44 protein-coding genes (1 of these 44 running past the window's edge) are annotated in these 46,769 nt (G+C 45.2%); 21 read left to right on the forward strand and 23 right to left on the reverse strand.

Annotated elements, in window-relative coordinates; genetic code table 11:
- The 5 genes from QUA50_RS09930 to QUA50_RS09950 all read left to right on the forward strand — a co-directional run.
- A protein-coding gene (locus QUA50_RS09930; RefSeq protein WP_333262582.1) for an NB-ARC domain-containing protein crosses the window boundary here: on the forward strand, window positions 1–184 show its 3' end. It extends 1,418 nt beyond the left edge of the window; only the last 184 of its 1,602 coding nucleotides appear in the window; its start codon lies beyond the left edge, outside the window; it ends in the stop codon at window positions 182–184.
- Window positions 185–280: 96 nt separating this feature from the next.
- Window positions 281–1,885, forward strand: a complete 1,605-nt coding sequence (locus QUA50_RS09935; protein WP_333262585.1) for a protein kinase domain-containing protein — start codon at window positions 281–283, stop codon at window positions 1,883–1,885.
- A gap of 123 nt (window positions 1,886–2,008) precedes the next feature.
- Entirely contained in the window at window positions 2,009–2,998 is a 990-nt protein-coding gene (locus QUA50_RS09940) for a tetratricopeptide repeat protein (RefSeq protein WP_333262588.1), read from the forward strand.
- Between the two features lie 83 nt (window positions 2,999–3,081).
- A complete protein-coding gene (locus tag QUA50_RS09945; protein ID WP_333262591.1) occupies window positions 3,082–3,651 on the forward strand; it encodes a tetratricopeptide repeat protein in 570 nt (189 codons plus the stop codon).
- 267 nt (window positions 3,652–3,918) lie between these two features.
- Window positions 3,919–6,690, forward strand: coding sequence for a tetratricopeptide repeat protein (locus tag QUA50_RS09950; protein ID WP_333262594.1), 2,772 nt, complete (start codon window positions 3,919–3,921; stop codon window positions 6,688–6,690).
- 53 nt (window positions 6,691–6,743) lie between these two features.
- Here the strand turns inward: QUA50_RS09950 and QUA50_RS09955 are convergent, their stop codons facing one another.
- The gene (locus tag QUA50_RS09955) at window positions 6,744–7,259 is read right to left on the reverse strand and encodes an isoprenylcysteine carboxylmethyltransferase family protein (protein ID WP_333262596.1); all 516 of its coding nucleotides are present in this window, start codon (window positions 7,257–7,259) and stop codon (window positions 6,744–6,746) included.
- Window positions 7,260–7,426: 167 nt separating this feature from the next.
- Window positions 7,427–8,371 (reverse strand): aldo/keto reductase, encoded by a 945-nt coding sequence (locus QUA50_RS09960; protein ID WP_333262692.1) that lies wholly within the window; start codon window positions 8,369–8,371, stop codon window positions 7,427–7,429.
- Between the two features lie 141 nt (window positions 8,372–8,512).
- Here QUA50_RS09960 and QUA50_RS09965 point away from each other — a divergent pair, with 141 nt between their 5' ends.
- Together QUA50_RS09965 and QUA50_RS09970 are read left to right on the forward strand one after the other, a co-directional pair.
- Complete coding sequence (locus tag QUA50_RS09965; protein WP_333262599.1) at window positions 8,513–9,946, forward strand: BCD family MFS transporter; 1,434 nt, start codon at window positions 8,513–8,515, stop codon at window positions 9,944–9,946.
- Between the two features lie 87 nt (window positions 9,947–10,033).
- Window positions 10,034–10,864, forward strand: a complete 831-nt coding sequence (locus QUA50_RS09970) for an inositol monophosphatase family protein (RefSeq protein WP_333262602.1) — start codon at window positions 10,034–10,036, stop codon at window positions 10,862–10,864.
- 26 nt (window positions 10,865–10,890) lie between these two features.
- On the opposite strand, the gene QUA50_RS09975 is transcribed toward QUA50_RS09970, so the two are convergent.
- From QUA50_RS09975 to QUA50_RS09995, 5 genes are all read right to left on the reverse strand, one after another.
- Window positions 10,891–11,031, reverse strand: a complete 141-nt coding sequence (locus tag QUA50_RS09975; protein ID WP_333299458.1) for a hypothetical protein — start codon at window positions 11,029–11,031, stop codon at window positions 10,891–10,893.
- Window positions 11,032–11,452: 421 nt separating this feature from the next.
- Window positions 11,453–12,034, reverse strand: coding sequence for an NAD(P)H-dependent oxidoreductase (locus QUA50_RS09980; protein WP_333262605.1), 582 nt, complete (start codon window positions 12,032–12,034; stop codon window positions 11,453–11,455).
- A 38-nt stretch (window positions 12,035–12,072) separates the two neighbouring features.
- Window positions 12,073–12,954 carry a ChaN family lipoprotein gene (locus QUA50_RS09985; RefSeq protein WP_333262607.1) on the reverse strand — a complete coding sequence of 294 codons (882 nt, stop codon included), beginning with the start codon at window positions 12,952–12,954 and terminating at the stop codon, window positions 12,073–12,075.
- Between the two features lie 648 nt (window positions 12,955–13,602).
- On the reverse strand, window positions 13,603–13,965 hold the full coding sequence (locus QUA50_RS09990; protein WP_333262609.1) for a cupin domain-containing protein: 363 nt from the start codon (window positions 13,963–13,965) through the stop codon (window positions 13,603–13,605).
- Between the two features lie 95 nt (window positions 13,966–14,060).
- Window positions 14,061–14,336 (reverse strand): hypothetical protein, encoded by a 276-nt coding sequence (locus tag QUA50_RS09995; protein ID WP_333262612.1) that lies wholly within the window; start codon window positions 14,334–14,336, stop codon window positions 14,061–14,063.
- A gap of 160 nt (window positions 14,337–14,496) precedes the next feature.
- Here QUA50_RS09995 and QUA50_RS10000 point away from each other — a divergent pair, with 160 nt between their 5' ends.
- The 4 genes from QUA50_RS10000 (at window position 14,497) to QUA50_RS10015 (ending at window position 17,613) form a co-directional block, all read left to right on the forward strand.
- Window positions 14,497–15,135, forward strand: a complete 639-nt coding sequence (locus QUA50_RS10000; RefSeq protein WP_333151366.1) for a peroxiredoxin — start codon at window positions 14,497–14,499, stop codon at window positions 15,133–15,135.
- A 246-nt stretch (window positions 15,136–15,381) separates the two neighbouring features.
- Window positions 15,382–15,966, forward strand: a complete 585-nt coding sequence (locus QUA50_RS10005) for a Uma2 family endonuclease (RefSeq protein WP_333262615.1) — start codon at window positions 15,382–15,384, stop codon at window positions 15,964–15,966.
- Between the two features lie 65 nt (window positions 15,967–16,031).
- On the forward strand, window positions 16,032–17,006 hold the full coding sequence (locus QUA50_RS10010) for a cysteine synthase A (protein ID WP_333262617.1): 975 nt from the start codon (window positions 16,032–16,034) through the stop codon (window positions 17,004–17,006).
- Between the two features lie 307 nt (window positions 17,007–17,313).
- Window positions 17,314–17,613 carry a (2Fe-2S) ferredoxin domain-containing protein gene (locus tag QUA50_RS10015; RefSeq protein ID WP_333262619.1) on the forward strand — a complete coding sequence of 100 codons (300 nt, stop codon included), beginning with the start codon at window positions 17,314–17,316 and terminating at the stop codon, window positions 17,611–17,613.
- A 14-nt stretch (window positions 17,614–17,627) separates the two neighbouring features.
- On the opposite strand, the gene QUA50_RS10020 is transcribed toward QUA50_RS10015, so the two are convergent.
- From QUA50_RS10020 to QUA50_RS10050, 7 genes are all read right to left on the reverse strand, one after another.
- The gene (locus QUA50_RS10020) at window positions 17,628–18,860 is read right to left on the reverse strand and encodes a hypothetical protein (RefSeq protein WP_333262622.1); all 1,233 of its coding nucleotides are present in this window, start codon (window positions 18,858–18,860) and stop codon (window positions 17,628–17,630) included.
- A 171-nt stretch (window positions 18,861–19,031) separates the two neighbouring features.
- Entirely contained in the window at window positions 19,032–19,385 is a 354-nt protein-coding gene (locus tag QUA50_RS10025) for an HNH endonuclease (protein ID WP_333262624.1), read from the reverse strand.
- A gap of 484 nt (window positions 19,386–19,869) precedes the next feature.
- Window positions 19,870–20,493, reverse strand: coding sequence for a heme-copper oxidase subunit III (locus QUA50_RS10030; protein ID WP_333262626.1), 624 nt, complete (start codon window positions 20,491–20,493; stop codon window positions 19,870–19,872).
- Window positions 20,494–20,637: 144 nt separating this feature from the next.
- Complete coding sequence (gene ctaD, locus QUA50_RS10035; RefSeq protein ID WP_333262629.1) at window positions 20,638–22,443, reverse strand: cytochrome c oxidase subunit I; 1,806 nt, start codon at window positions 22,441–22,443, stop codon at window positions 20,638–20,640.
- Between the two features lie 78 nt (window positions 22,444–22,521).
- Complete coding sequence (locus QUA50_RS10040) at window positions 22,522–23,523, reverse strand: cytochrome c oxidase subunit II (protein ID WP_333208071.1); 1,002 nt, start codon at window positions 23,521–23,523, stop codon at window positions 22,522–22,524.
- Window positions 23,524–23,744: 221 nt separating this feature from the next.
- Window positions 23,745–24,503: a class I SAM-dependent methyltransferase gene (locus tag QUA50_RS10045; RefSeq protein ID WP_333262695.1), complete on the reverse strand. Its 759-nt coding sequence runs from the start codon at window positions 24,501–24,503 to the stop codon at window positions 23,745–23,747.
- A gap of 97 nt (window positions 24,504–24,600) precedes the next feature.
- Window positions 24,601–25,614 carry an LD-carboxypeptidase gene (locus QUA50_RS10050; RefSeq protein ID WP_333262632.1) on the reverse strand — a complete coding sequence of 338 codons (1,014 nt, stop codon included), beginning with the start codon at window positions 25,612–25,614 and terminating at the stop codon, window positions 24,601–24,603.
- Window positions 25,615–25,808: 194 nt separating this feature from the next.
- Between QUA50_RS10050 and QUA50_RS10055 the strand changes: the two genes are divergently transcribed.
- Window positions 25,809–27,242: a carotenoid oxygenase family protein gene (locus QUA50_RS10055; RefSeq protein ID WP_333262635.1), complete on the forward strand. Its 1,434-nt coding sequence runs from the start codon at window positions 25,809–25,811 to the stop codon at window positions 27,240–27,242.
- 713 nt (window positions 27,243–27,955) lie between these two features.
- Window positions 27,956–28,777: an SDR family NAD(P)-dependent oxidoreductase gene (locus tag QUA50_RS10060; protein ID WP_333262637.1), complete on the forward strand. Its 822-nt coding sequence runs from the start codon at window positions 27,956–27,958 to the stop codon at window positions 28,775–28,777.
- Window positions 28,778–29,513: 736 nt separating this feature from the next.
- On the opposite strand, the gene QUA50_RS10065 is transcribed toward QUA50_RS10060, so the two are convergent.
- The 3 genes from QUA50_RS10065 to QUA50_RS10075 all read right to left on the reverse strand — a co-directional run bounded on the left by QUA50_RS10065 (window position 29,514) and on the right by QUA50_RS10075 (window position 33,067).
- Complete coding sequence (locus tag QUA50_RS10065) at window positions 29,514–29,741, reverse strand: type II toxin-antitoxin system RelE/ParE family toxin (RefSeq protein ID WP_333256844.1); 228 nt, start codon at window positions 29,739–29,741, stop codon at window positions 29,514–29,516.
- Window positions 29,742–29,818: 77 nt separating this feature from the next.
- Complete coding sequence (locus QUA50_RS10070) at window positions 29,819–30,094, reverse strand: type II toxin-antitoxin system ParD family antitoxin (protein ID WP_333262640.1); 276 nt, start codon at window positions 30,092–30,094, stop codon at window positions 29,819–29,821.
- A gap of 33 nt (window positions 30,095–30,127) precedes the next feature.
- The gene (locus QUA50_RS10075) at window positions 30,128–33,067 is read right to left on the reverse strand and encodes a CHAT domain-containing protein (protein ID WP_445243152.1); all 2,940 of its coding nucleotides are present in this window, start codon (window positions 33,065–33,067) and stop codon (window positions 30,128–30,130) included.
- Window positions 33,068–33,218: 151 nt separating this feature from the next.
- Here QUA50_RS10075 and QUA50_RS10080 point away from each other — a divergent pair, with 151 nt between their 5' ends.
- Complete coding sequence (locus QUA50_RS10080) at window positions 33,219–33,482, forward strand: hypothetical protein (RefSeq protein ID WP_333262644.1); 264 nt, start codon at window positions 33,219–33,221, stop codon at window positions 33,480–33,482.
- Between the two features lie 279 nt (window positions 33,483–33,761).
- Here QUA50_RS10080 and tsaB read toward each other — a convergent pair whose 3' ends face one another.
- The 3 genes from tsaB to QUA50_RS10095 all read right to left on the reverse strand — a co-directional run bounded on the left by tsaB (window position 33,762) and on the right by QUA50_RS10095 (window position 36,627).
- Complete coding sequence (tsaB, locus tag QUA50_RS10085; protein WP_333262647.1) at window positions 33,762–34,421, reverse strand: tRNA (adenosine(37)-N6)-threonylcarbamoyltransferase complex dimerization subunit type 1 TsaB; 660 nt, start codon at window positions 34,419–34,421, stop codon at window positions 33,762–33,764.
- A gap of 2 nt (window positions 34,422–34,423) precedes the next feature.
- Window positions 34,424–36,136 (reverse strand): serine/threonine-protein kinase, encoded by a 1,713-nt coding sequence (locus QUA50_RS10090; protein WP_333262650.1) that lies wholly within the window; start codon window positions 36,134–36,136, stop codon window positions 34,424–34,426.
- Between the two features lie 242 nt (window positions 36,137–36,378).
- Complete coding sequence (locus QUA50_RS10095) at window positions 36,379–36,627, reverse strand: Ycf34 family protein (RefSeq protein WP_333262653.1); 249 nt, start codon at window positions 36,625–36,627, stop codon at window positions 36,379–36,381.
- Window positions 36,628–36,735: 108 nt separating this feature from the next.
- Between QUA50_RS10095 and QUA50_RS10100 the strand changes: the two genes are divergently transcribed.
- Both QUA50_RS10100 and QUA50_RS10105 read left to right on the forward strand, forming a co-directional pair.
- Entirely contained in the window at window positions 36,736–37,992 is a 1,257-nt protein-coding gene (locus tag QUA50_RS10100) for a CCA tRNA nucleotidyltransferase (RefSeq protein WP_333262654.1), read from the forward strand.
- 32 nt (window positions 37,993–38,024) lie between these two features.
- Complete coding sequence (locus tag QUA50_RS10105) at window positions 38,025–38,234, forward strand: hypothetical protein (RefSeq protein ID WP_333298605.1); 210 nt, start codon at window positions 38,025–38,027, stop codon at window positions 38,232–38,234.
- Window positions 38,235–38,267: 33 nt separating this feature from the next.
- Here the strand turns inward: QUA50_RS10105 and QUA50_RS10110 are convergent, their stop codons facing one another.
- The 3 genes from QUA50_RS10110 to QUA50_RS10120 form a co-directional block, all read right to left on the reverse strand.
- Entirely contained in the window at window positions 38,268–38,615 is a 348-nt protein-coding gene (locus tag QUA50_RS10110) for a DUF952 domain-containing protein (RefSeq protein WP_333262657.1), read from the reverse strand.
- A gap of 121 nt (window positions 38,616–38,736) precedes the next feature.
- Window positions 38,737–39,174 (reverse strand): cupin domain-containing protein, encoded by a 438-nt coding sequence (locus QUA50_RS10115; protein ID WP_333262660.1) that lies wholly within the window; start codon window positions 39,172–39,174, stop codon window positions 38,737–38,739.
- A 192-nt stretch (window positions 39,175–39,366) separates the two neighbouring features.
- Window positions 39,367–40,137, reverse strand: coding sequence for a cysteine hydrolase family protein (locus tag QUA50_RS10120; protein WP_333262662.1), 771 nt, complete (start codon window positions 40,135–40,137; stop codon window positions 39,367–39,369).
- A gap of 212 nt (window positions 40,138–40,349) precedes the next feature.
- On the opposite strand from QUA50_RS10120, the gene QUA50_RS10125 reads away from it, so the two are divergent.
- The 5 genes from QUA50_RS10125 to QUA50_RS10145 all read left to right on the forward strand — a co-directional run bounded on the left by QUA50_RS10125 (window position 40,350) and on the right by QUA50_RS10145 (window position 46,510).
- The gene (locus QUA50_RS10125) at window positions 40,350–41,789 is read left to right on the forward strand and encodes an amidohydrolase (protein WP_333262665.1); all 1,440 of its coding nucleotides are present in this window, start codon (window positions 40,350–40,352) and stop codon (window positions 41,787–41,789) included.
- A gap of 322 nt (window positions 41,790–42,111) precedes the next feature.
- On the forward strand, window positions 42,112–43,314 hold the full coding sequence (locus QUA50_RS10130; protein WP_333262667.1) for a glycoside hydrolase family 10 protein: 1,203 nt from the start codon (window positions 42,112–42,114) through the stop codon (window positions 43,312–43,314).
- A gap of 14 nt (window positions 43,315–43,328) precedes the next feature.
- Window positions 43,329–44,006: a TIGR02117 family protein gene (locus QUA50_RS10135; RefSeq protein ID WP_333262670.1), complete on the forward strand. Its 678-nt coding sequence runs from the start codon at window positions 43,329–43,331 to the stop codon at window positions 44,004–44,006.
- A gap of 131 nt (window positions 44,007–44,137) precedes the next feature.
- Entirely contained in the window at window positions 44,138–44,911 is a 774-nt protein-coding gene (hisA, locus tag QUA50_RS10140) for a 1-(5-phosphoribosyl)-5-[(5-phosphoribosylamino)methylideneamino]imidazole-4-carboxamide isomerase (protein ID WP_333246068.1), read from the forward strand.
- A gap of 189 nt (window positions 44,912–45,100) precedes the next feature.
- Window positions 45,101–46,510: a cation:proton antiporter gene (locus QUA50_RS10145; protein ID WP_333262673.1), complete on the forward strand. Its 1,410-nt coding sequence runs from the start codon at window positions 45,101–45,103 to the stop codon at window positions 46,508–46,510.
- Window positions 46,511–46,769 lie beyond the last annotated feature (259 nt).

The raw sequence follows: 46,769 nt of genomic DNA on the forward strand, positions 1-46,769 counted from the left end.
AGAACTCAAGGACACTAAAATTACTCAGCTACACCCGATATTAACCAAAGTTCGAGAACGCTTAGATTTAACTCGAATAAATAATTATCAAATGCAGCTAAAAGAACTTTTGTCTAAAGTTCGCGAGTGTCCTTCCCCAAAGCTTCTATATGCAGAGAAAAATCTTCTCAAACTGCTAGGATAAACTGAAATATAGAGTGGGGAGGGCGGGTTTATGTAACCGATATGCAAGCTTTAAATCAGTTGGCGAACCCGCCCATACAGGTTCTTAAGAGGTTCTATGATTCCAAATAACTTAATTCATCCAGGATTCATATTGCAAGGTCGCTACCAAGTTATCGATCGCATTGGTGGCGGTGGCTTTGGCGATATTTTTGAAGTAGACGATGGTGGCATTATCAAAGTATTAAAAGTTTTGAATTTAGATAACTTTAATAACCCAGATATTAAGCAAAAAGCCACCATTTTATTTCAGCGAGAAGCAGAGTTCTTAATGAGCCAAAGACACCCCGGCATTCCTCGTGTAGAAAAAGACGGATATTTTAATTGGCCTGAAGGTAGTAGCAAACCGTTACCATGTTTGGTAATGGAGAAAATACCGGGGCAAAATTTACAAGAGTGGATGTTAGCAAGAGCGAATCAACCAATAAATACAGAAACTGCGATCGACTGGTTGACACAACTCACACAAATTCTCAATTTACTGCACGAGCAGCAGTATTTTCACCGAGATATTAAACCGTCCAATATCATGTTAAAGCCGGATGGGAAATTGGTATTAGTTGATTTTGGTGCGGTGCGAGAAGTAACAGAAACTTACTTGCGGCAGCAAAAAGAAAATTATACGGGAACTGCGATTATTTCTGCTGGCTATACGCCAAGCGAACAAGCAGAGGGTCATGCAGTACCGCAATCGGATTTCTTTGCTTTGGGGCGTACTTTTGTCTATTTGCTAACAGGAAATTTACCGATTAAATTACCTAAAGATGCCGAAAACGGTCAGTTAATATGGCGAGATAAAGCAACGCAAGTTTTACCACATTTGGCAGATTTAATTGACCGCATGATGGCTCCTTTTTTTGGGAAGCGACCACAAAACTGCCAGGAAATCTTGCAAATTTTGGCACGAGGAGACGCGCGATCGCCCTTGGAAAGATTGGCGAAACCGTTGCCAGAAATTAAACAATCCATCGAACCCAGTAAAACGAATCCTATTTTTGATATGATTGGTTTTAACTGGGTAGGCAAACTAGCTCTAGCTAGCTTTTTTTTGCTAGGCGGTTTGTGGACTTTCTCACCCCAGATAGTATTTTATCTTAACAAAGAAGGTTTGAGTAATTACAAAAATCAACGTTTAGATAATGCGGAATTATATTATAAAACAGCTCTATTATTTCAAGCAAATGATGGAAGAGTTAACTATAACTTAGGCGTAATTTATGAAGACAAAAAAGAATATGGAAAGGCTCGCGCTGCATATCAAATTGCTGTCTATGCAGGTTTTAATAAAGCTTTAAATAATTTGGCGCGGCTGGAAATTTTAGATAAACAATATGCGAAAGCTCTACCGCTGTTAGAAAAAGCTTTACCACTTGCCACAGATATTAAGACAACGTACACTATACACAAAAATTTAGGTTGGGCGCAGTTGGAGTTAGGGCAATATGAAGAGGCTAACAATAACCTGATGAAAGCGATTAATATTGGTAGCGATCGTTCTGTTGCTTACTGTCTTGAAGCTGTGCTTTTAGAACGTCAAGGCAACAAACAAAAATCTTTATCTTATTGGGAAAAATGCTATAATAATTTGCAGTCGGAGTCTTCTGAAGAACAGAGATGGATACGGCAAGAATTTAGCAAAAATTTTCAAAATTTAAAGTTATAGCGTATCTCCGATAGTCCGGCAGGGGTTTAAACCCGTGCCTCAAAGCACAAGTCCTCGCTTCAGAGGACTAATGAAGATTTCCAAAGTTTATGCGAGCGCGAACAATGAAAAATAACTTATGCAATGAAAAATAATTATCCATCCAAGCTGAGACAAATCAATCTCAAAGACAAAACATTTATTTACTTTGCTATTTTTGGGCTGACGCCTTTAATCCCGATCGTCACAGCGTCAAGAGTTGATCCGATAATTAATGGATTGCATCCTCAAGTTTCAGGTATCGATCGACCGGAAATGCTAGCGATCGACTGTGACGATTATACTGCCGATCCGCGCGGGCCTCTTGATGTCTTAATTCCTTATATTATCAGTCCCCGGCGCACTTTATTGCTGAACGAGCGACCGAAGTTGCGTTGGAACAAAGTTCCCGGTGTTAATAATTATACTGTGAGTTTAGTGAAGGGCGAGCGCACAATTTGGGAAACAAAAGTTAATGGAAATGAAGTAGTGTATCCGGGAACACTACAACTGGAACCGGGATTTGAGTATTTACTGGTGGTAAAAGCTGAGAACGGCAGGACATCTGACGAGGAAAAACTTCCCGCTCGAAGCTTCCGAATGCTACCAACGACGGAAAAGCAACTGGTGAAAGGGGCGATCGAACAAATTGACAGTCAAAAAATTGCCGAGACAACCAAAGCTTTGCAACGTGCTTATTTTTACATCGGTTCGGATTTGAAATCTGAGGCGATCGAGACATTGGAAGCATTGGTAGCAAGGGGTTTTCAAGAAGCTATTGCATATCGCAAGCTAGGCGATTTATACTGGCAAGAAGGGGTGACTTTGCTGGCGGAGAGCAATTATCTACAAGCACATAAATTAGCTAGTGCAGCCAAAGATATCGGGGAGCAAGCACAGTTAGAGGAGGCTTTGGGGGAGTTGTACGGGGCGATCGGCGAAAAGCAAGAAGCCGTTCGCTGGTTGATGCGGGCAACAAACAGTCACAAAGCTTTAGGAAATACGCCAAGAGTCAAGGAAATTGAAACGCAGATTGCCAAACTCAAGGCAAGTGTGGCAAAACCGCAACGCTTTGCCGGAGGATTGGGGAGTTAATTTAGAGAAAATTTTGATTTTTCCCGGAGAACAGTTTTATATAGTGCAAATTTTAAATAGTAAAGTAAGAGGCAAAAACGCAAATGAATTCGGAAACATCTACCAATCAAATCGCATTTAACTTACTACAGAAAGCTCGCAATAAGTTTGAAGCCAAAAAATATGCTACTGCATTGCAGTATTGCCAAGCTGCATTAGCTATTTATGAAGAAATAGGCGATTCGGTAGGGATTGGATGCAGTTTGGCTAATATTGGCAATATATATAGCAGGCAAGCTGTTGAATTTTATCATCAAGCTCGATCAAATTTTGAAGAAAGTAGTAATCAGCTTAGTGAAGAAATAGCACAGGTTCTTTCTTTAAGTTTGGAATCTGAAGCCTCATGGTACGCCTCAGATCGAGGTAATATTGTTAAGTTATCTCGATCTGAGCAAATAGATATTCCACCTCAAAAGCCTGGAAATGCCTCTGATAGCACTACAGGTGGCCTTGATGATTCTCCAATTGCTCGATCTAAGTTGAAGAGGGCTGGTAACGCGGATGGTGGCCTTGGTGGTGGCCCTGATGATAGCCGTGGTGGTGGCCGTGGTGGTGGCCGTGGCCCTGGTGGTGGCCCTGATGATAGCCGTGGTGGTGGCCGTGATGATAGCTGATGGCCCTGATGATAGCCTCTGATGATTAATTGCTCCACTTAAGCCTTTTTTTGATGGTCCTGATGATTCTCGCCCTATTCATTAAAGTTGGTTATATTTTTGACAATTTCTCTACCTGATTTAGAAACAATAGAATCAACATAAATTATACATTGCCTTTGAATTAGTAAATGTCAAGGCAATGTATAATTTTTCATTATTCACTACTATTGCTAACACCAATCAATGCTTTCGAGTTTTAATTATATTAAGTTTTCAAGTGTAATTATGAGTATTTTAGTCAATGGCAACTTCAGCATACTTTCACTTGTTCAATTAGCAGAATACCCTGTGCGTAATGCGGAAGAGACAACTTCAAGCAATTCACATCTTAAACTTGAAGCAGACAGACTATTGGAGATAGGTACTCAGAAATTTCGCAGCAATCAATATCAAGAAGCATTAAATATCTATCAAAAAGTTTTAGTAATTCGTCAAGTAATTGGCGATCGCAAACGGATTGCAGAAATCAACAGTGAAATAGGAATAGTCTATGGTCGAATAGGTGAATATTCTCAAGCTCTAAAGTTTTTGGGAGTATCCTTAGCTATTTGTCAACAACTTGATGATAAAGCGTGCCTTGGAAAAGTTTTCCATGAAATGGGAAGAATTTATGCTTGGAAAGGAGAATATTCTACAGCGTTGACGTTATACCAACAAAGTCTTTCTATTCGCCAGCAAATCAATGATAAAGCTGGTACTTCCAGTACCCTTAACTCTATTGGAGGAATATATAGGAAAAAAAGTTCATATTCTCAAGCACTAGAATTTTATCAGCAGAGTCTTAATATTAGTACGGAGATTGGCGATCGAGCAATCATTGGCACCGTTTTAACTAATATTGCCATAGTTTACACTAGCTTAGGTCAGCATTCCCAAGCAAGGGAATTGTATCAACAAGCCTTAGCGATTCGCAGAGAATTAAAGGATCGTTCTGGTGAAGCCAATACTCTTCACAATATAGGATGGGATTATTATATAGAACAAAGTAATTATTCTAAAGCTCTAGAATTTTACCAGCAAGCATTAGCTATTCGCAGAGCTATCGGCGAACGAGGCAGCATTGCGCGTACCCTAAATAATATAGGAAGTGTATATCAAAAACAGGGAAAATATGTGCCAGCCTTGGAAGTCCTGAAAGAATCATTATCAATTTTTCAGGAACTTGCAGAAACACTGTGGATAGGAGAGAATCTTGATTCGATTGGCAGTGCTTATAAAGGCTTAAATCAATTAGATGGAGCATTATATTCTTACCAGAAAGCTTTAGGAATTATTAGACAAATTGGCGATCGCCGAATTGAACGTCTGATTCTTGGTAACATCGGTGAAGTATTAGAAAAACAAAATCGATCGGAAATGGCGATCGTCTTTTATAAATTATCCGTTAATGTCACCGAATCAATTCGCAGCGATTTGCGCTCTCTCCCCACCGAACAACAGCGCTCTTATACAACAACTGTCGCCGATACCTATCGCCGCCTCGCCGATCTATTACTGCAACAAGACCGAGTTTTAGAAGCACAACAAGTCCTCGATTTACTCAAAATTCAAGAAATAGAAGATTATCTCCGTTCCGTGCGGGGAAACGAACAAACAGCACAAGGTATTCCCTTAACTCCTCAAGAACAGCAAATCCGAAACAGACACAATGAAATTTTAAATCGAGAGATTCAACTAGGCAGAAAGCTGGCTGAATTAGAAAAAATTACTCCAGCTAATCGCACATCCCAGCAGCAACAAGAAATTGCCAATCTGAGGCAAATGCAGCAGGAAATGCGCGGCACATTCAACGAATTTATTAATTCTCCTGAAATTGTTGCCATTCTCCAACAACTAAGTCCTAGAGTACAAACTGTGAATCTAGCTCAACTCAATAACATACGATCGGACGTATTGCAGCGGTTAGAAAAAAAAGCCGTATTGATTCAGCCTTTAATTTTAGAAGACCGCTTAGAATTGGTAATAACAACTGCTGACTCTCCCCCATTCCGACGTACTGTAACAGTTAAAAAGCAAGAGGTAAATCAAGCAATTGTGGAATTTCGCATGGCTTTGGAAGATCCCAACTCCGATGCCACAATCCCAGCCAATAAACTTTATAATTGGTTAATCAAACCCCTAGAAGACGATCTGACTGAAGCACAAGCTAAAAGCATTATTTATGCTCCTGACGGACAGTTGCGCTACATTCCTCTAGCAGCTTTATACGACGGTAAACAATGGTTGGGGCAGCGGTTTGTAATTAATAATATTACTGCTATGAGCCTAACCAAATTCACTGGAGAAACTGCTGCTAAACCTCGCATTTTAGCTGGTGCTTTTGCTACGGGCCGTCATAATTTTGAACGGGGGTCTACTCGATTTGGTTTTTCTGGTTTGGAATTTGCGGGGCTGGAAGTAGAAAATTTAGCTGCGATGATGCCAGGAACTACCAAATTAATAGATATGGAATTCAATAGTGCCACAATGATTCCGCGTTTGCCCGATTATACAATTATACATTTGGCAACTCATGCTATGTTTGTTACGGGAAAACCCGAAGATTCGTTTATTTTGCTGGGGAATGGAGATTTAATTACCCTGCCCGATATTCAAACTTTAAATCTACTGAATGTAGACTTGGTAGTATTGAGTGCTTGCGAGACGGGGATAGGTGGTAAACTAGGTAATGGAGAAGAAATTTTAGGTTTTGGCTACCAGATACAGGAAACAGGAGCAAAAGCTGCGATCGCATCTTTATGGAAAGTAGATGATGGCGGCACTCAAGCATTGATGATTGCTTTTTATACGGCGTTGCAGTCGGGGACAACTAAAAAGGCTGAAGCTTTGCAAAAAGCGCAAATTGCCTTAATTACAGGTGATGATTCAGTGTTGGGTCGATCGGCAAATTTATCAATTTTAGCTAGAACCCGGGGTAGTTTGAGACAGTCAGTGGCTACTCGTTTGAGTCATCCGTACTACTGGGCACCGTTTATTCTGATTGGTAATGGTCTTTAAATAGTTGACTGTTGAGAGTTGACTGTTGACAGCGAGGTTTTTAGATCGAACTGTTAATAGATTCCGGGAATTATTTTTTTTACTCGCTGGCGGTACTCTGAATAGGCTGGATATTTTTTGGTTAACCAGGTTTCTTCTCGGTTGGCTTTGATCTCGAAAAGTATTATTAATAGTGCGCTGGCTATTAAGTGGGATATGCTCATTTGAAAAAGTGTCCAGCCGAGGGCTGCTAAAATTAAGCCGCTGTATAATGGATGCCGCACTATCCCGTAAATGCCTGTTTGGATTAATTCTCCGTCTTCTCTGGGATACGGTAAGGGTGTGAGGTTTTTTCCTAAGTCTATCAATCCTTTGATGATGAAAATTAATCCGGTTAAGCCTAGAATACTGGCCACAAACCAGATAATATAAAGTAAGTGGGTTGATTGAATTTTTAATCCTGGCAGTTGATAAACTGGTAAGATTACAAATCCTGTGAGCAATCCTCCTTGAAGCAAAACTAAATATTCGCCGCGGCTGTTATTGCGCCAGCCTTCGCGCGTGAAACCCCAGTCAGTTAAGATTTTCATAGTAAGACGAAGTTCGGCAACGGATTTTGTAACGGATGTAACGGATGTCAGGAAGAAGGAAGAAGGAAGAGGGGAGAAGAAAGTGAACTGTAGGTTGGGTAGACCGAAGTAAAACCCAACCTACGGCGAACAGTCAACAGTCAACAGTCAACAATTAACAAACAAATTTATTCTCGCCAGGGACGTGTCATTAATTCTAATTGATTGACTTCATCTTGGCTCAAATTCCAACCTAAAGCGCCTGCATTTTCTTGGGCTTGTTTTGCGGTTTTGGCGCCGGGAATGGGGATGACTCCGTTTTGGCATATCAACCAGTTTAGGGCAACTTGGGCGGGAGTGCGAGATCGCTTTCTGCCCATTTTCCGCAGGGTAGACATGACTAATTCGATTTTTTCGAGGCCGCTTTTGCTGAAGCGGGAGTCCATTTTGCGGGCTCCTGTAGGTGGTTCTTGGGCTGTGTATTTGCCGGTGAGCAATCCTTGGGCTAAGGGGCTGTACGCTAAAATTGTGACGCCCAATTCGCGGGCTGCACTCACAATTCCTTGTTTTTCTACTTGCCGCGACAGCAATGAGTAGCGGACTTGATTTGTTGCTAGGGGAACGCCTTTTGCTGCTAGGATTTTATGGGCTTGGCGCATCTGTTCTACTGAATAGTTGCTGACTCCTACTGCTTGAATTCTGCCTTGTTTTACTTCGTCGGCTAAGGCGTTCATCAGGGTTTCTTGACTGAGTAAAAAAGTGAAGGGCCAGTGCACTTGGTAGAGGGCTATTTGTTCTACTTGCAAGCGTTTTAAGCTGGCACTTAAAGCTTCGGAAACTGATTTTCCTGTAATCCGCCAAGGTACGGGGCCGAATTTGGTGGCTATTTGCACGGGTTGGCTGGTTTTTTTGAGAAACTGCCCCAGCAATTCTTCTGACAAGCCGTTACCGTAGACTTCGGCTGTGTCAAAAAAGTTGACTCCGCTGTCTAGGGATGTTTTGAATGCTGCTTCGACTTCGGCGGCGCCGTAGTTGCTGCCGTAGTTCCAAAATAGTTTGTCGCCCCAAGCCCAAGTTCCGACGCACAGGGGAATGACGGCTGGGCCATTTTTTCCTAGGGTAATGGTTGTCACGGTTGGTAAATCCACAATTCTTTATTGTCTATTATTTTTCTATAAATAATCGCGATCGAGCTTCTAGCTTGGGGAAGAATGGCGGCGGGTTGCGATATCTCAGGTACTATAAGTGCAAATGATGTGTTTATTTGAGTAGTTATGTCGATCGACCGTTTGCCAGATTCAAGATTAACAGATTCCGCGACTCCTGCCCAAAAGAGAGTTTCCCTCCTGACTATGTTCCGGTTGGGTTTGTTTCAGATGGGATTGGGCATGATGTCGATTTTGACGCTGGGGGTGCTCAATCGCGTCATGATTAAGGAGTTGGCGATTCCGGCTACTGTGGTGGCGGGTACGCTGGCTATGCACCAGTTTGTCGCGCCGGCTAGGGTGTGGTTCGGGCAAATGTCTGATGCTAAGCCTTTGTTTGGCCATCACCGCACGGGTTATGTGTGGATGGGCGGGGTTTTGTTTGTGATTTCTGCTTTTTTGGCGGTGCAGGTGATGTGGGGCTTGGGGGGCAGTTTGGAGGCTGTGGGATGGACAACTCCTACTTACGGTTGGGTGGGTTTGTTGGGTTTGATTTTTGCGCTTTACGGTATTGCTATTTGTTCGAGTTCGACTCCTTTTGCTGCTTTGTTGGTGGATGTTTCCGATGAGGAGGATCGATCGAAGTTGGTGGGTGTGGTGTGGTCGATGCTGATGGTTGGTATTATTATCGGGGCGATTGTTAGCAGTGGTTTGCTGAAGCAAATTGATGGGGATGTGCCGCGGGAAGTGTTGCAGGCTTCGATTAACGGTTTGTTTGTGAAGGTGCCGGCGCTGGTTTTGCTGTTGGTGGGGATTGCGACTTTTGGCGTTGAGAAAAAGTATTCGCGGTACAAGATGCGATCGTCCGCAGTGAATCGAGAAGATAAAATTACTCTGGGAAGTGCGCTGCGGATTTTGACTGCTAGCCGCCAAACCGGTTTGTTTTTTACTTTCCTGCTGATTATGACAATTTGCTTGTTTATGCAGGATGCGGTTTTGGAACCTTACGGCGGGGAAATTTTTAAGATGTCGATTTCGGAAACTACGCAGTTGAATGCTATTTACGGTACTGGTACTCTGATCGGTTTGAGTGCAACTGGTTTTTTAATTGTGCCGCGCATTGGCAAGCAAAATACGATTAGATTGGGCTGTTTGTCTGTGGCGGCTTGTTTTGGCTTGATTATTTTATCGGGGTTTACTGGTAATCCAATTGTGTTTAAGTCGGCTTTAATGTTGTTTGGTTTAGCTTCGGGTATTACGACGACTGGTGCGCTGAGTTTGATGTTGGATTTGACTGCAGCAGAAACTGCTGGGACTTTTATTGGCGCTTGGGGTTTGTCGCAGGCGATGGCGCGGGGTGTGGCGACGGTTACTGGCGGTGCTATTTTGGATTTTGGCAGGAGTTTGTTTGGGCTGCCGATGTTGGCTTACGGGTTGGTGTTTGCTGTGCCGGCGGCGGGTATGATTCTGGCTGTTTGGCTGTTGAGTAGGGTGGATGTTCGAGAGTTTCAGGATAATGCTAAAAGTGCGATCGCAACTATTCTTGAAAATGAATTAGACTGATATGTTGTCAGGAAAGCAGGTGTCAGTTGTCAGTTGGGCTGTGGCAGTTGTTAGTTCCAATAATCAATAACGAATAACGAATAACTAATGACTAATTTTTGGGATTCTATTTTAAGTTTTGCGCGGGTTACTGTCGAGAGAGTCGGACAGCAGTTGTTGCAAGATTTCGGTTCGGTGCAAGCGGATGAGAAGGATGACGGGAGTTTGGTGACGAAATCCGATAATTGGGCGGATGCGGAAATTAGAAGTGCGATCGCATCTACTTTTCCCAGTCACGGCATTTTAAGCGAGGAAGGCGAACAGGTTTTCCCCGATACTGAATGGTGTTGGGTTGTCGATCCTTTGGATGCTACCACTAATTTTGCTAGGGGAATTCCGATTTGGGGTATTTCTTTGGGTTTGTTGTATCGCGGAACTCCGGTTTTTGGCTGCGTGCATTTGCCGCCAATTAATCAGTCTTTTCACGGTTTTTATGCACCTGATTTGGCGGGCGGCGTGTTTGACAATATGCCTCAAGGTGCGTTTTTAAACGGGCAGCCAACTCGTCCGACTGCTGATAAAATGACCGGGAATCATTTTTTTAATTTGTGTTCGCGGAGTGTGGGAATCGCGCCTCATCTTCCGAGTAAAGTTCGGATGTTGGGTATGGCTAGTTACAATTTTTTGACTGTGGCTTCAGGTGCGGTTTTGGGAGGGGTGGAAGCGACTCCGAAAATTTGGGATATTGCTGGGAGTTGGGTAATTGTGAAGGCTGCTGGTGCGGTTTGGCTGCCCCTGGAGTCCCAGACTATTTTTCCGCTGGAAGTGGAGAAGAATTACGGCAGGGTTTCTTATCCGACTTTGGTGGTGAACCGACAGGAGTCGGTATCGGTGTTTTTGCCGTTTGTGGAGGCTTGGAAGAAGAAAAAAATGGGGTGATACTATTTTCGATTTTCGATTTTCGATTAAGGAATTACTAATTCCCAAAGGGTTTGAATATAATCTACAGTTTCATTCTTTTTGGGAACTGGTATCATTGGCGATCGCACAAATCGCTCAATTATTAAATAAAACAGCAGGGCAGGCGTGACGGAGGAGTCTCCCACGCCTGCCCTGCTGTTTGGAAGAAATATACCGACCGATGACCGATGGTTAAAGTATGCCTACTCTCGTCGATTTGTGCCAATCTGCGATCGGGTGGTTTTGTTTTACGTCGATCGGGTGATGCGGTCTTGGTACAATTTATGGTAAGTTTTTGACTGGCTATTATCTCTCGGAAATAAAATTATACCCGTTTTCAAGTAGAGGCACAAGGGTAAATAGATTTACTGCGGTGTGGGAAAAAGTAGATGAGCGGTATGGCTAGGTCGAAGAGTTAGCCTGTGGGAAGATACAAGAATAAACTTTGGAAGAAACTCGGAAAAGTCTGCGGTTGGCGATCGCACTTGATGCAGCCGGCAAAATAACAGATGCTGGGATTAGGGACACAACATTGCTGTGTCCCAACTGCAAAATGAATTTATTGCCTCAAGCGATTAATTTCGACAGCACGTTAGACAACTTAGCACCGAGATTCTCAACAGCGTCCTGCTGTTTGGGATCTTTCATCGTACCGTCAGCATTAAATGCTTCAAAAGCTTGGGGAATTGCTTTCTGATCCGGCAGTACCAATACGTTGATATTCCCCAAGATCGATCGCAAATGAACCAATCCCCGCAAACCGCCCATTCCGCCTGGGGAAGCACTCATAATTACCGCTACTTTGCCAGTAAATGCCACCAATCCCGGTTCACCAGGTGCTGGGCGCGATACCCAATCGATCGCATTTTTCAACACAGGCGTAACTGAACTGTTATACTCGGGGGAAGCTATCAAAAACCCGTCATGCGCTACCATCAATTCCTTCAATTTCCGGGCATTTTCTGGCATTCCCTCTTGTGCTTCCAAATCTTCGTCAAATAGCGGCATCGGCAAGTCGCGCAAATCTGCATAAGTAACTTCTGCGCCCGCCTCCCTAGCCCCAGCCGCCGCAACTTTTACCAGCAGTTTGTTGTAGGATGCTTCGCGGGTACTTCCGGCAAATGCAAGTATTTTTGGTCTGTTTGTCATTGATTTTTTCCTGATTATTGCTTCCGAGTAAAATTGTACTATTCCGAGTGATTCCAAACAAAGTCAGCAATGGATCTATCTGCCGACAAAGCAGGATTTTCACTGGAATTGAATAAAACCGATCGCGCTTTTACATTCCCGACTCCCAAACGCCTCTCGACGCGACTGGGAATGCCGTAACCGTAAATAATGTGTCCTTTCCCCGCCAACACGACAACTTGATAGTCGGGGTTTGCTTTGACAAATTCAGCTATTTTTTCCGCCATAGTTTCGTCCCACAAAACTTGAGCTTGCAAGAATCTTTCAAAAGCCGTACTATTTCCCTGTCCTGCCTTTTGGTGTTGCTGGAAAACTTCTAACAGCAGTTGCCGGTATTCGGCGTTGTCGGTGTGAATTTCGGATATTGGCGGAATGTGCTTTTTTTCCTCGGCTGTGAGGCTTTCTAAACCTTGACTGGCAACTTTTCTCGTTACTTCGGATGGTGTATTTAAGGCGAGGACGGGTAGTTGATTTAATGCGGCAAACCGCAAAATGGGGGCGTAAGATTCCCAGGGAAAACGCCACCTGCGATCGTACTCTGTTTGCTCGACTAATTGCTCCTCAGTTAGTTTACCTGCTAAGTAGTTGTCTATCGCACTTTGAAAGGGACGCTGAAACATTTCCATCGCGATCGCAATTTTCCGATTTTGCCGCTGCATTTCTCGGATAATCTTCAGTTGAGCTTGGTGGTCTTCCGCGCTATCGTGGGTTTCTCCCAGATACACGACTTTTGCCTTCACCAACTGTTGCAGAATCTCTTGGTTAGTGTAAGTCTGCCCAGGTTGAGGGTTCGCCGTGGTTGAAGCTGTCACTGCACTGCTGCACAGCAGAAATATACTCAGCGATAAGGCGCACAGTTTGATGAGTTTGGTTGTTTTCATACAAATATTATGCCGTTTCTCGCAGCAGCAAGCACAGCCGAACTCTACTATTTTAGCTGAGCAGCTAGAAAGCTCAATGCTTAATTTAACTTCATAATTATCCGCAGTTCCTTCTAAAAATGTAAAGTTTAGTTGCAGGTACTTGCACTTCTAGAAGAAGGTGATAAATTAATAATATGAAGCAAACAAAAAGCTTCTCTGACAGATACAACATCTAGATACCACAGCGAAGTTCACAATAGAATCTAAGGAGTAAAAACGCTGTTTAATCTCACATCTGTCTCATTAAAAACCAATAGCAGCACCCACCAACAAAGCTGATACTTCCTCAACTAATGAGAGGGGAGCAATGCAACTGAATCCGAGGATTATTGCAACTCCACATCGAAGTTGAAAAAAGAGGAAATCACTCGGTACATATGGCTGGGTGCTGTTGTTGTTAAAAGAGATTTTCGGTTTGTGATTTATTTTTCAGTAGAGGCACACCCTCTAGATATGCGTTACCGGGCAGAGCCTGGTAACGAGCATAATTATATTATCTCCGGTTGATGACCCCTAATACGGTAGGGGATCCCCTCACGAAAAATATCTGTCAATAATTGACAATCTCAAAAACCCGCCCTTTTAATCGCTCGATAGGACATGATATTACGGGAAAATTGTCTCGTCTTCCTTTCGCCACGCGGGATCGACGATACAAATAAATATTAGCGGCTCTGTGCCGCAGTTGTAAATAAACTGCTTGGCGTTTGGCGGAATGTAAACTGCATCTCCGGCTTCCACGAATTGATTTTCCTCGTCGATGTGCATTTCTCCAACGCCGCTGAGGATGTAGTAAACTTCAGAAGTTGTCAGGGAGTGCAGCGCAGAAGTTTGTCCCGGTGGCAAAGTGGCGTGGGCTAAACTGTAACGCAAATCCACAGCTTGTTTGTCTGGATGCAGCAATTCTCGCAGTTGAGTACCGTCGCCAGCAATAAACTCGCCGCAGGCATTTAGCTTTTGAATGAGCATTCTTTCCACACTCCTGAAAATCTCTTTACCACAACTTAAGTTTAATTGAAAGAGCCAGAGATGTTAAGAAATATGTAAAGCGGCGGCCGGATTTTTCAACCGTAAATTCCCGAATGCCCTCGATAATCAGGACAGTCGATCGCATCTTCAGATAAAGCTATTGTAGGCTGAACGGGACACTTGAGGTGGTAGTCGCCGGTGAAAAATACGCAGTTAGCACAAGGGATTTGGTGCATCCTCTGAGCTCGGCGCAGGGAGTCGGCGACAGTATGCCCGATACTCGAAAAGATCAAAAAAACTAAACCCCAGGCGGAGACAAAACACAGCGGGACTAAAACAGGCTGTATTGCCTTAAGCAAAAAGTAAAGCATAGCAAGAAAATTTAGCGTTAGAAGCCACACATACATTAGAGTAGTGGAATTGCCGATCGATCGACCAAAAAGTTTAGAATCCTTTACAGCTCGATCGAGAAACCGGGCAATTATGGGATGATAAGGAACAGTCCTTAAATAAAATTAGAGGAAATCAGTTATGACTCTGCGATTAGGCGATACAGTTCCCAACTTTACCCAAGCTTCGTCTGAAGGGGAAATCAACTTCTACGACTGGGCTGGCGATAGCTGGGTCGTGTTGTTTTCCCACCCGAAAGACTATACTCCAGTGTGCACCACAGAACTCGGTGCAGTGGCCCGTCTCAAGTCGGAATTTGACAAGCGGGGCGTCAAAACCATCGCCCTCAGCGTCGATGATGTGGATTCTCACATGGGCTGGATTAAAGATATTGAGGAAACTCAAAATGTCACTCTCAATTATCCGATTTTAGCAGATGGCGATCGTAAAGTCTCCGACATTTACGACATGATCCATCCCAACTCGCTGAACAACTTAACAATCCGCACAGTTTTTGTGATTGACCCGGAAAAGAAATTGCGTTTGAGCATTACTTATCCCGCGAGCACTGGTCGGAATTTTAATGAGATTTTGCGAGTAATTGATTCCTTGCAACTTACCGACAAATACAGCGTTGCGACTCCTGTTGATTGGAAAGACGGCGACGATTGCGTCATCGTACCTTCAATTACCGACCCCGCAGAATTGGCAGAGAAATTTCCCAAAGGCTACACGCCGGTTAAGCCTTATTTGCGGATGACTCCTCAGCCGAATAAATAGGTTTAATTTACCACCCTGTTTGTAGTAAGGACTTTAGTCCAGGACTTACGCATTAAGGACAAAGAAACCGGGTTTTTTGCCGAATTTGTGGGCGAGTGCGAAATATTTTCGTAAAAAAACCCGGTTTCTGAGTACCCGTGCGTAAGGACTTTAGTCATTAATCCTGGTTTTGAGGACTGAACTTCGATGCTGCGAACAAAGAAATTGCCCTATTGTCTGAACAATTGAGATTTTAGGAAAGGCAAAATGCTGTCATCTCCGATCGTATTGCAAATGCCACCAGAATTGCAAATGACAGACGACGAATTTTTTAATTTTTGTCAAATCAATCGCAACTTGCGGATTGAACGCAGCCAGCGGGGAGAAATACTATTGTTGACTCTCGTTGGGGGAATCAGCAGCAACCGCAATGCTATTTTAAGTGGAGAACTGGGAATTTGGACAAAGGGAGACGGAACTGGCATTGCCTTTGCTTCTTGTACGGGATTTACTTTATCGATCGGCTCCGTGCGATCGCCTGACGCTTCCTGGATTAAACTGGAAAGGTGGAATACTTTATCAAAAGCACAGCAAGAAAAATTTGCCCCGATTTGCCCTGACTTTGTAGTTGAACTCAGACCAGATTTTGAGGACTTAGAGCCCTTGCAAGAAAAAATGCAAGAATATATGAGAGAACCCGGAGTGCAGTTAGGCTGGCTTATCGACCGCAAAAATCGCAGAGTTTACATCTACCGTCCCGGTTTGGCAGAGGAATGTTTGGAGAATCCGGCTACAGTTAGCGGCGACCCAGTTTTGCCGGGATTCGTACTCCATATGAGCAAGATTTGGTAGAACTGGTAGCAATAAATATCAACTTCTTGTAAAAATCAATAATAGGATGGAAAAACGCAAAAAATATGGATATTAAAAACGGCTTTGTAGGCACAATCGGCAACACACCACTAATTCGCTTAAACAGCTTCAGCGATGAAACTGGCTGCGAAATTCTCGGCAAAGCAGAGTTTCTCAATCCCGGCGGTTCCGTTAAAGATAGGGCTGCTTTATACATCATCAAAGATGCAGAAGAAAAAGGCTTGCTGAAACCGGGCGGCACCGTTGTTGAAGGTACTGCCGGCAATACAGGCATCGGTTTAGCCCACATTTGCAACGCTAAAGGTTACAAATGTTTGATTGTGATTCCCGATAACCAATCTCAAGAAAAAATCGATGCTTTAAGAACCTTGGGCGCTGAAGTTCGGACTGTTCCCGCTGTTCCTTACAAAGACCCGAATAATTATGTCAAATTGTCGGGAAGATTGGCTGCGGAAATGGAGAATGCAGTCTGGGCAAATCAGTTTGACAATTTAGCCAATCGCCGAGCTCATTACGAGACAACTGGCCCGGAAATTTGGGAACAAACCAACGGGAAAATTGATGCTTGGGTAGCCGCAACTGGTACGGGCGGCACTTTTGCTGGGGTAGGAATGTTTTTGAAAGAAAAAAATCCTGCTGTGAGAATTGTCTTGGCAGACCCGATGGGCAGCGGGCTTTACAGTTATTTCAAAACTGGGGAAATTAAGACTGAAGGCAGTTCGATTACTGAGGGAATCGGCACGAGTCGGGTGACGGGAAATATGGAAAATGCCCCGGTAGACGATGCCTTGCAAATAGATGATGCGGAAGCCGTGCGGGTGGTTTACCAACTGTTGAGAAAAGATGGGTTATTTATGGGCGGTTCGGTAGGAATTAATGTGGGGGCGGCCGTGGCTTTGGCGAAGCAAATGGGGCCTGGACATACGATTGTTACGGTACTCTGCGACGGTGGGGCTCGGTATCAGTCGCGTTTGTTCGATCGACAATGGTTGGCATCAAAAGGTTTATCATCGGATTAATCTGCGCGCGTGCAATGCCGTGTACCTTACCGTCGGGGCAGATGCAGCTATCATCAATAGACTTGAATTGCATAAGTCTTTGATTAATACAGAAACCGCAGATATGAGGCAGATAAACACAGATAAACGCAGATAATTTGAGGACTTCACAGCGATTGAATGCAATCCAAGTTTAATGAGTTGTGGGATGGGCTTCTAGCCCGTCCAAAGTTTTTAACGACTTTCCTACAATTTGGGCAAATATGACGACACCTATTCCCATGATAAAAAAATAGCATATATTGAGCTGAATGTCAAGTAAAAAAACATGAAAATTATCGAATCTTCTAGACAAGTTCTTGTGTGTCAAAACCGCACTTGTCGCAAGCAAAATTCAGCAAAGGTACTGGCAGCTTTTCAGAAATTGTCGCCATCAGAAGTTGAAGTTGTTGCTAGCGGTTGTTTGGGACAGTGCGGCAACGGGCCGATGGTGTTGGTACTGCCAGAAGAGGTTTGGTACAGCGGTGTTTGCCCTGAAGAAGTTGCGGCAATAACTGAGCAACATTTGCGGGGAGGAAAGCCGGTGGAGAGGATGCTTTACCGCAAGTTTCACCGACTTTCTAAGTAGTCGATCGCCCGCGTTTAAAATTCTTCCGCAAACAATCGGCGGAGAATTTCCGTGACTTCGGCGCAAAATCTGGCGTCGAGTTCGATCGCCAAGCGATCGACACTGCTGGAACCGCTTACAGGTTTTTCTGCCCGCAAAGTCATGGCTAAAGTTCTGAGTTTGGCCGGCTTTCCCGCCGCCTTCGGTCGCTCGTCAACAAACCGCACTAAAGCTACATAAACTGTTTCTAGGGTTCCCCTGATCGAGCTCAGTCCGTAACCCAATTTTGAGATAATTACTGGAGAAGTAATGAGGCTATCCATCCCCAAAGTTTTAATTGCTACGTCCGCATATCGAGCGCTGTCATGTCCCATTGCTCGGACAATGCTTTCTAAGCTGTTCCACTGAGATGCTTTCATGCGCGATCGCTGTTCGATGTGGAAGTGCCATCCTAACATGAAAATCAGCCTGGTCAAGTCATAAGCAGATACGGAATTTTTTTGTTTGGTGCTGTTTGCGGCCGCACTTAGCAGCACTTGTTTTTTGGTGAGATCGAATATTTTTGGGTTGTTGAGATAAGGATTTTCGCCGTAATCGCCGCGAAAAATTAGGTCATTATTGCCAGTAGCGCTCTTGAGCCATTGCTCTAGTCCTGTCCGAGTATCGAAGCGTTTGAACATCGCGGCTAAGGAGTTTGAACTTGCTATCTTTGAGGCATAGCTAATCATGTCTTTTGCTACATCGTAAAAGTAAAAATCGTGTCTTAGTCCGTTGCCATCTCTAACAACGCAGTTGTCAATGTCGCAGTCGGGATATTTGCTATTTATTTGACTGACGATATTAAGGAGTGCGATAATTTTAGTGGCGCTCCACTGCTCAGCATTGGTAAGTGCGTTTTTTCCCAGCCACTGTGCCTGAATTTTGCCCTCTACAAAAGTACCAATGCAAACGCAGGCTTCTTTGATGTCTGCGTGGAGGAAACTTAAAGCTTGAGAGTTAATTTGAGGTAGTTCTCCCAGGCTGGGAAACGGGGTAAGTTTGAGGGGATTATTGGGGCCGGGAAGAGAGCTAATTATTTTTAAGCCGTCGGGTTTCTGTTTGAGATAATCGGGATAGTTTTTAATGTGTTGTTGGTAAGGAGATTTTTCAATGCCCCGGTCTAAAAAAGCTAGTTTGTTTATGTTAGCTTGGGCATCTATTTCCATTTGAAGGTAGTTTTTGTAGATGCGCGATCGGTCTTTTGCGAGTTCGAGGGAGGTGAGGTTCATGATAATTGTTGGCAGCTTGTTACGAATAAGTAAATCACTATATTAGGATTTCCGCAAACAAACCGGGCTGCGCTGCAAAACTTTGGTTTGGGAAACTGAAAATTTATGAATAAACCGGGTTTCAGACACTAGCTGCGTCCAGGACTATATATCTGAGATCGGGCATTGCGCTCAAGCTTTTTTGCCGCGTACTTGAATGCGTTTGTCGGTTTTTTGTTTCTTAATCCAAGAGAGAAATTTCTGGAGTTCAGGGTCATTTTTGAGCTTTTCCAGGGTGTTGAGCTCTTGGGCGAGGTGTTTGTTCTCAAATAGAGAGTGAATCTGGCGGTGACAGGCCGAGCAAATGTCGATTGTCTGGCTGGGATCTTCGTTTTTCCGCTTGGTGTTTTGTTTGGGGATGAGGTGATGGGCGGTTAATGCTTCCATTTGTCGATCGCACAATTCGCACTGCATAATTTTCTCAATGCTGCTGGATAGGGGAATTGCTACTTTTAGTTTAGCGCGATCGGCTGTGAGGAAGTGCATGATATCCCTCTTGAGTCACTTTCGGTAGAGATGATTATCCTACTCCTATTCTAATTAAAGTAGGGTGCGTCGCCGCCAGAATTCTGATTGTTGACGACTATCAATGAGCGACGCACCATACCGCTAAGCTGTTCGACATCTAAATTGCATTTTTTGTGCGGGCTTTCTGGCCCAACCCCTACTCCCCACAACAACTTTATCAAGTTTTGACTGTGCAGTTTAAATGCAGGACAGCTTATACTCTCGCCCGAAGTGACAAAAGAGAGATATCATGTCCGATCGATTAACCATAATATCCCGGTCGGGGCGGGTTTTCGAGATTGGAGATTGTTGGCAGGTATTGTTGGTGAACCCTCCCCTACGAAAATCGCGGTCGCTCGACCCGACTTGATATGAAAGTCGATCGCACTCTCCAAACAATAAAAAAACCCCCAATTGGGGGTCAGACAAATCTCTTGCGGCAGAGGCTCAAAAGCCTCTGGGATCACAAAATATACAGCAACAAAAACAAGACAATCCAAATCACATCCACAAAGTGCCAGTAAATCTCAGTCGCTTCGATTCCGAAGTGGTGCTCGCTAGAATAGTGACCGGGCGCGCGCGACCGCCACACCACCCCCGCCATCAGCAGCACTCCAAACGTAACGTGCAAGCCGTGAAAAGCTGTCAGAACGTAAAAGCAACTGGCATACAGATTCGTCGTCAAGCCAAACTCTAAATGAGTGTATTCGTAAACCTGACCGAACAAGAAAACTGCGCCCATAGCAATAGTTACGAGCAGCCAATTCCGCATTCCGGCGGCATCATTTTTTTTGATTGCAGTATCAGCATTGTGAATCACAAAACTGCTAGCAATCAGAATTATCGTATTAATTCCCGGCAGCAATAACTCGCGATCGGGCGTACCTTCAGGAGGCCACACGGGGGCCATCGCCCGATAAATCAAATACGCGGCAAACATACCGAAAAATATCATGCCTTCAGCGCACAGGAACACAATTACACCTAACATTCTGTGGTCGGGATGCTCTTCGCCGTGTGCTTCTACTTCGCCCTCGTGGTGGTAATTTAGGGCTGTTTTTGTCGGATCGATCGCTGGAATTTGCATAAGAAATGGGTAATGAAGAAGTCAGTTGTCAGTTGTCAGTTGTCAGTTGTCAGTTGTCCGTGGGCATTAGTCATCAGTCAACAGTTAACAGTCAACAATCAACAATCAACAATGCCCAATGCCCAATGCCCAAATAACTAATAACTATTCGCCATCTTGACTTTCATCAGCAGGAGAATCAACATCTCTCTCCGATTCAGGAGCGACCAAAGTTGCAGTACCGCCAAAGAAAGTTGAAGCTTGAGCCTCCGCAATAGGAATACCTGTTTTCTGGGCGTTGCGGGTAGCATTTTCCCTCAGCTTGAGCCTGAGACGTTCCCCAGTATGCTGAATTTTTTCCATGCCGTAATCGTAAGGCCCCGTTGCTAATACGGGCACTCCTTCAAAATTTTCGATGGGGGGCGGCGAAGTCGTCATCCATTCCAAACTCAAAGCTTGCCAAGGATTGTCACCTGCTTTCGGGCCGTACCTCCAGCTCCAAATCACATTAATGATAAAGGGGATTGTAGACACTGCCAGCATATAAGCACCGACAGTACAAATGACATTAATTGTGGTAAATTTTGGGTCGTACATTGCCACCCGCCGGGGCATTCCTTGCATACCCAAAGCGTGCATCGGCAGGAAAGTTACAGTAAAGCCCACATAGGTTAAAACAAAGTGAACTCTACCCCAAAATTCATTAATCATCCGCCCCGTCATTTTGGGGAACCAGTGGTAAAAAGCAGCGTAAATTCCAAACACTGAGCCGCCAAACAGCACGTAGTGCAGGTGAGCGACAACAAAATAAGTGTCGTGAACGTGAATGTCGAAAGGTACGGAAGCCACCATGATCCCGGTGATGCCGCCGAGCACAAATGTTGAGATAAAACCCATCCCAAATAGCATGGCGCTGACAAGCCGGAGTTTGCCTCCCCAAATAGTTGCCAGCCAGCTAAATATTTTAATCCCAGTTGGTACGGCGATGATCATAGTCGTGATCATAAAAAACATCCGCAGCCAGCCGGGAGTGCCGCTGGTAAACATATGGTGCGCCCACACGATCAAGCCCAAAAAGCTGATTGCGAGACTGGAATATGCGATCGCCAAATAACCGAAAATTGGCTTGCGGGAATGCACCGGCAAAACTTCTGAAATCACCCCGAAAAAGGGCATAATCATAATGTAAACTGCCGGGTGCGAATAAAACCAGAATAAATGCTGGTAGACGATGGGATCGCCGTTACCTGTCGGGTTAAAAAATGCCGTCCCTGCTAACAAGTCAAACGACAGCAAAATCAAAGCTGCGGCTAAGACTGGAGTAGCAATCAAAGTCAGCGCTGAAGTCGCAATCATCGCCCAGCAAAACAAAGGCATATCATTGAGACCCATGCTCGGAACCCGCATGGTAAAGATGGTAATGGCAAAATTCACCGCCCCCAAAATCGAAGAAGTTCCCAGAATCAAAACGCTGAGAATCCAAATTTCTTCCCCGGCTTGAGCAGTAACTAAACTCAAAGGCGGATAGGATGTCCAACCCGCCTGCGGAGCTCCTACCAAAAAACTGCTCAACAGCAAGACGCCACCTACGGGAATCAGCCAAAAGGCGAGCGCATTCAGCCTGGGAAATGCCATGTCTTTGGCCCCAATCATTAAGGGGATCAAAAAGTTAGCAAATCCGGCCCCTGCAGGCACGATCCACAGGAAAATCATCACTGTGGCGTGAACAGTAAATAAACTGTTGTAAAGTTCTGGGGTGACAAAATCGGCGTCGGGGGTGGCGAGTTCGGTTCGCACCAAAGTTGCCATCACCCCGCCGATTAAATAGAAAATAAATGTTGTGACTAGGTATTGAATACCGATGACTTTGTGGTCGGTATTAAAAGTGAAGTAGTCGCGCCAATGTCTATCGGCGGGCGCTGTTCCGCGAGCCTCAGTGTTGGCAGTTTCTTGGAACTGTGCTTGTGTCATAGTTATTAGTCATTAGTTATTAGTCATTAGTTATTAGCTCTGGATCGAAGACCCAGTGCCAGAAACTAATGACTATTTTTAGTGATGAGTTGGGTGAAGTTGTTCTAGGGTTTCGGAATTAATTTTTATTTCCCTGACGTAGGGAGCCAAAAATTCACCGTCTGACAATTCCCCTGGATTGACTGCAACTGCTTGCTCTAAGTTTTGACTGCTAGCAACTTGCTGTTCTTGCAGCCAACTGTCGAATTCTTCGGGCGTGTGAACGACTGCTACAGCTTTCATCGCTCCGTGATAAGCGCCGCACAATTCAGCACAAACCACCCGGTATTCGCCGGTTTTAGTTGGTGTAAATCTCAGTTCGCTCGGTCTGCCAGGAATTGCATCTTGTTTGAGGCGAAATTCCGGCAGCCAAAATGCGTGCAGCACGTCTTGAGCTGCGATATTTAGCTGTACGTCGCGGTTGGCTGGCATATGCAGTTCGCCGGAACTAACGCCGCTTTCTGGATAGCTAAAAATCCATGCGTACTGCAAACCAGTGACATTTACAACTAAATCTGCTGGTTTGTCTTCATTTTCTGGGGAAGCGCCGACGCCTAGAGCAACAAGTTTTCTAGACGGAATTTGAGGGGCGTTTTGGGGTGTATCTGAGAGTGTGGCTGCGATCGCACTTCCCCGCATTTTAGAGTGCGCTTGCATCGTGCCGTGGTCGTGATTGCCCATCGGATCGAGGCCTCCCATTGAGTTGTAAATCTCAAAACTGTAGACTCCGATTCCTAAAATAATCACCGCTGGCACGGCTGTCCAAAGAATTTCTAAGGGAAAGTTGTCATGCCAAGGCGGCCCGTCTGTGTTGTCTCCTTGACGGCGGCGATATTTAATTGCAGCAACGATGAGAATTCCCTGAACCATGATAAATAGTCCAGTGGAAATGGTCATCATTGTATTGAATAGTCCGTCTATCTGGGATGCTTCGTCAGAGGCGGCGAGCGGCATCAAACCGTGATTCTGCCCGTACCAGAGACTGATCAGAGTCACTCCGATGCCGGCGAGCATGGTGAGGATGGAACTTGGAATGTTCACGCTGGTACTTCTTAATAGCGACACTTCTTCGCTTGAAAAATGAAGGAAGCGCCTCTGGGTTATCAATTTTTAATTGTAAATGGTATTTTTAGTAAAATGTCTCTCTTAAGGGTTACTTAAGGCTTAGAATTTTTGACCGATCGCCTGCGCGCCTCAAAAATACGTCTTTTGTACCTTGACAAAACTCAGTAAAAATGGTAAACAATCGCTCTATTTGGCTGCTAAATTTGAGATTTTTTCTCAAACACCATCAAATGCTGCTGGGGTAACATATCTTTTGTCTCTTTCCATACTAAACCGACGGCGGCCATTTCTTTTTTCACCTGCTTCTGCGTCATTTTGTGCAAACCTTTAATGGGAATCAGCGGGTTTTCGCCTCGATACTCGATCGATACCGTGCGGCCTCCCGGTTTGAGTGCTTTCACAATTCCTTGCATCATTTCTCTGGGATATGCAAATTCGTGATAAGCATCCACCATCACAACTAAATCTACGCTGTTTTCGGGCAAATTCGGATTGTCGATACTTCCCAAAACTGGCTCAACGTTAGCGATATTTTTTTCTTTTTTATTCAATTCCAGAAAATTAATCATTTCCGGCTGCACGTCAACTGCCAAAACCTTTCCTTCTGGAACTAAGGGAGCGATGCGAAAGCTAAAATATCCCGTTCCCGCTCCAATGTCGGCGACTATATCGGTTGGTTTTAAATCGAGATTGTTCACTAATCGAGCTGATTTTTCTTCCATGCCGCGAGACGGTCTTTCCAGCCAACCAGCGCCTTGATATCCCATGACTTGGGCAATTTCTCTACCCATGTAAAATTTGCCAATTCCGTCGGGATTGTGGACTGTTCGCTGCTGGTAAATCGAGTCGCTGTTAGCGGTTTTAGTTGCTGCTGCACAGGCATTGAGCGGCAACAGGCAAATAATTGCTAAGATAATTGCTGCTAGCGGTTTGATGAATTGTCGGTTTTTCACGATCGTCCTAATTGTATGTTTAATTTTTTCATTACCAGGCTCTGCGCGGTTATGCAGAACCGGAGGAAGAGCCGAGCGAATATCCAGAAGAGTTTAAAATTTAGCTGACAGCAGATTCTAACAATTTAATTGTACCAGAATTTGCATCAATTTCGACTTGTTTGCCGATCGGCAAAGTGAACTGTTCCCGAATGTGTCCCACCATAGAACCGTACCACGCGGGAATCTTCAAAGGGCGAATGTGGTCGGACAAGACTTGAGGTAAGGTTAGGGACTCTTGCGGTTTTTCAGCTTCGCACTTGGTACACTGTCCGAAAATAAAACCTGAAATTTTATCGAGAATGCCCGCTAATTTGAGCTGCGTCAACATTCTATCGATGCGATAAACCTCTTCGCCCACTTCCTCGACAAACAAAATACTGTTTTCCCATTCCGGCAAATAAGCCGAACCCACCATTGCTGCGATTACTGATAAATTGCCGCCGATTAGTTTCCCCCTAGCGGTTCCGCGCCCGATTGTTTGAAATTGCACGCCTTTGGAGTTTTGCATGGTTATAGAGCCTCCCTCAAACAAAACTTTCTTGACGTAATCTACTGTAAATGGGCTCCAAGTTGATGCACCTAAAGGGCCGTGAAAAGTAACTATATTAGTTTTAGCATAAATCGCCAACAACAGCGCCGTAATATCGCTGAATCCCATAATAATTTTGGGATTGTTGCGGATAATACTGTAATCAAGGAGCGGCAAGATCCGAGCGCAGCCCCAGCCGCCCATTCCCGTAAAAATAGCTCGCACTGAGTCATCAGCAAAGGCTGCGTTGACATCGGCGGCGCGATCGGCATCCTTGCCGGCTAAATAGCCGTAGCGGTCGTAAAAATGCTCTCCCAGTTTAACTTTTAATCCCAGCTTTTCGATAACTTTAAAAAAATCCTCGATTTCTTTTTTGTAATTAAAAGCGGCAGGATTGATTAAAGCTATAGTATCGCCAACTTGCAGGCGGCGCGGCTCGATCGCACTTTTGGGAGATAGGTTGGTTTGGGCGAGTGGCAAAAGCTGAGTACCAATAGCAGTCAGCCCAAAAGTTCCGATCAGAGCACGGCGGCGGAGAGTCATAGGTGTTATACCCTTGTTCGATTAAGTGAGGTACAGGTTGAGATTTTATATTTTATATTTTAGATTTTAGATTGGGGGATTGAGCAATTGTTAATTCATTGATGAATGGCTCAGGCGAGAACTGTTATAGATGGTTTTTGCTATAATTGTATAGCAAAATATCTGCAATATCAGTTAAAAATTGCCAGTTTCCAATGAAAACAGACACTAAAATATCAGCTAAAAAATCTTGGGCTCAAGCTTTAGCCCGTCCGGCTGCGGAGTTTCCGCTGACTCAGCTATCCGTCAAAAGCGGTAAAATTCCCGCAGGATTGCGCGGCACTCTCTACCGCAACGGGCCCGCACGTTTGCAACGTGGCGGCATGAATGCAGGACACTGGTTTGATGGCGACGGTGCAATTTTGGCAGTACATTTTACCGATGTCGGTGCTACGGCTGTTTATCGCTACGTGCAAACAGCGGGATATCTAGCTGAGGAAAAAGCTGATAAATTTCTCTACAGTAATTATGGCATGACAGCACCGGGCCCTGTGTGGTTGCGGTGGACTAAAACTGTTAAAAATGCTGCCAATACTTCTGTTTTAGCTTTGCCCGATCGCCTTTTAGCTTTGTGGGAAGGCGGCTTGCCTCACAGCCTCGATTTGCAAACTCTGGAAACTCAGGGAACGGACGATTTAGGAAGTTTACAAAGTGGCTCTTCTTATTCCGCTCACTGCAAGCGCGACCCGATTACTGGCAATATTTTTAACTTTGGAATTACACATGGTGCCAGTACAAAGTTGAATCTCTATAAAAGCGATCCTACAGGCAAAATTGTGCAGCAAGCAACTGTTGCTTTAGATGGCCCTCCTATGCTCCACGATTTTGTTCTGGCCCGAAAGTATCTAATATTTTTTGTACCGCCAGTACGACTCAAATTTTTGCCAGTGTTAGCTGGAATCAGCAGTTACAGCGACTCTTTGGAATGGAAACCGGAGTTAGGAACGCAGATATTAGTTGTTGACTCGGAAACTCTCTCTTTAGTTAGTCGCGGCGAAACCGATTCTTGGTTTCAGTGGCATTTTGCTAACGGTTTTGTCAAAGAAGATGGTTCGGTGGCTGTAGATTTTGTGCGCTTCGCTGACTTTCAAACTAATCAGCGGCTGAAAGAAGTAGCTGCGGGTGAAACTAGCACCGATGCGGAGGGTACTCTGTGCCGAGTGCATCTCAATCCTCTGACGGCGAAAGTGACAGGAATAGAAGAATTGTTGGATCAACCTTGTGAGTTTCCGGTTGTACCTGCTGCCGAAATAGGGCAAGACGCGCGATATATTTATCTGGCAATGTATCGCCCTGACGTTGATATTGTACAGGAACGTTTCGGCGCGATCGCCCGTTTTGACACGCAAAGCCGCAATCTCACAATTGCCGACTTGGGTGAAAATCGCTATCCCGCAGAGCCCATCTACGTTCCAGATATTTCCTCGGAGAAAGGTTGGATAGTAACAGTTATTTATGACGGCAATTCTGATAGCAGCGAAGTCTGGATATTTGACAGCGACGGACTTTCCCGCGAACCTGTTTGCAAGCTAGAATTGCCCGGTGTCATACCTTTGGGCTTTCACGGCACTTGGAAATCCGCCGTCTGAGAAAATTGTAAAGAAGTGTTGCGGAAGATTTATTAAAAATTGTTGCCGCTTCTCTGTCAAGTTGTTAAGGTGTGTGTAGATAGGAAATTCTCATATCTAGGAGGTGTGGAATTGACAATCTGCATTGCTCAATTATCCTGTGCCCATTCGCACGAATCCCCGGCGATTTTAAGTCGCGGTTGCACAGGATCTCGTCTGCCTCTGCGGACTAAAAAAAGAAGGGTAATTAAGGCCTGGCGAATAACTAATCCCGGCGAATATTCCCGGCGAATGAATTCGCGGCTACACAGGCAAAGTTCGCCTCTGCAGACTGAAGGAAACCAATACCGGGCGAATAAATTCGCGGCTACACAGGCAAAGTCCACCTCTGCAGGCTGAAGAAAAAGCGGTAATAAAGCCCGCTTTGACATGATTATCGACTAGGTTTGCCCATCTCAGGTTTGTCTGCTTGAATGAGGTTAAATGACCAGATAATTGACTGATTTCTGGCAAACCCAAAGTTTAGTTCAACTCACGCGCACGTTAGCGATTCAACAGTTTTTGGTTTTGAGTTAACCCCACAAGTAAATGAGGTCTATCGAAACAAGATAGCCTTTTCAACAATTATGAATTATGAGTTGTTACCGCCAAAACATCCAACTCATAACTAATAATTCACAACTCACAACTCACAACTCCGTGCCGCGGTGAGCATCTACCAAAAGGTTTAATCTATGCAACTTCAAGGAAAAACAGCTCTTGTTACAGGAGCTTCGCGCGGAATTGGGCGATCGATCGCCCTGGAATTAGCGAGACAAGGAGTCAAACGCTTGTTGATTGTGGCCCGCAACCGCAAGCAATTAATTGAACTGGCAGAGGAAATCGATGTTTTGGGCACAGAAGTAGTGCCGTTAGCTTTGGATTTAACTCAGTCAGTAGCGGTGAATATTGCGATCGCCCAAGCTTGGCGAGATTGCGGCCCGATTCACCTGCTAGTCAACTGTGCGGGCGTCGCGCACCAAGCATCTTTCTTGCGTTCACCGCTGCCGTTAATCGAGGAAGAAATCGCCTTAAATTTGCTCGGAACCTACACAATTACCCGTTTGATTGCGAGGCGAATGGCGACTCAAAAAGAAGGGACAATCGTCAATGTATCGAGCTTGATGGGAAAAATTGCCGCTCCCACAATGGCGACTTATTCTGCTACCAAATTTGCCATTTTGGGATTCACCCAAGCTTTACGCAGCGAGTTAACGCAGTACAATGTTCGAGTCACAGCTTTATTGCCATCTCTAACAGATACCGACATGGTGCGAGACTTAGAGCAATTCCGGTGGGTAGTGCCCACAACTCCCGAAAAAGTTGCCCTAGCACTTGTCGCGGGATTGCACAAAGATGCGCCGGAAATCTTAGTAGGATATCAAAGTCATCTAGCAGTTTGGTGTCACCGAATTGCGCCTTGGTTGCTGGATTTTGTGTTGCGGATGGCAACTCCCGAACTTCGGGAGAAATCGCGGAGCCGCAAATTGCGGGAGGCTTTAGCTAGCGGGCGATAAACCGTTTTATGGGCGGGCTTTCCGGCCCAACCCCTACTCCCCACAAAAAATTGGATGTGTTGTGGAACGGGCATCTTGCCCGTTCCTAAGCGCACCTTACCAAGAAATTGGGTCTAAAGCCCCGTCCTTCGCTTGACGGCTTTAATTAATTATCAACTTGTGTTAAGTGTTTTCTTGAACTTTCTTGCATTGTGTTCATTGTAGAGTACAATAACTATACTACAGGTAGAATAACCGCCGATACACATGAGACACCACGCTCAAACGACGGGTCGGAAAATAATAATGGTTAGTGGGTGGCGAAAACCACGAAAAACATAGCTGGGCTAACTAATGTAAGCCAAAATCAGAGAGTAAACTTTTTATTTCTAAAATGTACTGTGGGGCACACAGAAACAAGAAAAGCAATTCTCGAAAGCTTGGGGAGACAAACCCTCTGAGGCTATCTAAATTAAGCTCGATATTTGGTTCTTTTGAACGGATACCTGGTTTAAACACTGCCGCAAGGATAGATAGTTTTAAGGTATGTCGCAGAACCAAGAATCCCCTCGCCTTCAGGCAGGGGAGTGTCAAATTTGGCAAACACTTTAACTGTTAGTCATATCGTTTCCGGTTGCATCCGAATGATATAGAGGACACGGCAGTGCGGTCTCCCTACAATTAATGGGGGTAGGGAGACCGCACTGCCGTGTCCTGACTGTGAGTAATATTAATTCCGATACTACCGGATGTGATATCACTCATCCTCATCAGAAAATAGCGAGGGTAAATCCCGTTCTCCCCTCACCACCCTGATAATTTCAATTCCACTGTCTATTGCCCGATAAAGAATAATGTAACCCATGAGAGGAAGCCCCCGCACAGAAGCAGCTAGTTCCTCGTAACTACGACCCATATTAGGAAAGTTAATTAAATTGCGACACTTTCGATTGAACTCCTCGACGAACTGTTCTCCGGATTCAATATTTCTAGCTGCAAACTAATCGGAAATTTCATCTAAATCGATCCTCGCTTCTGGAGAAACAATGTAGCGACTCATCTTTAGTTCTCCCGCATTTTCCGAAATTTTTCCTGCAATCTTGCTATGACTATTTCTCCATCAATCCCTTCACCGCGATCGAGTTGAGCTATTCCTGTTGATACTTTTGGTCGCGTTTCTTCTACCCATTTTTGATAGCTGTTGCTCTCTTTGGGTTCGCTGTTGTCGGCTAGGAGTTCTAATGCCGCTGCGATTACCTCCTCCGCCGAAGGATATCTGCCATTTGTAACTTGTGCTTCTATGAATTTTTGCCGATCGGGCTTGAGAGTAATTTTCATGGGGTTTACCTCTGAGAACCTTTAACTATTATATCATTTCCACTCCCCTTGCAAGGTAAAAGCAGCCCAATAATAGGGCGATCGCCATTCTTCCTGCTGCATCATTTCAATCTGCGCCGCCCTCAAAGCTGCCGCCGGCGCTAACTTTTGTTGCACCATTTTCTGATAAAACTTTTGCATTAATACAGAAGTTCCCTCATCATCTACATTCCACAAACTCACCGCCACCCGCTGCGCCCCCGCATACATAAAGCCCCTCGTCAATCCCACCATGCCTTCGCCTTTAACATTCTGTCCCATTCCCGATTGACAAGCACTTAAAACTACTAAATTTGCTGACAGTTTCAAGTTGAAAATATCGGTGAGGCGCAAAAAACCATTGACAAGATTGCCCTTGTCATCTACCATCGACATCACAATTCCTGAGAGTTCGGGATTTTGGCTGTTGGCAAGGCCGTGGGTAGCGAAGTGAACGATTTGATAATTGGCTAAACTGCCATCGGTGGCGGTAGTGCGGCTGGCATCAAAATCAATCTTTTGACTGCTAGAAGCTGAGGGGAATAAGCTGGATATTGTTTGGGCTTCTTGGCGGGTAAATGGGAGGCGATCGGGCGGCCATTGCCGATTAGAAGCACGAAGCGATCGATTTAAACCGAGGTTGTTTGCTTCTAATTTTTCTGTTGTTGCTGGGGTAATTTTTCCTTTGATTCTTTCATCGTCTGGACTGAATACTGGATCGGCTAAAATTGCTAAATTTCGGCTTGGCGGTTTTCTATCTCCGTAATTTTGCCTGAGAATGGCGAGAGTTGAGGCAGAAGGCAGGGTAATAATTTCATGTTCGGCAATTAAGGGAACATTGGTGTTTTGTCCGGCGTTTTTGTCAACAGTTAAAGCTTGAAAAGGGGTATAGTGCAGTACGCCGTCGGGAACAATTAATAAGCGTTTATTGCCTAATTGGGCTGCTGCGGGTTGTAAAATCACTTGACCCAGATTTGCACTTGCTTGGGCAACTTGTTGGGGAATATCTCTCTGGATTGGGCTAGTTATTGTCTCTAGGAAGTTCTTAGCTGCTGTTTCAATGTCTGCGCGTTTTGGTAATTCATAGCTGGTTACTCCTGTTGATGTCACAACCCACAAATAACTGCGAAATCTGCCGAGGGAATACTGCAATAAAATCGTGTTTTCATCGAGAATCTGTTTCTGAATTTCTGGCAGTGTTAAAGGTTGGGGTTGGGTGAGGGCAGCGTAGCGGGGGCTGGCGGTACGAATGTTGGTTTGAATTTGCTGATATTGTTGCAAAAGTGCGAGGCGCTGTTTGTCGATTTCATCTATTTTAGTTGGATTTGGGTTGGGGCTGCTGATTGTTTCTATGCGCTGTTTTTCAATGCCATCGAGTTGCTGTTGCAGGCTCTTTTCTTGTTGCAGTAAATCGGGGGAAATGCCTTCGCGAATGCTGGCGTTACTTTCTTGGAGAAGTTCGAGGAGGCTGCGGGCTCTGGAACGTTCGCTGGCTTCTAAGGCTGTTGTATCATAACCGGATTTAGGATTAGTTTTGTGCAATTGCATTAACAGGTCGATGTAGAATTCGTAGTAGTCCTGGACTGTCGCAAAGTATGAGCTGCGGAGTTCTGGGCTGGCTATTTGGGTGCGGAGGTTTTCGATGATTTTGAGAGAGGATTCAATGTCATTGAGGGCTTCGGTAAGATTGTTTTGGTCGCGTTTGGCATAAGCTATGTTGAAAAGGGTGCGAGCTTCCCCACCGCGATCGCCGGTTGCCCGACTCAGGGGAAGAGACTGGCTGTAATACTCTAGCGCTTTCTGTTTTTCTCCCAAATCATCGTAGACACTGCCGATGTTGTTGAGGGTGGTAGCTTCCCCGCTGCGATCGCCGGTTGCCCGTTTCAGGGGAAGCGACTGCTTGTAATACTCTAGGGCTTTCTGTTTTTCTCCCAAATCTGAGTAGACATTGCCGATGTTGTTGAGGGTAATAGCTTCCCTACCGCGATCGCCTACTGCCCGACTTAGGGGAAGCGACTGGCTGTAATACTCTAGCGCTTTCTGTTTTTCTCCCAATTCTGAGTAGACTAAGCCGATGTTGTTGAGGGTAATAGCTTCCCCACCGCGATTGCCTACTGCCCGACTCAGGGGAAGCGACTGGCTGTAATACTCTAGCGCTTTCTGTTTTTCTCCCAATGCTGAGTAGACAGCGCCGATGTTGTTGAGGGTGCTAGCTTCCCCGTTGCGATTGCCTACTGCCCGTCTCAGGGGAAGCGACTGGCTGTAATACTCTAGCGCTTTCTGTTTTTCTCCCAAATCATCGTAGACACTGCCGATGTTGTTGAGGGTGGTAGCTTCCACGCGACGATCGCCTACTGCCCGACTCAGGGGAAGCGACTGGCTGTAATACTCTAGCGCTTTCTGTTTTTCTCCCAATTGTGAGTAGACATTGCCAATGTTGTTGAGGGTGGTAGCTTCCCCACCACTATCCCCTGTTGCCCGACTCAGGGGAAGCGACTGGCTGTAATACTCTAGCGCTTTCTGTTTTTCTCCCAATTGTGAGTAGATTAAGCCGATGTTGCTAAGGGTGATAGCTTCCCCACCACGATCCCCTGTTGCCCGACTCAGGGGAAGCGACTGGCTGTAATACTCTAGCGCTTTCTGTTTTTCTCCCAATTCTGAGTATACTAAGCCGATGTTGCTGAAGGTGACAGCTTCCCGGCGGCGATCGCCCGCTTCTCGATACAACTTTAATGCTTCTTCCCACTTGACGATCGCACTTTTTTTCGATTCTACCGTTCCTTGCTGGTACAGTCGCAGTCCTTCTTTTAATGCTGTTTCAGCAGCGTCGTTACTGCCAATTTGTGCTGTTTGTACGACTTTACCAACGGGCACGGCTGCTGCCACTGGCTGACTTAACTGAAGCGAAAGCGCGATCGACATACCAGCCAAAAACCATTGAGTGCGATCGAACATAGCCACCCCTTTTGTATTTTCGTCAATTTTAGTCACTAGCCTGCTTAGCGTAAAGACAGGGAGAAGTCAGGGCGATCGGCATTTTTGCTAGAGTGAACGAGTAGGTGCGATTCCTTGCGGGATCGCTACGCCGCGCGTACTTTTTCCCAGCATGAACAACATCCTAACTACCCCCGATCCCGTAACAACCCACTGGGATTGCCCCGAATGTGGCGGCACCGGTACCCTCAGCGCTGAAATTTGCCCTGTTTGCCTCGGAGCAAAATACATCGATCTCGCGACAATAACGAACTGGATGCTCGATTTTATGGAATCTCGCGGGTGCGATCGAGCTGAGATCGATCGATTGCGAACCGAAAACCCAGACCCGCTAACATTAACTTTTTGCCTCGAACTTTGTATCGCCCTTAAATAAACAACAATATCAAGTCTGCTTAATTGCTTATAAATCATTTACTGGCATCGGGCATCGGGCATGGTCGGAAAAAAAACGCACTCTACAAGTTGATTTAACTTATATCTTACACCATTCTCAATTAGCCTTTTAGGAACAGGCAAGATGCCTGTTCCACAAAGAGTAGATTCTCTTGTGGAACAGGCATCTTGCCTGTTAAGCGAGAATGGTGCAAGATGTGAGTTTAACAGAAACGAAATAATGCCCAATTCCCAATTCCCAATGCCCTATTCCCAATATTCAGTGTCCCTTAACCGGATGTTGCCCGTAAAAAGGCAAAGCATCCGACCAATCAGGGCGACTTCCTTGTTTCCACTCTAAATAAGCCAATTCCAACACACTAAAAACCGACCAACCCAACTCGCTGCCAACTTCAATTAACTGATAGGAATTTTCCCAACTTTCCAACTTTTCCTGCCAAGATTCCGCCGTCATTACGGTATCAGGAAACAACTCTGTTAAACCAGAATCTTTGTTAACTGAATAAACCGCCCCAAACAATTGTCCCCGCTGTGCAGGCATTTGCAGCGCCATATCCTGATTTGAGATAGATTTTCTACTGCTGCTGAAAGCCACAGCCGCCAAAGTTGAAACCGCAAAAACCGGAATATCCAACTGTTGAGCCAAAGTCCGGGCCGTCACCATACCCATCCGAGTCCCCGTGAAACCTCCGGGCCCCTTCGCCACTGCAATAAAAGCCAAATCGGCCCAAGTTTGCGGCCCAATAAACTCGACTAAATACTGATGCAAATGAGTGGCTAAATCCCGATCCAAATTCCAACTTTGGCAGCGAGAATCCCCGGCAAAATTGCTGATGGCTAAACCGAGTTCGCGACTAGCTGTGTGCAGCGCTAAGCCGTATTTTTTAACTGATGTTCCGTCTTGGGGATTGCTATTCACGATTACTGATAATTTTCCTTAACAAAAAACAGCGGCAAAGCCACAACTAAGCAACCCAAAAGTATGCCAAATATTCCCGTATTTAAAATTCTGGAATTACCCATGCCCCCAGTCATCAAAAACAGCACTACTAAACTTGCAAATAAATTTTTATTGGCAAATTCTTTGTTTTGGGAAACTTGATGCTTGACCGTCATAAAACCGGACGAAACTATTAGCGCAAACCAAGAATTAAAAATGACTATTTGAGAGCCAAAGATAAACCAAACTAAGGCAAACATTAGCGCATCTAGCCAAAAATCCTGAGTTTTCAATTTCGGCAGCCAAAATTCTTGGGTAGCAACAGGGGCGATTTTCTTGAGTAATTGATTGTGTTGCAGCCGCACGAGTTTGTTTCTCAATTTAATCTTGGGATCGATTTGCAATATTTGCTTCCACTCCGGGCGGCGAGAATTGTTGACTCTTCCCAACAGCTTCACGGCTGCGACTTTATTTAACTGCAAATCGGTGAGTCTGGTGGCAATTATTTGAGATAAGTGCGGATAGTAAACGGGGTTGTCTGCGGTTCTGTTGATGACGATATTGAGCTGTTGCTTGGCTTGACTGACTTGGATTGTAACATTGTACGGGGCGAGATCCTCTTGCAAAGCTTGCTGAATTTCGGCTTGCTGTTGGCGAGTGAAAAGCGACACACCGGGCGCAGGTGTAACCACCCGTTCTGGGGGCGTTTCCGGCGCGTCTAACACAGGCGAAGCCTCTAAATACACCGGTTTGGGGTTCAAGTGCCGGATGACTGCTGAGGCTGAACTGTAGCGCCGGTTGGTGGCACTTTGAAGCATGGTGTCGAGGATGCGGCCGAAATCATCGCTAACAGCAGTCTTCAAATAATTTCGCCAAGCCCAAGAATCCTCTGTACTGTCGAACAAATCGAAGGGAGGAATTTCTGTCAGCAAGTGAATGCAGGTAACGCCCAAACTGTAGATATCGCTGGCAAAAACTGCTTTCCCCATCAATTGTTCTGGGGCTGTATAAGCAGCGCTGCCGATGATTGTACCTGTTTGCGGCAAGCCGGTTGCTGTTACTTTCTTAGCTGCACCAAAGTCTACTAAAACAATATCTTTTTGGAAAGGAGAGGGTTGATAGGAATTTTCTAAGGCGGGTAAAGGAGTTGGAGTTAGCCGGCGGCGAATGATATTTTCTGGTTTGATATCGCGGTGAATGACTTTGGATTTGTGGACGAAGTGGAGCACTGGCAATAAATCGTTGAGGATTTGCCGAATTTGAGTTTCGGTGAATGCTCCTTTTTGTTCTAATTCTCTTGCTAGGTTTTTGCCGTCTATAAATTCTTGTACTAAATACTGTCTCCCGTCTTGTTCAAAATGCGCGATTAATTCGGGAATCTGGGGATGTTTTCCCAAGGTTTCTAGCTGGGCTGCTTCTTGGTGAAATAGTTGAGCGGCTTTTTCGGCTGAGGTATTTTGGGGCAAAAATTGCTTGATTACGCACTGCGAAAAAATTAGGGGTTTGGTTTCATCAACTGCTAGAAAGGTTCTGCCAAAGCCGCCTTGCCCGATCGGCTTTACGGTTCGGTAGCGAGATGCTGAGGGCGTTTCTGCGTCAAAAGTTAATAACAATTTGGAGCCGCAACTTTGGCACAATTCTGCATCCTGTGGGTTGTGCGGATTCTGACAAGTTGGGTTTAAGCAATAACACATTGGATTTTAGATTTTAGATTTTAGATTTTAGATTTTAGATTTTAGATTTGTAATTGGGAATGGGTAATTGGGCATCGGGCATCGGGAATTGGTTATTGGGAATTGGTTATTAGAAGTAGGTTGGGTTGAGTGATAGCGAAACCCAACACTTATTTTCAATGAAGAGTTGGGTTTCGTGACCTCAACCCAACCTACATATTTTGAATTTCACTATTATTGAGAACTGCCAACTGCCAACTGACTCAAGTTGGTACGAGTTCGCCTGGTCGCAATGAGGCCCATTTGCCGGTCTCTTGCTTGAAACTCTCACAGCCGACTACATCCCATTCCATTTCAATTTCATCTTGGCGGGGGCGGATGTTGACGTTGATGGTGGGTTCTACGGGGTCGAAATCGGGTGTTTCGGTGAGGTGAAGCTGTTCGTGCTGTTGTTCTACGGCGTGGTAGGTGAAGCAGCGGTCTACATAGTGGCAGTTAATACAAATACACATTCTTGATATCCTCTGTGCATTTCAAAAAGATTGGTGAAATTTGAGCTTTCTGTTAATCTAGCGTAGCAAGAGTTTAATTGTTTGTAAGGAAAGTAGATTTTTGTTGCGATGCCGATTAATTTGCCCTCTGCATTATCTCCTGATACTTGGCCGTTTGATTTGAAACTGCTGACACCGCCTGCTTATCTGGTGGGCGGTGCGGTGCGGGATGCGCTGCTGGGCCGCCGATCGCACTATTTTGATTTGGATTTCGTTATGCTAACACGGGCTGTGAAGACTGCTGGAGAAATTGCCGATCGCGCGAAAGGTGGATTTGTCTTGTTGGATGCGGAACGCCAAATTGCGCGGGTGGTGTTTGCGGGCGGTACGGTGGATTTTGCACAAGCGGAAGGGGGGAGTCTGGAGGGGGATTTGCTGCGCCGGGATTTTAGGATAAATGCGATCGCCTGCAATCCTTTTACAGGAGAAATCATCGATCCTTTGGACGGTCAAACTGATTTGCGCTTGGGTTTGCTGCGGATGATTTCGCGGTCAAATTTGGAGGACGATCCGCTGAGGTTATTAAGAGCTTACCGCCAAGCGGCGCAGTTGGGTTTTGCGATCGAAACTGAAACTCAATCGGCGATTCGGGAATTAGCGCCGCTGTTGAGTCGGGTAGCGGTGGAACGGGTGCGGACGGAATTGGGTTATTTGTTGAGCAATCCTGACGGTGTTCCTTGGATTTGTCGCGGTTGCGAAGACGGTTTGTTTTCGATTTGGTTTGAAAGTGCGATCGACCGTTTTGATATTTTGACAAAAATTGACGCATCTGCTGCCAAGTTAGCGGCAATTTACCCGGAATTAGGGCAGGAATTCGGGCGTCAGATTCGAGATACAATTAAAACGCCTTTGTTGGCTGTCGCGAAGTTGGCTGTTTTGGCAGATTCTGACCCGACAGTTGCTGAAACGCAGTTGCTGCGGTTGAAGTACAGCAATGCGGAGATTAAAAGTGCGATCGGGCTTTTGAAATACTTGCCGAAGTTGCAAGCAAAACCGATCGCGGAAATGTCTTTGCGAGAACAGTATTTTTTGTTTCGGGATGTGGGAATAGTATTTCCAGTTTTAGCGGTTTTGGCGGTAGCGGCGGGAGTTGCGGTTGAGGATATTTCACTGTTAATTAATCGCTATCTGGATGCTGATGATATTATTGCTCATCCCACACAATTAGTTAGCGGCAATGATTTAATGGAATATTTAAATTTTCCTCGAAGTCCGCGCATAGGTCAATTGTTGATGGAGATTCAATTAGCGCGGGTGGAGGGTAGAATTGCGACTCGCGAAGATGCGCTGAACTTGGCGGCAGAGTTGGTTAATCAGTCAGTTTAAATTGATATATTGCACAAATAAGAACGGGCATCTTGCCCGTTCCACAAAATTCAACTTTCCCGTGGGGAGTAGGGGTTGGGCTTCTAGCCCGCCCTCAAAAATTCAACTTTCCCGTGGAGTGGGCTTCTAGCCCGCCCTCAAAAATTCAACTTTCCCCTCAAAAGTTGAAGGGGAAAGATGCCCGTTCCACAAAATTCAACTTTCCCGTGGGGAGTAGGGGTTGGGCTTCTAGCCCGCCCTAAAAAGTTAGTTGACAATGCTCAAAAATCAGAATTTTAAACAACATCTCTTAATTCGGCAGGCAATTCAAACTTGCCATCTGCACCCGCTTCAAACTCAAGAACTTTCAACACAGCATCAACATTCAGCGGCCCGTAAATATGCGGATAAATATCTCCGGCGGCAGATTCATACTTAACTTCTGCTTGCACTTTCTCAGAGTCAATCCACAGCAAAAGCAATCCTGTTTGTCCGACAAAAAATTTGTTGGCACTTCTAGTAACTTGCGGGAGTGTCGAACAGTGGATAAATCCTTCAGAGTCTAGGGTATCCCCGCGATAAGATTGAAGGTGTTTTGCTTCTTCCCACTGTTGGCTTTTAGCAATGTGAAATATAACGCTCATAATTGAAAAATCTTAACGTAAAACAGTATTTGGTTAGATACCCGACTGATTAAACAAGTCGGGTATCTGCTTTCCCAGGCAGACCCTAGAAGATTAAAACACTAAAGTCCTTACTACAAAACTAGCACGGTACGAGTACATCCGATCGCCCGAGAACTCTCATATCTTCCTCATCGAGTTCGACTGGCGTACCGCTGCGAATCAATTCCACAAAATCCTCATTCGGCACCATGATGCACAAAGTGTACAAACGTTCACTTCCCGTATTCTCAATGACGTGAGTGCCCGTTGGAGGCACTAGCAAACTATCTCCCGGTTTAATACTAACTGTTTTGCCGTCGCAGGTTGCTTGCCCTCTTCCTTTGAGTACAAAAAACATTTCTACTGCGAATTGGTGGCGGTTGGGAGGAGTTTTGCCGCCCCCATCGAAAATCTCCACGCAAACAGTTAATGAAACATTAGCTGTTACCGGATCGAAGACGATCGCTAATCGATTAGTATCGCCCGGACTGATGCGAAATGCTTGGTAGTCTTGAGGAGACTTGATAACAGGAATCATGCACTGATTTGTCATTTTTTTATTGTTAGTTGTCAATTGTTATGTTTCTGCTGTCATTAGTGAGCGCGGGTGGCCAGAAACCGGGTTTTTACTGATAAGAGGCGTTACAGGCGACAAAAACCGCAAAAACCCGGTTTCTTTGGTTTTGATGCGTAAGTCCTGGACTAATGACTAATGACTGATGACTGATGACTATTTAATTGCTTCTAAGATAGCCTGAGAATCCGACAAAAAGCCAAAACATTGTTTAACGTTATAAAGAGTAGCTTGCCAGCAATACTCTGGAGATGTGGTTGCTGTACAATCTTTGACTAAAATACAGTCGTAACCGAGGAAATTAGCATCTTGCAGGGTAGCCATGACGCACTGATCGGCGTTTACTCCTCCAAAGAAAAGTGTAGTTCTGCCGAGGTTCCGCAAGATACTATCTAAAGGAGTATCCCAAAAGCCACTCATCCGATATTTATCAACACAAATATCCTCCGGTTTGGGTTTTAATTCATCGACAACGGAGGCCGCCCAACTCCCTGCCATCAGTACAGGTGCGTTGTTTTTTGGCAGCGGATCTCCCAAACCTACGCCATCACCTGTGGGATTGTAAACGTGGCGGGAAGCTGCACTAATATTGAGCAAATCGGGGCGGTTTCCCCAGTTGATCCAAATAATTGGCATTGCGCGCGATCGCAATTTTGGCAGCAAATTTTTTAAAGGATTAATTGGAGTTCGGGCGGGGGTTACATCTACGCCAATATGTGCTAGCCAACCGTCGGGATGACAGAAATCGTTTTGCATATCTATCACCAACATTGCTGCTTTTGCTAAGTCCAAACGCAGGGTTTTAGTTTCTGTTTCCAGGGTAACAGGTTGAGGCGCGATCGGCGATCGGGTGATATCGGCAATTTTGGCATCAACTTTCCAAGCATTCGGCGGTACGCCCAAAGTGCGGAGAGAATCAGGATTCATATTGATTTTGGCTCAAAAACAATTTCAATCTTATAACTATTTGATTGTTCCTAACTTGTCACATCTTAAATCTTTGCTATACTAATTAAGTATCCCTGGCAACTTTTTTATAAATTTTAGGATTTATTAACTTTATTACAGGCGATCGCTAATGTTAGCGCCTGGAAATCATAAAATAAAAATAAATGTAACTTGACAAAAAGGGTAAATTTATGAGCTTTACAATTCAAAATGCTTTAATTCCGGTAGAGAGCGGTTATGAAACCGCAGATGTGCAAGTGGTGGATAATTGCATAAGTGCGATCGGGCCCAATAACCCCCCGTTTAATTCGCCCTCTTACCAAGGGGGGAATAGGGGGAGTCAAACAGTTATTAACGGAAAAAATAAGCTGCTGCTGCCCGGTTTTGTCAACGCCCACACTCACTCTTCAGAAATGTGGCAGCGGGGCATTATTCCCCCTTTGCCGCTGGAGTTGTGGATTGCCGAATTATACGATTTTACGCCTCTCGATCCCGAACAAGTTTATTTGAGTGCCTTGGGAACTGCGGTAGAAACATTGCTGTCGGGCGGTACAAGCGTAGTCGATCATTTAGTTTTGATTCCGGGGCAAGAATTAGAGACAATCGCCGCAGCAGTTCGCGCTTATCAAGAAATCGGTATCCGCGCTTTTATCGGGCCGTTAATTCAAGATGAATCCCTGACGGCGGGAATGCCTTCTGGCGATAGCGGCATCGAACACGCAGCTTACATTCGATCGACAAAAGCAACTTTGGAGTTAATGGAAACAGCCATAAAACAGTTTCACAATTCCGAAAAAGGTGTTAATATATTATTGGCGCCGACGGGAATTCAACTGTGTTCTGATGCTTTGTTTGAAGGCTGCATCGATTTGAGCGATCGCTACAATCTTTGTCGGCACGCCCACCTCTTGGAAACTCCCGCTCAAAAACAGTTAGCTTGCGAAAAATACGGCTGTAGCGCTGTCGAACACCTGCAAAAAATTGGTTATTTGAGTCCCCGAACTTCCTTAGCGCACTGCGTTTGGCTGGACGATTCCGACATTGCGATTATGGCAGAAACTGGAGCGACAGTCGTACACAATCCCCTCAGCAACTTGCGCCTGGGAAGCGGGATTGCACCGATTTTGAAATACCGTCAAGCGGGAGTCAACGTATCTTTTGGCTGCGACGGCGCTGCTAGCAATGACTCTCAAGATTTGCTGGAAGCCATTAAAATTGGTTCGATTTTGCACAATATCACCGATTTGGATTACCGCCAATGGATTACACCGCGCCAGTCTGTAGAAATGGCATCCCTGGGAGGAGCAAAAGGCTTGAATCTTGCTGATGAAATGGGTTCGCTGACAGTGGGGAAAAAAGCAGATTTTGTGCTGTATGATTTAACCAGTTTATCATTGCTGCCGCGCACCGATCCGATTGGTTTACTAATATTGGGGCGCCCGACTAATGCGGTAGACAGCGTTTGGGTAAACGGCAAGCAAATTGTCGCCGAAGGTAAGGTTAAAACGATCGATGTTGATGCTTTGAGGCGGGAATTATTCGATCGCAGCGAGTGGAATAGCAAGCGTCAATCGCAAACGGTGAGCGAGATTGAGGCCCATTACCGCCAAGTGATGAAATTGCAAGGTTAGTCTTAGTAGGGTAAAACTCACATCTTGCACCATTCTCGCTTAACAGGCTTTCCGGCCTGTGAAGCGAGAAAATTCACTCTTTGTGGAACAGGCCGGAAAGCCTGTTCAGAAAAGGCTAATTGAGAATGGTGCAACCTATGAGGTTAAACTGAGATATTGCATCATTTTGAATAAGCTTTTTAAGGGCGGGCTAGAAGCCCAACCCTACTCCCCACAAGAAAAAAATTCACTCTTGTGGAACAGGCCGAAAAGCCTGTTGCTGAGAATGGTGCTATTTGGTGAGGTAAAATAGAACTCTTACAATAATATTTGCGACAAATTGATGATTAAACTGCACAAATGGCAGCGGATACTGGCTTTAATAGTTGTTTTTACGATCGCCCTTACCTCCTCCGCCATATTATCCCCGCGTCTGTTAGCTCAAACCCCGCCCACAACCCCAACAACCGAATTGCGCGGCGTCTGGCTGACGAACATTGACAGCGACGTTATCTTCTCCCGCAACAACATCATTGACGCTGTAAATCGACTGGACAAACTCAATTTTAATACCATATATCCGACGGTTTGGCAAGGAGGCTATACGCTTTATCCGAGCGCGGCAGCCCAACGAGTATTCGGACAGTCGATAGACCCATCGCCAGGATTGAAAGACCGAGACATCCTCAAAGAAATTATAGCACAATCCCACCAAAAAGGTATAGCAGTAATCCCCTGGTTTGAGTTTGGTTTCATGGCTCCCGCCGAATCGGAATTAGCCACACTTCACCCAGAGTGGCTGGCGCAGCGGCGCGACGGTTCAACTATTTGGAAAGAAGGCAAACACGATCGAGTTTGGCTGAATCCCTTTCATCCCGAAGTCCAGCAATTCATCTCAGATTTAATTATAGAAATTGTCGATAATTATGATATAGATGGCATTCAATTTGACGACCATTTCGGCTTGCCCGTAGAATTTGGCTACGAACCGTTAACAGTGTCAATGTATCAACAACAAATCAAAAGTCCTCCCTCCGACGACCCCCGCGAAACCTTCTGGGTGCGCTGGCGCGCTGACAAAATCAACGACTTCGTGGGACGAGTTTCCCGCGCCATCAAATCCCGCAAACAAAAATGTATTGTCAGCTTATCTCCCAACCCTTTTCACTTTTCTTTGCCCGCCCACTTGCAGGACTGGTTTACCTGGGAAAGACGCGGCTACATCGACGAAATTGTGTTGCAGGTTTATCGCAGCGATATCAAGCGTTTTAGTGCAGAACTGGAACGGGAAGAAGTTAAACTTGCTAAACTTAATATTCCAACTGCGATCGGCATTTTGACAGGTCTTAAAAATAATTCTGTTCCCCTCAAACAAATTCAAGAACAAGTGCAAGAAGTGCGAAAAAGAGATTTCGCTGGCGTGTCGTTCTTTTTCTACGAAAGTTTGTCGAATTGGGCGAAGGAAACCCCCGAACAGCGCAATTCTGCCTTGCAAGAATTCTTTCCCACAAAGATGCAGCGCCCGCCCTCAGAAGCCAGAATTTGAAACCCACGGTGAAAATGAGAAAAATCATACAGCGCTTAGGAATTGTCATCTTATTTTTAAGCGCTTTCCTAACAATTGGCTATCTCACTCCCACAAAGTGGGGAAATTACTCGCAAGCAGATTGCACTATCTCTCTATACATTTCCAGCCGAGGCATTCACACCGAAATCATTGTTCCAGTTAAAAATGAGTATTTTGACTGGAATCAATTTTTACCGCTAACAGAAATAGGGCGGGATGCGAATTCTGATTATAAATATTTGTCTTTTGGCTGGGGAGATCGAGCTTTTATGTTGGAAACTCCCACATCAGCAAGTATCAACCCAGTTACAGCTTTCAAAGCTCTATTTCTCCCTACTCCGTCTACCCTACACGTTCAAAATTATCGGGTTTTTCCCCAAAGTATAGAAACCAAATGTGTGAAAATTAGCGGCAAAAATTATCTTAAAGTGGTAAAGTTTATTAAAAATTCATTTCAATTAGACGCAGCAGGTAATAAAATTAAAATTAGCTACGGGTACGACAACAGCGATAGTTTTTATGAAGCAAAAGGCAGTTACTCTATTTTAAAAACTTGCAACGACTGGACGGCAGAAGCTTTGCAAAAAGCCGATGTAAATACTCCTTTATGGTCAACGCTTTCGGCGGCGATTATGTTTCATTTAAATAGCGCCTGCGAATGTCAAAAATAAATGGTATTAACGAATGGTAATAATGTTTTACTTGAGTTGATAAAATATATAATGAATGATTATGTATGGGTGGAATTTTAAAGTTGCATTGTGTTTTTTAACTGGTATAATTAGCAATTTGAGCAAAAATCATGAATGTAATTCCAGCGATCGACTTATTGGATGGAAAATGCGTCAGATTGTATCAGGGAGACTACGCGAAGTCTCAAACTTTTAACGACAACCCCGTCGAAGTCGCGAGACAGTGGGTAAATGAAGGCGCGACAATGCTGCATTTAGTAGACCTCGACGGCGCTAAAGCCGGTCATCCAGTCAACCAAGCAGCCATTGAAGCGATCGTCCGATCAGTAGACGTTCCTTGTCAAGTAGGTGGGGGAATGCGCGATCGCGCCTCGGTTGCTGGTATCCTCAATTTAGGCGTCCGCCGCGTTATTCTCGGCACTGTCGCCGTCGAACAACCGCAATTAGTCGGCGAATTGTCCGCCGAATTTCCCGATCGAATTCTGGTCGGCATCGACGCCAGAAATGGTAAAGTTGCTACTAGAGGCTGGCTAGAAACTTCGGAAGTTTTAGCGACAGAATTGGCGCAAAAAATGGCAGAGTTAGGGGCGGCTGAAATTATTTACACCGACATTCACCGTGACGGTACTATGGAAGGGCCGAATTTGGACTCTTTACGCGAAATTGCTAATGCTATTTCGATTCCGGTGATTGCTTCCGGTGGCGTTAGTTCGATCGCCGATTTGTTGAGTTTGCTGGCTTTGGAACCAATTGGTGTCAAAAGTGCGATCGTCGGTAGGGCAATTTATACCGGCGATATCTTGCTAAAAGAAGCAATTCAAGCAGTCGGACAAGGGCGGTGGCAGGATGTACCGCCAGATTTGGGTTCTTCAAGCTTTGCTTGATAATCATGTCGAGTTAACTGGCTACCCAATATGTAACATTTATCAATTTTCCGACTCACAGTCAACAGTCAACAGTCATTAGCCATCAGTCATTAGCCATCAGTCATTAGTCATCAGTCATTAGTCATCAGTCAACAGTCATCAGTCAACAGTCACCGTAGAATCGTATTTCTTACCATCATCGTAACCATGTTTTTGAACCATACAATTACAGCTTTAAGTTCTGGGATGGCATCCCTAGTTGCTCCCATACCCTTGTTAGCAACAGTCGAGGCAGAAAATTCGCCGATCGTCCTCAGCGGAGTTTTGCTCACTTTGGTAGTGATTTATCTCGCCAGTAAATTAGGCGCGGAAGCGGCTAAAAAGTTCGATTTTCCGCCGGTTTTGGGTGAACTTGTAGCAGGGGTAATTGTTGGCGTATCTGCTTTACACCTGGTCATTTTTCCCGAAGCAGGGCTGTCAGCCTCTGACTCAGGGATTATGACAGTTGTGCAATCGATTAATCATCTGTCTCCTGCCGCCCTCACGAGTGTGTTTGAATCGCAGAGTGAAGTCATTTCAGTGCTGGCTGAATTAGGCGTGATTATTCTGCTGTTTGAAATTGGCTTAGAGTCGGATATCAGACAACTAAAAGAAGTGGGGGTTCAAGCCGTCGTTGTCGCTTGTGTGGGCGTGGCAGTTCCCTTTGCCGCCGGTACTGGGGGCTTGATGATAATTTTCCACACGGCGGCGATTCCGGCGATTTTTGCAGGGGCTGCTTTGACGGCAACCAGCATCGGAATTACATCTAAAGTTTTGTCGGAATTAGGACAACTCAAATCTAAAGAAGGTCAAATCATTGTCGGTGCGGCGGTGATTGATGATGTGCTGGGAATTATTGTCCTGGCTGTTGTTGCCAGTTTAGCGAAAACCGGTGAAATTGATGTTGTTAATGTCATCTATTTGATTGTCAGTGCAACTGCGTTTCTGTTGGGTTCTATTCTGTTGGGCGGCATCTTCAACAAAAGCTTTACTGCGGTGGTGGAGAAACTCAAAACTCGCGGCAATATAGTCATCCCGGCATTTATCTTTGCTTTCTTCATGGCTTTTCTGGGCAACGCAATTCATCTCGAAGCGATTTTGGGTGCGTTTGCGGCTGGTTTGGTGTTGGATGAAAGCGATGCCCGCAACGAGTTGGATGAATTGGTGAAACCCATTGCGGATTTCCTGGTTCCCATCTTTTTTGTGACGGTGGGAGCTCGGGCGGATTTGGGGGTTTTGAACCCAACAGTACCGGATAATCGGGCTGGTCTCTTGATTGCTGCTTTCTTGATTGTAATTGCTATTTTGGGCAAGCTCGTAACAGGTTGGGTGGTGTTTGGTCTGCCGGGAATCAATCGATTGGCGATCGGAGTGGGGATGATTCCTCGGGGCGAAGTCGGGTTAGTTTTTGCCGGTATCGGTTCCGCGAGTGGGATTTTGGATAAACCGTTAGAAGTCTCGATTATTATCATGGTGATTCTGACGACTTTTTTGGCTCCGCCTTTTCTGCGGGTTGCCTTTGGTGATACGGTAGAGCCTCCTGCTAGCGGGGAACCTTCTAGCGAGCAAATCGTTTGATTAGCGGGTGATATTAAGTCGGTTTTGAGGTAGTTGGGGGCGATCTGCTGGTATTGAATCACTTTGCGGCGATCGTCTCCCTTGCTACTCATTCGCCTCCAGGTTATGTTGCATTTTCACACAAACACCACAGCAGCCGGATCTAAACTTTCTAGCAGTGGGTTTGACACATTTTGTCGATCGGCCTGAGTGCGGTTTTGACTGAGCTTAGGATCGTCAAATTAAATAATTGCCCTTTTTTATTGTGGGATGGGCGTCC

This window comes from Microcoleus sp. M2_D5, from assembly GCF_036701935.1.
In the GTDB taxonomy this organism is placed as follows: domain Bacteria; phylum Cyanobacteriota; class Cyanobacteriia; order Cyanobacteriales; family Microcoleaceae; genus Microcoleus.

Bases quoted from the DNA above. Each gene is read 5' to 3' on its own strand.
- QUA50_RS09945 (WP_333262591.1), top strand. From the start codon at position 3,082: ATGAATTCGGAAACATCTACCAATCAAATCGCATTTAACTTACTACAG.
- QUA50_RS10130 (WP_333262667.1), top strand. From the start codon at position 42,112: ATGATTAAACTGCACAAATGGCAGCGGATACTGGCTTTAATAGTTGTT.
- QUA50_RS10145 (WP_333262673.1), top strand. From the start codon at position 45,101: ATGTTTTTGAACCATACAATTACAGCTTTAAGTTCTGGGATGGCATCC.
- QUA50_RS09980 (WP_333262605.1), bottom strand. From the start codon at position 12,034: ATGACAAACAGACCAAAAATACTTGCATTTGCCGGAAGTACCCGCGAA.
- QUA50_RS09970 (WP_333262602.1), top strand. From the start codon at position 10,034: ATGACTAATTTTTGGGATTCTATTTTAAGTTTTGCGCGGGTTACTGTC.
- QUA50_RS10110 (WP_333262657.1), bottom strand. From the start codon at position 38,615: ATGAGCGTTATATTTCACATTGCTAAAAGCCAACAGTGGGAAGAAGCA.
- QUA50_RS10100 (WP_333262654.1), top strand. From the start codon at position 36,736: ATGCCGATTAATTTGCCCTCTGCATTATCTCCTGATACTTGGCCGTTT.
- hisA (WP_333246068.1), top strand. From the start codon at position 44,138: ATGAATGTAATTCCAGCGATCGACTTATTGGATGGAAAATGCGTCAGA.
- QUA50_RS10135 (WP_333262670.1), top strand. From the start codon at position 43,329: ATGAGAAAAATCATACAGCGCTTAGGAATTGTCATCTTATTTTTAAGC.
- QUA50_RS10030 (WP_333262626.1), bottom strand. From the start codon at position 20,493: ATGCAAATTCCAGCGATCGATCCGACAAAAACAGCCCTAAATTACCAC.
- QUA50_RS10125 (WP_333262665.1), top strand. From the start codon at position 40,350: ATGAGCTTTACAATTCAAAATGCTTTAATTCCGGTAGAGAGCGGTTAT.
- QUA50_RS10115 (WP_333262660.1), bottom strand. From the start codon at position 39,174: ATGATTCCTGTTATCAAGTCTCCTCAAGACTACCAAGCATTTCGCATC.
- QUA50_RS10050 (WP_333262632.1), bottom strand. From the start codon at position 25,614: ATGACTCTCCGCCGCCGTGCTCTGATCGGAACTTTTGGGCTGACTGCT.
- QUA50_RS10090 (WP_333262650.1), bottom strand. From the start codon at position 36,136: ATGTGTTATTGCTTAAACCCAACTTGTCAGAATCCGCACAACCCACAG.
- QUA50_RS09985 (WP_333262607.1), bottom strand. From the start codon at position 12,954: ATGAAAACAACCAAACTCATCAAACTGTGCGCCTTATCGCTGAGTATA.
- QUA50_RS10120 (WP_333262662.1), bottom strand. From the start codon at position 40,137: ATGAATCCTGATTCTCTCCGCACTTTGGGCGTACCGCCGAATGCTTGG.
- QUA50_RS10025 (WP_333262624.1), bottom strand. From the start codon at position 19,385: ATGCACTTCCTCACAGCCGATCGCGCTAAACTAAAAGTAGCAATTCCC.
- QUA50_RS09995 (WP_333262612.1), bottom strand. From the start codon at position 14,336: ATGCTTTACTTTTTGCTTAAGGCAATACAGCCTGTTTTAGTCCCGCTG.
- QUA50_RS10000 (WP_333151366.1), top strand. From the start codon at position 14,497: ATGACTCTGCGATTAGGCGATACAGTTCCCAACTTTACCCAAGCTTCG.
- QUA50_RS10005 (WP_333262615.1), top strand. From the start codon at position 15,382: ATGCTGTCATCTCCGATCGTATTGCAAATGCCACCAGAATTGCAAATG.
- QUA50_RS10080 (WP_333262644.1), top strand. From the start codon at position 33,219: ATGAACAACATCCTAACTACCCCCGATCCCGTAACAACCCACTGGGAT.
- QUA50_RS09955 (WP_333262596.1), bottom strand. From the start codon at position 7,259: ATGAAAATCTTAACTGACTGGGGTTTCACGCGCGAAGGCTGGCGCAAT.
- QUA50_RS10010 (WP_333262617.1), top strand. From the start codon at position 16,032: ATGGATATTAAAAACGGCTTTGTAGGCACAATCGGCAACACACCACTA.
- QUA50_RS10020 (WP_333262622.1), bottom strand. From the start codon at position 18,860: ATGAACCTCACCTCCCTCGAACTCGCAAAAGACCGATCGCGCATCTAC.
- QUA50_RS10070 (WP_333262640.1), bottom strand. From the start codon at position 30,094: ATGAAAATTACTCTCAAGCCCGATCGGCAAAAATTCATAGAAGCACAA.
- QUA50_RS10055 (WP_333262635.1), top strand. From the start codon at position 25,809: ATGAAAACAGACACTAAAATATCAGCTAAAAAATCTTGGGCTCAAGCT.
- QUA50_RS09990 (WP_333262609.1), bottom strand. From the start codon at position 13,965: ATGCTCATTCAAAAGCTAAATGCCTGCGGCGAGTTTATTGCTGGCGAC.
- QUA50_RS09950 (WP_333262594.1), top strand. From the start codon at position 3,919: ATGAGTATTTTAGTCAATGGCAACTTCAGCATACTTTCACTTGTTCAA.
- QUA50_RS09965 (WP_333262599.1), top strand. From the start codon at position 8,513: ATGTCGATCGACCGTTTGCCAGATTCAAGATTAACAGATTCCGCGACT.
- QUA50_RS10060 (WP_333262637.1), top strand. From the start codon at position 27,956: ATGCAACTTCAAGGAAAAACAGCTCTTGTTACAGGAGCTTCGCGCGGA.
- ctaD (WP_333262629.1), bottom strand. From the start codon at position 22,443: ATGACACAAGCACAGTTCCAAGAAACTGCCAACACTGAGGCTCGCGGA.
- QUA50_RS09940 (WP_333262588.1), top strand. From the start codon at position 2,009: ATGAAAAATAATTATCCATCCAAGCTGAGACAAATCAATCTCAAAGAC.
- QUA50_RS10015 (WP_333262619.1), top strand. From the start codon at position 17,314: ATGAAAATTATCGAATCTTCTAGACAAGTTCTTGTGTGTCAAAACCGC.
- QUA50_RS10075 (WP_445243152.1), bottom strand. From the start codon at position 33,067: ATGTTCGATCGCACTCAATGGTTTTTGGCTGGTATGTCGATCGCGCTT.
- QUA50_RS10095 (WP_333262653.1), bottom strand. From the start codon at position 36,627: ATGTGTATTTGTATTAACTGCCACTATGTAGACCGCTGCTTCACCTAC.
- QUA50_RS09935 (WP_333262585.1), top strand. From the start codon at position 281: ATGATTCCAAATAACTTAATTCATCCAGGATTCATATTGCAAGGTCGC.